Origin of the sequence: Saccharothrix sp. ALI-22-I (genome assembly GCF_001984175.1) — a bacterium.
Lineage (GTDB): Bacteria > Actinomycetota > Actinomycetes > Mycobacteriales > Pseudonocardiaceae > Actinosynnema.
The window spans coordinates 287,771-344,170 of sequence record NZ_MTQP01000065.1 but is presented as its reverse complement, the minus strand read 5'-3'; the positions used below and the strand labels follow the sequence as shown (position 1 = coordinate 344,170).

At 69.1% G+C, this 56,400-nt stretch carries 56 protein-coding genes and 2 tRNA genes (2 of these 58 only partly in view); 29 read left to right on the top strand and 29 right to left on the bottom strand.

Annotated elements, in window-relative coordinates; all coding sequences use genetic code 11:
* From pulA to ALI22I_RS28375, 4 genes are all read right to left on the bottom strand, one after another.
* On the bottom strand, positions 1-3,845 hold the 5' portion of the coding sequence (pulA, locus tag ALI22I_RS51240; protein ID WP_238598620.1) for a pullulanase-type alpha-1,6-glucosidase. It extends 1,669 nt beyond the left edge of the window; the window shows 3,845 of its 5,514 coding nt (coding positions 1-3,845); its start codon is at positions 3,843-3,845; its stop codon lies off the left edge, out of view.
* A 129-nt stretch (positions 3,846-3,974) separates the two neighbouring features.
* Complete coding sequence (locus ALI22I_RS28385) at positions 3,975-4,700, bottom strand: MerR family transcriptional regulator (protein WP_077008590.1); 726 nt, start codon at positions 4,698-4,700, stop codon at positions 3,975-3,977.
* A gap of 33 nt (positions 4,701-4,733) precedes the next feature.
* Positions 4,734-6,260, bottom strand: coding sequence for an alkaline phosphatase D family protein (locus tag ALI22I_RS28380; RefSeq protein WP_077008589.1), 1,527 nt, complete (start codon positions 6,258-6,260; stop codon positions 4,734-4,736).
* 52 nt (positions 6,261-6,312) lie between these two features.
* Positions 6,313-7,245 (bottom strand): alpha/beta hydrolase, encoded by a 933-nt coding sequence (locus tag ALI22I_RS28375; RefSeq protein ID WP_077008588.1) that lies wholly within the window; start codon positions 7,243-7,245, stop codon positions 6,313-6,315.
* A 162-nt stretch (positions 7,246-7,407) separates the two neighbouring features.
* On the opposite strand from ALI22I_RS28375, the gene ALI22I_RS28370 reads away from it, so the two are divergent.
* From ALI22I_RS28370 to ALI22I_RS28360, 3 genes are all read left to right on the top strand, one after another.
* Complete coding sequence (locus ALI22I_RS28370) at positions 7,408-8,499, top strand: PucR family transcriptional regulator (protein WP_077008587.1); 1,092 nt, start codon at positions 7,408-7,410, stop codon at positions 8,497-8,499.
* Positions 8,500-8,834: 335 nt separating this feature from the next.
* The gene (locus ALI22I_RS28365; protein ID WP_077008586.1) at positions 8,835-9,131 is read left to right on the top strand and encodes an ArsR/SmtB family transcription factor; all 297 of its coding nucleotides are present in this window, start codon (positions 8,835-8,837) and stop codon (positions 9,129-9,131) included.
* Positions 9,128-9,517 carry a VOC family protein gene (locus tag ALI22I_RS28360; protein WP_077008585.1) on the top strand — a complete coding sequence of 130 codons (390 nt, stop codon included), beginning with the start codon at positions 9,128-9,130 and terminating at the stop codon, positions 9,515-9,517. Before ALI22I_RS28365 ends, ALI22I_RS28360 begins: the two co-directional genes overlap by 4 nt.
* A 42-nt stretch (positions 9,518-9,559) precedes the next feature.
* On the opposite strand, the gene ALI22I_RS28355 is transcribed toward ALI22I_RS28360, so the two are convergent.
* Genes ALI22I_RS28355 through ALI22I_RS28345 form a run of 3 tightly spaced genes read right to left on the bottom strand, consistent with a single transcriptional unit; the run spans position 9,560 to position 13,967 of the window.
* Positions 9,560-9,913: a DUF4233 domain-containing protein gene (locus tag ALI22I_RS28355; RefSeq protein ID WP_077008677.1), complete on the bottom strand. Its 354-nt coding sequence runs from the start codon at positions 9,911-9,913 to the stop codon at positions 9,560-9,562.
* Positions 9,914-9,960: 47 nt separating this feature from the next.
* Positions 9,961-11,325, bottom strand: a complete 1,365-nt coding sequence (gene folC / locus ALI22I_RS28350; protein ID WP_077008584.1) for a bifunctional tetrahydrofolate synthase/dihydrofolate synthase — start codon at positions 11,323-11,325, stop codon at positions 9,961-9,963.
* Positions 11,322-13,967 (bottom strand): valine--tRNA ligase, encoded by a 2,646-nt coding sequence (locus ALI22I_RS28345; RefSeq protein WP_077008583.1) that lies wholly within the window; start codon positions 13,965-13,967, stop codon positions 11,322-11,324. Before ALI22I_RS28345 ends, folC begins: the two co-directional genes overlap by 4 nt.
* Before the next feature lie 106 nt (positions 13,968-14,073).
* Between ALI22I_RS28345 and ALI22I_RS28340 the strand changes: the two genes are divergently transcribed.
* The 4 genes from ALI22I_RS28340 (at position 14,074) to ALI22I_RS28325 (ending at position 19,296) form a co-directional block, all read left to right on the top strand.
* Positions 14,074-14,970: a hypothetical protein gene (locus ALI22I_RS28340; protein ID WP_143532467.1), complete on the top strand. Its 897-nt coding sequence runs from the start codon at positions 14,074-14,076 to the stop codon at positions 14,968-14,970.
* Between the two features lie 67 nt (positions 14,971-15,037).
* A complete protein-coding gene (locus ALI22I_RS28335) occupies positions 15,038-15,937 on the top strand; it encodes a hypothetical protein (protein ID WP_077008581.1) in 900 nt (299 codons plus the stop codon).
* Positions 15,938-16,358: 421 nt separating this feature from the next.
* Complete coding sequence (locus ALI22I_RS28330) at positions 16,359-18,653, top strand: FdhF/YdeP family oxidoreductase (RefSeq protein ID WP_077008580.1); 2,295 nt, start codon at positions 16,359-16,361, stop codon at positions 18,651-18,653.
* A 19-nt stretch (positions 18,654-18,672) separates the two neighbouring features.
* Positions 18,673-19,296 carry a DUF2238 domain-containing protein gene (locus ALI22I_RS28325; RefSeq protein ID WP_077008579.1) on the top strand — a complete coding sequence of 208 codons (624 nt, stop codon included), beginning with the start codon at positions 18,673-18,675 and terminating at the stop codon, positions 19,294-19,296.
* A 130-nt stretch (positions 19,297-19,426) separates the two neighbouring features.
* On the opposite strand, the gene ALI22I_RS28320 is transcribed toward ALI22I_RS28325, so the two are convergent.
* Positions 19,427-19,996 (bottom strand): ArsR/SmtB family transcription factor, encoded by a 570-nt coding sequence (locus tag ALI22I_RS28320; protein WP_077008578.1) that lies wholly within the window; start codon positions 19,994-19,996, stop codon positions 19,427-19,429.
* A 130-nt stretch (positions 19,997-20,126) separates the two neighbouring features.
* Here ALI22I_RS28320 and ALI22I_RS28315 point away from each other — a divergent pair, with 130 nt between their 5' ends.
* Entirely contained in the window at positions 20,127-20,606 is a 480-nt protein-coding gene (locus ALI22I_RS28315) for a hypothetical protein (protein WP_077008577.1), read from the top strand.
* Positions 20,607-20,921: 315 nt separating this feature from the next.
* Here ALI22I_RS28315 and ALI22I_RS28310 read toward each other — a convergent pair whose 3' ends face one another.
* Positions 20,922-22,442, bottom strand: coding sequence for a phytoene desaturase family protein (locus ALI22I_RS28310; RefSeq protein ID WP_077008576.1), 1,521 nt, complete (start codon positions 22,440-22,442; stop codon positions 20,922-20,924).
* A gap of 24 nt (positions 22,443-22,466) precedes the next feature.
* A complete protein-coding gene (locus ALI22I_RS28305; RefSeq protein WP_077008575.1) occupies positions 22,467-22,844 on the bottom strand; it encodes a DUF4267 domain-containing protein in 378 nt (125 codons plus the stop codon).
* Positions 22,845-22,949: 105 nt separating this feature from the next.
* Here ALI22I_RS28305 and ALI22I_RS28300 point away from each other — a divergent pair, with 105 nt between their 5' ends.
* The gene (locus ALI22I_RS28300) at positions 22,950-23,552 is read left to right on the top strand and encodes a TetR/AcrR family transcriptional regulator (RefSeq protein WP_077008574.1); all 603 of its coding nucleotides are present in this window, start codon (positions 22,950-22,952) and stop codon (positions 23,550-23,552) included.
* A gap of 25 nt (positions 23,553-23,577) precedes the next feature.
* On the opposite strand, the gene ALI22I_RS55685 is transcribed toward ALI22I_RS28300, so the two are convergent.
* Positions 23,578-23,691, bottom strand: a complete 114-nt coding sequence (locus ALI22I_RS55685) for an MFS transporter small subunit (protein WP_443216971.1) — start codon at positions 23,689-23,691, stop codon at positions 23,578-23,580.
* Positions 23,688-24,998 carry an OFA family MFS transporter gene (locus ALI22I_RS28295; protein ID WP_077008573.1) on the bottom strand — a complete coding sequence of 437 codons (1,311 nt, stop codon included), beginning with the start codon at positions 24,996-24,998 and terminating at the stop codon, positions 23,688-23,690. Before ALI22I_RS28295 ends, ALI22I_RS55685 begins: the two co-directional genes overlap by 4 nt.
* Positions 24,999-25,065: 67 nt before the next feature.
* Here ALI22I_RS28295 and fdhD point away from each other — a divergent pair, with 67 nt between their 5' ends.
* From fdhD to ALI22I_RS28275, 4 genes are all read left to right on the top strand, one after another.
* Entirely contained in the window at positions 25,066-25,893 is an 828-nt protein-coding gene (gene fdhD / locus ALI22I_RS28290) for a formate dehydrogenase accessory sulfurtransferase FdhD (RefSeq protein WP_077008572.1), read from the top strand.
* 48 nt (positions 25,894-25,941) lie between these two features.
* Entirely contained in the window at positions 25,942-27,108 is a 1,167-nt protein-coding gene (locus ALI22I_RS28285) for a CaiB/BaiF CoA transferase family protein (RefSeq protein WP_077008571.1), read from the top strand.
* Positions 27,109-27,164: 56 nt separating this feature from the next.
* On the top strand, positions 27,165-28,031 hold the full coding sequence (locus ALI22I_RS28280) for an alpha/beta hydrolase (protein WP_077008570.1): 867 nt from the start codon (positions 27,165-27,167) through the stop codon (positions 28,029-28,031).
* Between the two features lie 208 nt (positions 28,032-28,239).
* Positions 28,240-28,983: a methyltransferase domain-containing protein gene (locus ALI22I_RS28275; RefSeq protein WP_077008569.1), complete on the top strand. Its 744-nt coding sequence runs from the start codon at positions 28,240-28,242 to the stop codon at positions 28,981-28,983.
* Here ALI22I_RS28275 and ALI22I_RS28270 read toward each other — a convergent pair.
* The 5 genes from ALI22I_RS28270 to tig form a co-directional block, all read right to left on the bottom strand.
* A complete protein-coding gene (locus tag ALI22I_RS28270; protein WP_077008568.1) occupies positions 28,970-29,563 on the bottom strand; it encodes an RBBP9/YdeN family alpha/beta hydrolase in 594 nt (197 codons plus the stop codon). The two genes, ALI22I_RS28275 and ALI22I_RS28270, sit on opposite strands and share 14 nt — an antisense overlap.
* A gap of 16 nt (positions 29,564-29,579) precedes the next feature.
* Positions 29,580-30,860: an ATP-dependent Clp protease ATP-binding subunit ClpX gene (clpX, locus tag ALI22I_RS28265; RefSeq protein WP_077008567.1), complete on the bottom strand. Its 1,281-nt coding sequence runs from the start codon at positions 30,858-30,860 to the stop codon at positions 29,580-29,582.
* 207 nt (positions 30,861-31,067) lie between these two features.
* A complete protein-coding gene (locus ALI22I_RS28260) occupies positions 31,068-31,694 on the bottom strand; it encodes an ATP-dependent Clp protease proteolytic subunit (RefSeq protein WP_077008566.1) in 627 nt (208 codons plus the stop codon).
* A gap of 28 nt (positions 31,695-31,722) precedes the next feature.
* Positions 31,723-32,331, bottom strand: coding sequence for an ATP-dependent Clp protease proteolytic subunit (locus ALI22I_RS28255; protein ID WP_077008565.1), 609 nt, complete (start codon positions 32,329-32,331; stop codon positions 31,723-31,725).
* Between the two features lie 113 nt (positions 32,332-32,444).
* Positions 32,445-33,797 (bottom strand): trigger factor, encoded by a 1,353-nt coding sequence (gene tig / locus ALI22I_RS28250; protein ID WP_077008564.1) that lies wholly within the window; start codon positions 33,795-33,797, stop codon positions 32,445-32,447.
* Positions 33,798-35,108: 1,311 nt separating this feature from the next.
* Between tig and ALI22I_RS28245 the strand changes: the two genes are divergently transcribed.
* Entirely contained in the window at positions 35,109-36,014 is a 906-nt protein-coding gene (locus ALI22I_RS28245) for a LysR family transcriptional regulator (protein ID WP_077008563.1), read from the top strand.
* Positions 36,015-36,119: 105 nt separating this feature from the next.
* A complete protein-coding gene (locus ALI22I_RS28240; RefSeq protein WP_077008562.1) occupies positions 36,120-36,371 on the top strand; it encodes a hypothetical protein in 252 nt (83 codons plus the stop codon).
* Positions 36,372-36,586: 215 nt separating this feature from the next.
* Here ALI22I_RS28240 and ALI22I_RS28235 read toward each other — a convergent pair.
* A tRNA-Pro gene (locus ALI22I_RS28235) sits at positions 36,587-36,660 on the bottom strand.
* A gap of 61 nt (positions 36,661-36,721) precedes the next feature.
* Between ALI22I_RS28235 and ALI22I_RS28230 the strand changes: the two genes are divergently transcribed.
* Positions 36,722-36,795: transfer RNA gene (locus tag ALI22I_RS28230), tRNA-Gly, on the top strand.
* 693 nt (positions 36,796-37,488) lie between these two features.
* Here the strand turns inward: ALI22I_RS28230 and ALI22I_RS28225 are convergent.
* On the bottom strand, positions 37,489-38,115 hold the full coding sequence (locus ALI22I_RS28225) for a hypothetical protein (protein ID WP_077008561.1): 627 nt from the start codon (positions 38,113-38,115) through the stop codon (positions 37,489-37,491).
* 14 nt (positions 38,116-38,129) lie between these two features.
* On the opposite strand from ALI22I_RS28225, the gene ALI22I_RS28220 reads away from it, so the two are divergent.
* Both ALI22I_RS28220 and ALI22I_RS28215 read left to right on the top strand, forming a co-directional pair.
* On the top strand, positions 38,130-38,483 hold the full coding sequence (locus ALI22I_RS28220; protein WP_077008560.1) for a VOC family protein: 354 nt from the start codon (positions 38,130-38,132) through the stop codon (positions 38,481-38,483).
* Between the two features lie 85 nt (positions 38,484-38,568).
* Positions 38,569-39,240: an alpha/beta fold hydrolase gene (locus tag ALI22I_RS28215; RefSeq protein ID WP_179118388.1), complete on the top strand. Its 672-nt coding sequence runs from the start codon at positions 38,569-38,571 to the stop codon at positions 39,238-39,240.
* On the opposite strand, the gene ALI22I_RS54825 is transcribed toward ALI22I_RS28215, so the two are convergent.
* Both ALI22I_RS54825 and ALI22I_RS28210 read right to left on the bottom strand, forming a co-directional pair.
* Entirely contained in the window at positions 39,228-39,350 is a 123-nt protein-coding gene (locus ALI22I_RS54825; RefSeq protein WP_274523002.1) for a hypothetical protein, read from the bottom strand. The genes ALI22I_RS28215 and ALI22I_RS54825 overlap by 13 nt on opposite strands.
* Before the next feature lie 31 nt (positions 39,351-39,381).
* The gene (locus ALI22I_RS28210; protein WP_077008558.1) at positions 39,382-40,101 is read right to left on the bottom strand and encodes a maleylpyruvate isomerase family mycothiol-dependent enzyme; all 720 of its coding nucleotides are present in this window, start codon (positions 40,099-40,101) and stop codon (positions 39,382-39,384) included.
* 83 nt (positions 40,102-40,184) lie between these two features.
* On the opposite strand from ALI22I_RS28210, the gene ALI22I_RS28205 reads away from it, so the two are divergent.
* A complete protein-coding gene (locus ALI22I_RS28205) occupies positions 40,185-41,393 on the top strand; it encodes a GNAT family N-acetyltransferase (protein ID WP_077008557.1) in 1,209 nt (402 codons plus the stop codon).
* Positions 41,394-41,455: 62 nt separating this feature from the next.
* Complete coding sequence (locus ALI22I_RS28200; protein WP_077008556.1) at positions 41,456-42,205, top strand: hypothetical protein; 750 nt, start codon at positions 41,456-41,458, stop codon at positions 42,203-42,205.
* Between the two features lie 25 nt (positions 42,206-42,230).
* Here ALI22I_RS28200 and ALI22I_RS28195 read toward each other — a convergent pair whose 3' ends face one another.
* Both ALI22I_RS28195 and ALI22I_RS28190 read right to left on the bottom strand, forming a co-directional pair.
* Positions 42,231-43,034: an Fpg/Nei family DNA glycosylase gene (locus tag ALI22I_RS28195; protein ID WP_077008555.1), complete on the bottom strand. Its 804-nt coding sequence runs from the start codon at positions 43,032-43,034 to the stop codon at positions 42,231-42,233.
* Positions 43,034-43,501, bottom strand: coding sequence for a ribose-5-phosphate isomerase (locus tag ALI22I_RS28190; protein WP_077008554.1), 468 nt, complete (start codon positions 43,499-43,501; stop codon positions 43,034-43,036). The genes ALI22I_RS28195 and ALI22I_RS28190 overlap by 1 nt, the downstream gene beginning before the upstream one ends.
* 27 nt (positions 43,502-43,528) lie before the next feature.
* Here ALI22I_RS28190 and ALI22I_RS28185 point away from each other — a divergent pair, with 27 nt between their 5' ends.
* Entirely contained in the window at positions 43,529-44,239 is a 711-nt protein-coding gene (locus ALI22I_RS28185; protein ID WP_077008553.1) for a 2-phosphosulfolactate phosphatase, read from the top strand.
* A gap of 282 nt (positions 44,240-44,521) precedes the next feature.
* Here the strand turns inward: ALI22I_RS28185 and ALI22I_RS28180 are convergent, their stop codons facing one another.
* Positions 44,522-45,889 carry an aldehyde dehydrogenase family protein gene (locus tag ALI22I_RS28180; RefSeq protein ID WP_083752068.1) on the bottom strand — a complete coding sequence of 456 codons (1,368 nt, stop codon included), beginning with the start codon at positions 45,887-45,889 and terminating at the stop codon, positions 44,522-44,524.
* A 67-nt stretch (positions 45,890-45,956) separates the two neighbouring features.
* Positions 45,957-46,571, bottom strand: coding sequence for a DsbA family protein (locus ALI22I_RS28175; protein ID WP_077008551.1), 615 nt, complete (start codon positions 46,569-46,571; stop codon positions 45,957-45,959).
* Between the two features lie 222 nt (positions 46,572-46,793).
* Here ALI22I_RS28175 and pepN point away from each other — a divergent pair, with 222 nt between their 5' ends.
* The 4 genes from pepN to ALI22I_RS28155 all read left to right on the top strand — a co-directional run bounded on the left by pepN (position 46,794) and on the right by ALI22I_RS28155 (position 50,704).
* Positions 46,794-49,355, top strand: coding sequence for an aminopeptidase N (gene pepN, locus ALI22I_RS28170; RefSeq protein WP_077008550.1), 2,562 nt, complete (start codon positions 46,794-46,796; stop codon positions 49,353-49,355).
* A 72-nt stretch (positions 49,356-49,427) separates the two neighbouring features.
* Positions 49,428-49,658 carry a hypothetical protein gene (locus ALI22I_RS28165; RefSeq protein WP_077008549.1) on the top strand — a complete coding sequence of 77 codons (231 nt, stop codon included), beginning with the start codon at positions 49,428-49,430 and terminating at the stop codon, positions 49,656-49,658.
* On the top strand, positions 49,648-49,956 hold the full coding sequence (locus ALI22I_RS28160; RefSeq protein ID WP_077008548.1) for a type II toxin-antitoxin system PemK/MazF family toxin: 309 nt from the start codon (positions 49,648-49,650) through the stop codon (positions 49,954-49,956). The genes ALI22I_RS28165 and ALI22I_RS28160 overlap by 11 nt, the downstream gene beginning before the upstream one ends.
* Before the next feature lie 97 nt (positions 49,957-50,053).
* On the top strand, positions 50,054-50,704 hold the full coding sequence (locus ALI22I_RS28155) for a hypothetical protein (protein WP_077008547.1): 651 nt from the start codon (positions 50,054-50,056) through the stop codon (positions 50,702-50,704).
* On the opposite strand, the gene ALI22I_RS28150 is transcribed toward ALI22I_RS28155, so the two are convergent.
* Entirely contained in the window at positions 50,705-51,556 is an 852-nt protein-coding gene (locus ALI22I_RS28150; protein WP_083752067.1) for a helix-turn-helix domain-containing protein, read from the bottom strand.
* Between the two features lie 193 nt (positions 51,557-51,749).
* On the opposite strand from ALI22I_RS28150, the gene ALI22I_RS28145 reads away from it, so the two are divergent.
* Positions 51,750-52,601 carry a helix-turn-helix domain-containing protein gene (locus ALI22I_RS28145; protein WP_179118387.1) on the top strand — a complete coding sequence of 284 codons (852 nt, stop codon included), beginning with the start codon at positions 51,750-51,752 and terminating at the stop codon, positions 52,599-52,601.
* Complete coding sequence (locus ALI22I_RS28140; protein WP_083752065.1) at positions 52,598-52,762, top strand: DUF397 domain-containing protein; 165 nt, start codon at positions 52,598-52,600, stop codon at positions 52,760-52,762. Before ALI22I_RS28145 ends, ALI22I_RS28140 begins: the two co-directional genes overlap by 4 nt.
* A 54-nt stretch (positions 52,763-52,816) precedes the next feature.
* Here ALI22I_RS28140 and ALI22I_RS28135 read toward each other — a convergent pair whose 3' ends face one another.
* Together ALI22I_RS28135 and ctaJ are read right to left on the bottom strand one after the other, a co-directional pair.
* Positions 52,817-53,296, bottom strand: a complete 480-nt coding sequence (locus ALI22I_RS28135; protein ID WP_077008544.1) for a DUF5130 family protein — start codon at positions 53,294-53,296, stop codon at positions 52,817-52,819.
* Positions 53,283-53,528: an aa3-type cytochrome oxidase subunit CtaJ gene (gene ctaJ / locus ALI22I_RS28130; protein WP_077008543.1), complete on the bottom strand. Its 246-nt coding sequence runs from the start codon at positions 53,526-53,528 to the stop codon at positions 53,283-53,285. The genes ALI22I_RS28135 and ctaJ overlap by 14 nt, the downstream gene beginning before the upstream one ends.
* A gap of 484 nt (positions 53,529-54,012) precedes the next feature.
* On the opposite strand from ctaJ, the gene ALI22I_RS28125 reads away from it, so the two are divergent.
* A complete protein-coding gene (locus ALI22I_RS28125; RefSeq protein WP_143532466.1) occupies positions 54,013-54,435 on the top strand; it encodes a hypothetical protein in 423 nt (140 codons plus the stop codon).
* A 15-nt stretch (positions 54,436-54,450) separates the two neighbouring features.
* Here the strand turns inward: ALI22I_RS28125 and ALI22I_RS28120 are convergent, their stop codons facing one another.
* Entirely contained in the window at positions 54,451-55,116 is a 666-nt protein-coding gene (locus tag ALI22I_RS28120; RefSeq protein ID WP_238598609.1) for an HNH endonuclease, read from the bottom strand.
* Positions 55,117-55,268: 152 nt separating this feature from the next.
* Between ALI22I_RS28120 and ALI22I_RS28115 the strand changes: the two genes are divergently transcribed.
* Positions 55,269-56,400: the 5' portion of a prolyl oligopeptidase family serine peptidase gene (locus tag ALI22I_RS28115; RefSeq protein ID WP_077008676.1), read on the top strand. It continues 962 nt past the right edge of the window; 1,132 of the gene's 2,094 nt are visible here — the first part of the coding sequence; the start codon lies at positions 55,269-55,271; its stop codon lies off the right edge, out of view.

Below are 56,400 nucleotides of genomic sequence, written 5' to 3'. Positions count from 1 at the left end.
GTGTCCAGACCGGCGGCGGCCAACTCCCGCAGGTGCGTCATACCCGTGGACGACGAGTGCGTGAACGCGCGATACGTGCCCCGGTCGGACACCGGAACGGAAGTGTCGCCGATCGAGAAGTCCCGGACGTGCAACTCGGTGATGCCGTGCTCGGTCGGGTCGCCGTCCAGGCCGCGCGCGACGTGACCGGCCCAGCCGTCGGGCATGGTGCGCGCGTCACCGAGGTCGGCGAACTGCGAGTGCGTCGAGTTCACCGCCAGCGCTACCGAGTACGGGTCGGTCACGGTCACCGTGCGCCCGGCGACGGTCACCTCGTACAGGTAGAACTTGTCCCGCCACGCCCCGGACGCCGACCACGAGCCGGACGCGTCGTCCCGCGCCAGGTCCACGGTCGTCGCCGTGCCACCGGGCTGGTCGAAAAGCTTGAGTTTCACCGAGGACGCCGTCGGCGCCCACAACCGCGCGGTCACGCCGTCACCGGAGAACGTCGGCCCGTACGTCAGCCGGGCAGCGGCGGCCGCGAACCGGTCGTCCAGCACACCGGCGATCTGCACGCCCGTGCGGTGCCGCAGACCGCCACCGGAGTCGACGTGCACGGCGGACAGCTTGCCGCGCAACGCCTCGTCCAGCCGCTCACCGTCCCGCACCCGGAACACAGGCTTGCCCCGCAAGTGCGGCAACGGCACGGCTTCCGACGACGGTTCGAGCCGCAGCACCTTGCCGTCGTACTCCAACCGGTAGCCGTCGGACGGCACCACCGGCACGTCCCACACCACCAGGTCCTTCGACACCCAGATGGCCTTGGACTTGGTCAGGTCGTCGTCCACGCCCTCACCGCCCGAAGGCGGCAGCACGTAGGAGATCGAGCCGTCCGGTTTGGTGGAGCCGGAGACGTACCAGACCTCGTACCCGGTGCCGGTGACGTCGAGGAACTGGTCCGGGCCGGGGTCCTTGGCGTCACCCCGGTGGATGATGTTGCTCAACCCCGCCGCGCCCGGTTCCAGCGGGACCGACCAGTACACGCCGAATCCATCGGTACCGTCCGGCACCCGTGACTGGTTCCAGCCGGGACTCGGTTCCAACGACCCGGTCCAGTGGTAGAGCGTCCAGTCCGCGTAGTCGCCGGAGGGCCGGTTGTAGTGGATCACCGCACGGTTCTGCGCGGCGGCCAGGCTCGCGTACACCTTGTCGTCGTTGACCCACGCGCGCCCGGCCGTGCGACCGGACGCCTCGACCGTGCCGCCGCGCACCACGGAGAACTCCACCGGCGCGGTCGCCGGAACGGTCGCCACTCCCCCGTTGAACGGGTAGTCGACGCCGCCCGCGCGCACTACGAGCCCACTGGCGTCACCGGTGTGCGTCACCACAGCTTGGCCATTAGCGGCGACTTCACTCGCGTGCACGGCGGTCTGTCCCTGCTTGAGCCACACCTGCGGCGTCACGCTCGGGTCGACGAACCGGTCGCCGTCGGTGTCCTTCTCGTCACCCCGGTGGGCGATGATGCCGACCGACCTCGCGCCCGGCTTGAGCTTCACCCAGGCGAACCGGCCGTACGGCGTCTCACCCGCGAACGGCAGCGGCGCGTCCCACGTCGGAGCGTTCTCGATGTCACCCCACGCGTGCAGGCCCCACCCGTCGTAGTCGCCGGCGGGCCGGTTGTAGTGCACCACCATCCAGTCGGACGTCACCGTGCCGGGCGGCTCGACCGGAGGTGCGGCCACCAGACCGACGCGGGCGCTGTCCGCGCCCAACGTGCCCTTGGCGTCCTTGGCCACCACCCGGATCTCGACGTTCTTGCCCACCGCCGCACCCGGCAGCTTCGAGAGATCGGCGAACACCCGGTACGGCGCGGCGTCGTCGGTGCCGAGCACCTGCCAGTCGCGTTCACCCCCGACCCGTGCGGCGAACGTGGCCTGCGCGTACGGGGAGGTGACGCCGTCGGCGCGCAGTTCGACCCGGTCGTCCAGCACGGTGCCGGCCGTCGGCACGGCCAACGTCGGCGTGGGCGTGGTGGCGGTCAACGTGCCGGTGGACTTGAGCACCAGGGCGGACAGTGCGGGCACGGTCACGGTGACCTTGCCGTTCAAGGCGTTCACCTGCGAGCCGGCGGCGGGCCAGATGGGCCGGTAGCCGCGACCGGACACCGGGACGTCGACGGTCGCGGGCGCGGTGCCGGCGTTGGCCACCACCAGGTGTTCGACCTGCTGGGTGCGTCCCGTGCGGCTGAACGCGATCACGTCACCTCGGGCGAGGCGCAACGCCTGGTTGCCGTCACGCCACACCGGGTCCGCGTCCACGAACTTCGCCAGGCTCTTGAGCTGCTGGTACAGCGGGTGGTCGGTGCGGAAGTTGTCCACCGCGCCGGTCCGGTCGCTGCCGATCAGGTCCTCGGCCGCGTACTCCGGCGTGGCCGAGGCGAACATGTCCTGGCGGGCCGGCTTGTCGCCGCCGGTGCCCGCGAAACCCTGCTCGTCGCCGTAGTAGACGACCGGGTTGCCGCGCCACAGGTACATCAGGGCGTTGCCCAGCTCCAGCCGGTCCAGCAACTCGGCCTCGGAGATGCCGGGGCGGCTCTGCCGGACCATCCACGCGATCCGGCCCATGTCGTGGTTGCCGAGGAACGTCGGCAGCGAGGAGGCGTTGGAGTCCGCGTCGGTGTACCGGTCGTCGTCCACCAGCACTTCACCGAGCCGTGCCGCGCCTTCACCGGACAGGAACGTGGCGGCGCCGCTCTGGAACGGGAAGTCCAGCGTGGCCTGCATCGTGCCGGTGGTGGTGTAGCGCGAGGTGAACGCCGGGTTGGCGTCGAAGACCTCGCCGAACACGAAGAAGTCCTTCTTGCCCCGCATCGCCGCGTACTGCTTCACGTGCGGGGTGAGGGCCTGCCAGAACTCCATGTTGACGTGCTTGACCGTGTCGACCCGGTAGCCGTCGATGCCCAGCGTGTCGATCCAGCTGGTGAAGATCCGCTTCATGCCGCGCACGACCGTCGGGTGCTCGGTCATCAGGTCGTCCAGGCCGAAGAAGTCGCCGTACTCGTTGGACTCGCCGCTGAACGTCGAGTCGCCGCGGTTGTGGTAGAGCTGCGGGTCGTTGAGCCAGGCCGGGGTCTTCTCGCCCTTGACGACCGGCGTGTACGGAGCGGTGAGCTCGGGGAAGTCCGGCTGACCGGCGATCTCCGCGATGTCGACCGGGTTGCCCTGCTCGTCGAGGTAGGGCTGCGCGCCGGTGCTGACGTAGTCGTGCTCGCCCTCGGCGTAGTCGATCAGGTCGGCGGTGTGGTTGGCGACGATGTCGAAGAAGACCTTGATACCGCGCCGGTGCGCGTCCTGGATGAGCCGCCGCATCTCGTTGGTCGTGCCGAAGTGCGGGTCGAGCTCGGTGAAGTCGGTGGTCCAGTAGCCGTGGTAGCCAGCCGAGATGTCGTCGCCGGAGCCCTGCACCCAGCGGTTGCGGAACATCGGGGTCATCCAGATCGCGGTGATCCCCATGTCGTCCAGGTAGCCGATCTTGTCACGCAGGCCCTTGAGGTCGCCGCCGTGGTAAAAGCCCTTGTCAGCGGGGTCGTAGCCGCTCTTGAGCCGGTCGGTCTCGGCCGTGCCGCCGCGGTCGTTGCGCGGATCGCCGTTGGCGAACCGGTCGGGCATCACGAGGTAGAACCGCTCACCGGTCAGATCGGCCCGTAACACGTCCTTGGCCAGCGCTTTGTCACCGCTCCGGACGCCGGCCGCGATGTCGGTGACCGCGCCGACGGCGAGCCGTCCGACTTCGGGCGCGGCCCCCGCGGGTGGTGGGACGAACGGCACAACGGCCAGGGCGATGAGCGCGGCGACGGCCCGACGCATCACGCGACCTCCTTGTCGCAAGATTTTGCAACCCCGCCCCGGCATCGAACGCGGGGCGAGGTGCACAAAACCACGACAATCCTGGCCGAACAAGGCCCATTCGGCTGCAAGTCCTTGCAGGACCTTGCGTCACTCCTGGTAGAGCCAGACCCAGTTGCCCGACGGGTCCTTCACCGCCGAGTTGCGCGGCATGCCCACCGAGTCGCGCGGGGCGACGACCTCCACCCCGCCCGCCGCGACGGCCCGCGCGTGGTACGCGTCCAGGTCCGGCACGAGCAGCCCGAACGTGCTCGGCCCGAGCCGGTCGGTGTCGGTGCGGTCGTCCAGCAGGTGGATCAGGAAGAACCCGTCGGTGCCGGGCTGACCGATGATGAGCGACGAGTACTCGTCGTTCCCGGCCCGCCTGGTCACCTCGTACCGCATGTCGAACGCCGTTTGGTAGAACTCCGCGGCCTTGGCCGCGTCGTCCACCGCGATCTTCATCTGCACCGGGCGCACGCCCGTGCCGGGTGTGGACACGGTGATCCCCTCCTCCACATAGCGGTCTACGTCGCCGAGCCGGGCGGTGAGCACGTCACGCTGCCGCACCAGCCGCCTGCGGTGGTTGGCCAGCACCTCGGTCGCGTCACCGCCGTCGACCACCCGCCGGATCTCCTCGATCGGCAGGTCCAGGCAGCGCAGCGCCAGGATCAGCCGGGCGCGGCGCACCTGCTCGCGCCGGTAGCGCCGGTAGCCCGACGCCGGGTCGACGACGTCGGGCGTGAGCAGCCCGACGTCGTCGTAGTGCCGCAGCGCGTGCACGGTCAGCCCGCTGAGGTGCGCGAACCGCCCGATGGTCATCAGCTCGTCCGTCACAACACCACTGTGAGGTCTCGGGTCACCCGAGGGTCAACGTTCGGGATGGAGAGTCTTGCTCCACAACGACGCGCCCTTGATGTCACGCAGCCACACGGTCAGCTCACCGTCACGCGACACCTCGACCTCGCCGAAGTGCTGGAAGCCGTCCAACGGCGTGGTGTTCGCGGCCGGCGGGGCGTTCACGAACACCGCTTCGGGCCCGAACGTCGGGTCCAGCGCGTTCGGCCCGAACGCGCCCGCGTTCAGCGGCCCGGACACGAACTCCCAGAACGGGTCGAAGTCCTGGAACGACGCCCGCGCCGGCGAGTAGTGGTGCGCGGCCGTGTAGTGCACGTCCGCCGTCAGCCACACCGTGTTGCGCACCCGCCGCCGCTTCAGCTCGCTCAGCACCCAAGCCAACTCGTGCTCACGACCGCCCGGCGCGCCCGGCAGCCCGTTGGCCACGCCCTCGATGTCCGTGCCGTCCGGCACGGTCAGCCCGATGGGCAGATCGGCGGCGATGATCTTCCACGTGGCGTGGCTGCGGTCCAGCGAGTCCACCAGCCAACGGGCCTGTTCCTCCCCCAACACGTGCCCGGCACCATCCTTCGGCGAGGTGTTGGCGTCCTTGTACGACCGCATGTCCAGCACGAACACCTCGACGTGCGCGCCGTACCGGAACTTCCGGTACACCCGGCCGTCCACCGCCTGCCGCGGGTCGATCGGCTGCCACTCGTGGAACGCCTGGAACGCCCGCGCGGCCAGCACGTCCACCCGCTTCTCGGTGTACTGCGGCAGGGTCAGGATCTCGCCGGGGTACCAGTTGTTGACCACCTCGTGGTCGTCCCACTGCACGATCATCGGCACCTGCGAGGCGAACGAGCGGTACTGCGGGTCGAGCAGGTTGTAGGCGAACTGGCCCCGGTACTCGTCCAGGGTCTCGGCGACCTTCAGCTTCTCCAGGATCACCACGTTGCGCCACACACGCCCGTCGGGCAGCGTCACGGACTCCTTCAGCGGCCCGTCCGCGTACACCGTGTCGCCGCTGTTGATGAAGAAGTCGGGACGGCGGGCGGCCATCGCGCCGAAGATCGGCATACCGCCCAGGTCAGGGTTGCTGCCCCAACCCTGACCGGCCACGTCACCGGACCACACGAACCGCACGTCGTCACGGCCCAGCGGCGCGGTGCGGAAGCTGCCGACCACGGCCTCACTGCGGGTGCGTCCGTCCAGGTCCTCGGCGACGACGCGGTAGTGCACGTCGCGCCCGCCCGGCAGACCGCGCAGCCGCACCCGGCCGGTGCCACCGGACTCCGGCGTCAACATCGGCCCGCGCACGGTGCGGACGTGCCGGAACGACGGGTCCGACGACACCTCCACCAGCATCCGCGACGGCCGGTCGGCCCGGGTCCACACCAGGCCGCCGTCGAACGTCACGTCACCGGACTGCACACCGTGCGTGAGCACCGGCCGGCTGCCACCACGCGCCAACGCCACCCCGCCGGGCACGAACGCCGCGGCCGTACCGATCGCACCGGCGCGCAGCAGCGTCCGCCGGTTCACCACACCATCGCTCATGTGCGGCTTTGTAACCGGTGAAGCCGAATTCCCGGTGAACTGGACCCGTCGTCTACAGGCCCAGCGCGCGGCGGAGCACCACGATCTCCTCCTCCAACTCGCGCTGCGCCTGCTGGGCGTACGCGAGCAGGGAGGAGCCGTGGAACGTGCCGCTGAACAGGTGCAACTCGACCGGCACGCCCGCGTCGATCAGCTTGAGCGCGTACGCGATGCCCTCGTCCCGCAGCGGGTCGAACTCCATCGCCGAGACGTAGGCGGGCGGCAGGCCGGCGAGGTCGGTGGCACGGGCGGGCGCGGCGTAGGGCGAGACGTCCTCGCCGCCACGCTTGCCCTCGCCGAGGTAGCTGTCCCAACTGATCTCCGCGAGCGGCCGCTTCCACACCGGGGTGTCCACGAACTCGCGCGCGCTGCGGGTCTCCAGCCGGTCGTCCACCTCGGGCACGCCGAGGTACTGGAAGCAGATGCGCGGGCCGCCACGGTCACGGGCCAGCAGCGCCAGCGCCGCGCACAGGCCACCGCCCGCGCTGTAGCCGTTGATCGCGATCCGGTCCAGGTCGACGCCGAGTTCGCCCGCGTGCCCGGCCAGCCACTCCAGGCCTGTGTAGCAGTCCTCCAGGCCGCCGGGGAACGGCGTCTCCGGCGAGAGCCGGTAAGCGACGGCCACGACCACCGCGCCGGTCTCCTTGGCCAGCCGCACGTTGCGCGGGTGGTCGGCGTCGACGCTGCCGATCACGAAACCGCCGCCGTGGATGGCCAGGATCGCGGCGGGCGCGGCGTCGTCGGGCCGGTAGACGCGCAGCGCCAGTTCCGTGCCGTCCGCCCTGGTCGTCGTGCGTTCGGTGATGCTCAGGCCGGTCTCGTCGACCTCGCCCAACTCGCGGGTGAGCTCTTCCATGCCCTTGCGGGCCGTCGGCAGGTCGGTCAGGTCCAGCTCCGGCAGCATGTGCACCGCGGCGGCGAGTTCCGGGTCGATCGCGTAGGCCACGTCATCTCCGATGATGAAAGGGGCCCGGCTTCGATGCCGGGACTCGATTCCGAGTGTGGTCCGCGCCACTCGGCCGCACCTCCGACAGGCGTCGGTATTCCGGCGCCGGGAACCCGACATTCGTGCCGGCCTGCGGTAACGCTCGGGGGTTACGCTCGGGACGTGAGGGGCCTGCTGCGCAAACTCTCCACGCTCGACGCCGACGCGGAGACCGCGATCCGGGTGATCGCGTACTTCGACACGCTGGTCGAGAGCCGCGCGAAGCTGGTCGAAGTGGTGCGTGCGACGGCAGGGCTGGCCGACTGCGTGGTCGGCGTGGAACTCGACGGCAGACCACCGATGCGCCACGGACCGGACGGTAGACCCTTCGCGGGCGAGCCCGGCGTGGTGACCGGTGAGGCCGCGATCGGCGAGTCGGGCCGGGTGTGGCTGGAACGCCCGGACGGCCCGCGCCCGTTGGACGACCTCGTGCTGGAACGCTGCGCGATCACCATCCGGGTGCTGGAACCACCCCGCCACACCGCCGCGCCGCACTTGGCGGACCCGGCGCTGATCGAGCTCCTGCTGTCCGAACGGGAGGCGCCCGAGGACCGGGCACGGGCCGTGAAGCTGCTGGGTCTCGCACACGACCGGCCGTTGCGGATCGCGGCCGTGGAGTGCGGTCCGGGACTCGATCCCGGCGCTGAGGCCGTTCGGCTAGTCGCACGGACAGGTCGGCACGTGCCCGTGCGCGTGGCGCTGGTCGGACGACGTGCCGCCCTGGTCCTGCAACCACCGGACTCACCGGGCCTGGCGGAGGCGTTGACCGGCCGGGTCGGCGGCGAGGTACGGCTCGGCTTGGGCGGGACGGTCGATGGCCTGAACGCGCACGCGTCGTGGAAGCAGGCGCAACAGGCGCTCCGGTTCACATCCGCCGAACACCCAGTGGCCGATTTCACCGGCCTGGGCGCGACGGCGTTGCTGGCCGAGGTGCCCGTCGAACTGCTGCGCCAGGACGCCGACGTGACGGCGTTGAACGCGCTGGCCGCGACGCCAAGCGGGAGGCTGGACGTGGCGGCGTTGGAGGCGTTCTGCCTCAGCGGCTCACTGCGCAAGGCGGCGGAATCACTGCACCTGCACCACAGCTCGGTCGCGTCCCGACTGGCCAGAGCCGAGGACGTACTCGGCTGGTCACTAGACACCCCACACGGCCGCTTCCGCACAATGGTCGCCCTGCTGGCCCGCCGACTGGCGACCCCGGACCACCGAACCTAAGATCATCCAACCTGTCCCCGACCTGGCTCCCCAGCCGAGATCACCCGGACAGGCGAACCGTGCAACCTGGACAACCTAAACCGCATGTCTCATGTTGTCGCGGGACTCGCGGACACCGCATGGGAGGTGTACGCCAAGCGGGACCGCGCGGAAGCACTCTTCAGCGCCTTCGGCTGAACCCCAACGCCCCGAACGCCTCCCCGAAAGGGACCGGAACGACAGCGTTTCGCACGACCAAGACCTGGTCTCAGAACCCGGTAGCGGCACGACGAGCGAAGGCCCGTGCGGCCATCCTCCCTTGACAGGCAAGTGGAGACTTGCCTATAACTGTACCCGTGGACGCAGACCCCGACCTGTTCAAGGCCATCGGTGACGCGACGCGACGCACCATCCTGGACGAGCTGATCGACAGGGACGGTCAGACGCTGTTCGAGATCTGCGGCCGACTGACCATGAAGCACGGTCTGGCCTCCTCGCGCCAAGCCATCTCGCAGCACCTCGCGGTGCTCGAACAGGCCGGCCTGGTGCACACCCGGCGGCAGGGCCGGTACAAGTTCCACCACATCGACACGAGCCCGCTGCGCTCGATCGTCGAGCGGTGGCCCATCGACCGAGAGGCACCGAACCCGTGATCCGCATCAACATCACCAGCGTGTTCGTCGACGACCAGGCCAAGGCGCTGGCCTTCTACACCGAGAAGCTGGGGTTCATCAAGAAGACCGACGTGCCCGCCGGCGGGGCCCGCTGGCTCACCGTGGTCTCCCCCGCCGACCCGGACGGCGTCGAGCTGCTGCTGGAGCCGGACGGCCACCCTGCGGCGGGCCCGTTCAAGAAGGCCCTGGTCACCGACGGCATCCCGTTCACCCAGTTCGCCGTCGACGACGTGTACGCCGAGGTCGAGCGGCTCAAGGGGCTGGGCGTCGAGTTCACCCAGGACGCGACCGACTTCGGGCCGGTCGTCACCGCCGTCTTCGACGACACCTGCGGCAACCTGATCCAGATCGCCGCCATGAAGTAGTCGCTCGCCCCGGCCGACTGGCGAGCCAGCCGGGTTCGCCACCTAGCCCTGCTGCTGGCTGGGTAGCCGCCCCTCGGCCATCCGCCTCGCCACGTCACGCCGCAGCCACAGCAGGTACACCCACACCAGGCTGAACACGACACCGATGCCGCCGAGCGCGGTCAACGCGAACCACGACGCCACCATCACGACGTGGATCGCCACGATCACGTACACGGCCCACGAGCGCTTCAACAGCGCGCACGTGGCGATCAGCGCGACGATCAGCGCGAGCACCAGGTACCCGGTGCCCGTGCCGATGCCGCCGCCCAGTTTCGCCACCACCGGCAGCGCGAGGGCGACGACGATCGCCTCCAGGATCAGCGTGCCGGCCATGATGCCCCGGAAGGACTTCATCGGGTCCTTCTTGGGCACCGGCACGCCCTCGGGCACCGAAGCGGAAGTCACGAGGGCTCCTTGCCGAACAGCGCCCGCGCGTCGCCCGCCGTGACGACCGAGCCGGTCACCACGACACCGCCACCCGACACCATGTCACCGTCGTCGCTCTCCTCGGCCAGCCGCACGGCTTCCTCGATGGCGTCGACCAGGTGTGGCTGCACGACCATCCGGTCCTCGCCGAAGATCGGGATCGCCACGCCGGCGAGCAGGTCGGGGTCCATCGCGCGGGGCGAGGAGTTCGCGGTCAGCACGACCTCCTGCACGACGGGCTCCAGCGCGCTGAGGATGCCCACCGCGTCCTTCTCCTGCATCACGCCGACCACGGCGACCAGCTTGCGGAAGCCGAACTCCTCGTCCAGCGCCTTCGCCAACGCCTGCGCGCCCTGCGGGTTGTGCGCCGCGTCCACCAGCACGGTCGGCGCGGACCGGACCCGTTCGAGCCGGCCGGGTGAGCTGACCGTGGCGAACGCCTCGCGCACGATGTCGATGTCCAGCTGCCGGTCGGCGCCCGCACCGAAGAACGCCTCCACGGCGGCCAGCGCCAGCACCGCGTTCGCCGCCTGGTGCGCGCCGTGCAGGGGGAGGAACACCTCGTCGTACACGCCGCCGAGCCCTTGCAGCCGGAGCATCTGCCCGCCCACCGCGATATCGCGGTGGACGACGCCGAACTCCGACCCCATCCGCGCGATCGAGGCGTCCACCTCGGCGCACCGCTTCAGCAGCACCTGTTCGACGGCGGGGTCCTGCTCGGCGAACAGCGCGACCGCGCCGGGCTTGATGATCCCGGCCTTCTCCTCCGCGATGCCGGCCAGGTCGGCGCCCAGGTACTCGACGTGGTCGAGCCCGATGGGTGTGATCACCGCGATCCGGCCGTCGGCGATGTTCGTGGCGTCCCACGACCCGCCCATGCCGACCTCGATCACGGCAGCGTCCACCGGCGCGTCCGCGAACGCCGCGAACGCCATGCCGGTGAGCACTTCGAACTTGCTCATCGGCACGTCGCCGCGCGCGTCCACGATCGACAGGTACGGCTCGATGTCGCGGTAGATCTCGACGTACCGCTCGGGGCTGATCGGCACGCCGTCCACGCTGATCCGCTCGGTCGCCAGCTGGAGGTGCGGGCTGGTGTACCGGCCGGTGCGCAGCCCGATCCGGGTGAGCAGCGCGTCGATCATCCGCGAGGTGGACGTCTTGCCGTTCGTCCCGCCGACGTGCACCACGGGGTAGGTGTGCTGCGGGTCGCCGAGGATGTCGGCCAACGCCCGGATGCGGTCCAGGCTCGGTTCGATCTTGGTCTCGGGCCAGCGGGTGTTCAGCTCCGCCTCGACCTGGCGCAGTTCCTCCAACGCCCCCGTCTCGAACCCGCTCACGACTGCTGCCCGCTGTCCTGCGGCAGGGTGTCGAGCCGGGCGTGGATGCGCTCGATCTCGGCGTTGGCCGCCGCCAGCCGGGTCTGGATCTTGGCCACCACCTCGGCCGGCGCCTTGTCGAGGAACGCGGCGTTGCCGAGCTTGCCCTCGCACTGGGCGCGTTCCTTCTCGGCCACCGCGAGGTCCTTGGCCAGCCGCTTGCGCTCGGCGACCACGTCGACCGTGCCGGACAGGTCCAGTTCGACCTTCACCGTGCCGGCGGGCAGGCCGACGTCCAGCGACACGGTCACCGAGAACTCGTCGCCGGGCTCGGTCATCCGGGTCAGCGAGCGCACCGCGGCCACCTGGCCGGTCAGGTCGACGCAGCACGCGCCGCGGACCTTGCCGGCGACCTTCTGCGCGGGCTTGAGGCCCTGGTCGTTGCGGAACCGGCGGATCTCGGTGACCAGCTTCTTCAGGCCCTCGATCCGGCCTGCGGCCACCTCGTCGCGCTCGACGCCGGTCGGCTTGGGCCAGTCCGCGATCACCAGCGACTCGCCGCCGGTCAACGTGGTCCACAGCGTCTCGGTGATGAACGGCGTCAGCGGGTGCAGCAGCCGCAGCACCACTTCGAGGACGTGGCCGAGCACGGACTGAGTGGCCTCGGCGCGCGCGCCGCCCTCGGCGAGCTGGACCTTGGCCAGCTCCACGTACCAGTCGCAGAACTCGCCCCAGGTGAAGTGGTACAACGCCTCGCTGAGCTTGGCGAACTGGAACGACTCGAACTGGCCGTCCACATCGGACACCAGCTGGTCGAGCAGGTCGAGGATCCAGCGGTCGGCGTCGGTCAGCTCGTCGCGCGGCGGGAGCGGGCGTTGCACGGTGGCGCCGTTGCTCAGCGCGAACCGGGAGGCGTTCCACAGCTTCGTGGTGAAGTTGCGGGAACCGGCCGCCCACTCCTCGGCGATGGCCAGGTCGGAGCCGGGGTTCGCGCCGCGCAGCAGGGTGAACCGGGTGGCGTCGGCGCCGTAGGTGTCCATCCAGTCGATCGGGTCGATGCCGTTGCCGCGCGACTTCGACATCTTCTTGCCGTACTGGTCGCGGATGAGGCCGTGCAGGAACACGTGGTCGAACGGCTGCTTGCCGTCCATCGCGTACAGGCCGAACATCATCATCCGGACGACCCAGAAGAACAGGATGTCGTAGCCGGTGGACAGCACGCTGGTCGGGTAGAACTTGGCCAGGTCGCTGGTCGGCGTGGGCCAGCCCAGCGTGGAGAACGGCCAGAGGCCGGACGAGAACCACGTGTCGAGCACGTCCTCGTCCTGCACCCAGCCCTCACCGGGCGGCTCGTCGTCGGGGCCGACGCACATCACCTTGTCGTTGGGGCCGTACCAGACCGGGATGCGGTGGCCCCACCACAGCTGGCGCGAGATGCACCAGTCGTTGAGGTTGTCGACCCAGTCGAAGTAGCGCTTGGCCAGCTCCGGCGGGTGAATCGTGGTGCGGCCGTCACGCACCGCGGCGGAGGCGGCCTCGGCGAGCGGGGCGACCTTCACCCACCACTGCATGGACAGGCGCGGCTCGATGACGGTGTCGCAGCGCGAGCAGTGGCCGACGGAGTGCTGGTACGGGCGCTTCTCGGCCACGATCCGGCCCTGTTCGCGCAGGGCGGCGACGACCGCCGGGCGTGCCTCGAACCGGTCCATGTCCTGGAACGGGCCGTGCGCGGTGATCACACCGCGGCCGTCCATCACGGTGAGCGCGGGCAGCTCGTGGCGCTGGCCGATCTCGAAGTCGTTCGGGTCGTGCGCCGGGGTGACCTTGACCGCGCCGGTGCCGAACTTCGGGTCGACGTGCTCGTCGGCCACGATCGGCACGTACCGGCCGGTCAGCGGCACCTCGACCTCGGTGCCGATGAGGTGGCGGTACCGCTCGTCCTCGGGGTGCACGGCGACCGCCGTGTCGCCCAGCATCGTCTCGGCGCGCGTGGTCGCGACCACGATCGAGTTGTCGCCGGAGCCGTAGCGGATGGAGATGAGCTCGCCGTCGTCCTCGGAGTGGTCGACCTCGATGTCGGACAGCGCGGTCTGGCAGCGCGGGCACCAGTTGATGATGCGTTCGGCGCGGTAGATGAGGCCGTCGTCGAAGAGCTTCTTGAAGATGGTCTGGACTGCCTGGGACAGGCCCTCGTCCATGGTGAAGCGGGTGCGCGTCCAGTCGACGCCGTCGCCGAGGCGGCGCATCTGGGCGAGGATGCGGCCGCCGACCTCCTCGCGCCACTCCCACACGCGCTCGACGAACTTCTCCCGGCCCAGGTCTTGGCGGGACTTGCCCTCGCCGGCCAGGGAGCGCTCGACCGCGGTCTGGGTGGCGATGCCCGCGTGGTCGGTGCCGGGCAGCCACAGCACCTCGTAGCCCTGCATGCGGCGGCGGCGGCTGAGCGCGTCCATGATGCTGTGGTTGAGCGCGTGGCCCATGTGCAGGCTGCCGTTGACGTTCGGCGGCGGCAGCACGATGGAGAACGGCGGCTTGTCGCTGGTCGCGTCGGCCGTGAAGTAGCCGCGCTCGACCCACCGCTCGTACAGCCCGGCCTCTACCTCGGCCGGGTTCCAGGCCGGCGGGAGTTCTGAGCGCTGCGGTGCGGTGGGGGTCTCAGTCACGGTCGAAGTCTACGGAGGCGGGGCTATCGACTTCTAACCAGATACCTGGTAGCGGCTCGCACGTGTGATGCTGCTGCCTTCGAACGTGATCAGCGGTGGGGGAAGCATGGGGACGGACACGTCTGACGAGCGCCTGGGGCCGGGCGACGACACGTGGGAGGACCGCCTGGGCCCGAACGACGAGAACTCGTTGCGGACGCGCGTGGAGCTGTGGTTCGAGCGCAACGGCAAGGTGCTGGGTGCGCTGGTGCTGCTGGTGGTCATGGCGCCGGTGTTCGCGCTGTGGCGCACGGGGAGGTTCGACGAGGTCCTCCTTCTCCCGGACAACCCGGCGCCACGGGTGACGGCGCCCGCGTCCGTGTTCGGGTTGCCGCCGGGCCTGGTGGTCGACGGCGTGCCGCTGAACCGGCAGACGCCGTTCGCCGGGACGACGGAAGACGGCTGGGCGGACGGCGCGGCCGGTGTGGTGGTGCCCGAGGTGGAGGAGTGGCAGGCGGGAGTGGTGCCGGCGGAGCAGCAGGTGGCGGCGTTGGAGCGGGTGCGGCAGGTCGTCGTGGCGGCACGGCTCGACCCGCGGGTGCTGGCCGGCGACGTGGAGCCGGTGCTGGCGCTGTTCGCGCCCGAGCAGCGCGAGGAGCTGCGGGGACGGCTGGCGTCGACGGACGGCGGGTCGGTGGCGACGCGGGTCGCGGACGGCGAGCGGCTGCTGGACGTGGCGCCGAAGGTGTCGGGATCGATGTCGGTCTCGGCGAACGTGCCGGGCGAGGTGGTGGTGCGCACCTTCTTCACGTTCGCCTACGCGTTCGACACCGATCTGGAGCTGCGCGGCCCGGCGGACGTCGTGGCGAAGGCGACCCACCAGGCGGACTACGTCGTGCGAGGTGACGCCGTGTTCCTGGGTGAGGCGAACAGCCACTACGTCGGGGGTTCGTGCGGGGATTCCGACCGGAGTCGGGTCGCGCCGGCGGTCAGCGCGCCGTACGGCATCCCGTGCCTGCGCTGACGTCCCCTATCGACTTCTCGGCGAAGAGCTGATAACGCCTTCGGTAGAGCTTTCGAGTGGGGGGAACGTGGACGAGTACCGGATCGAGGACCACCCCGACCTCCAGGACGCCGGGTGGGCGCGGGACGCCGTGCGGCGGGCCGAGCGCGAGGCGCGGGCGCGGCGGCTGCGGTCGTTGCCGAGGCGGCCGCGGCGGAGGTTCTGGGTCGGGCTGGCGATCGTGGTGGCGGCGGCGCTGCTGGCGTGGGCGGTGTTCGAGACGAACTCGGGTTCGCCGGCGGGACAACGCGCGGTGGACCTGGACGAGCCGTTCGCGGGCACGACGGCGGCGCCGTGGGCGGACGGCGCGGCCGGGGTGGTGGTGCCGGAGGCGCGGCAGGTGGGCACGTTCCCCGCTGACCAGGTCGAGGCGGCGTACCAGCGGGTGCGGGAGGCGGTGGTCGCGGCCCGGCTCGACCGGCGGGTGGTGCAGGAGCACGACCTGGAGCCGTTCTTCGGGCTGTTCGCGCCGGACCTGCGGGATTCGCTGCGGGTGCTGTTCGACGGCCGCAACGACGGTGAGGCGGCGCTGGTGGTGACGCGGGTGGCCGAGGGTTCGCGGCTGGCGGAGGTGGAGCCGAAGGTGCGCGGCGAGATGGCCGCCGAGGCCGGGCCGGGCGGTGAGCTGGTGGTGCGGACGGACTACACGTTCGCCTACGCGTTCACGCCCGACCGGCCGGAGGCGGTGCGGGGGCCGATGGACGTGGTGGCGTTGTCGCGGTTCCAGGTGCGGTACGCCATCCGCACCGGCGACCCCGGCGTGACGGGCCTGTGGGCGGACGCGTCGGCGGGTTCGCTGCACTCGATCGCGTGTTCGGCCGCCAAACGCGGCTACCTCGCGCCCGCGTTCACCGAACCGTCCCTGCCGCCGGGCCTGGACTTCGACCTCGGCGCGCCCTCGTCACCCGCCGACGGCTGCCCCGACTGACCCCCTTCCGTTGCCTTGTGTTGCCTTCCGTTGCCTGCCGTTGCCTTGCGGCCCACGTCGATCCGCTCGGTTGTCCACAGGTCGTCCGGTTGTCCACAGGACGGGGAGTGACGCTTCCGGACTGTCGGCCCTGGCCGGCAGGATCAAAACAAGGGTTCCCCTTGCCGGGGGGACCCCTGGTCAATGGCGGCCATAGGTGACTGCGCGTGAGGCCACCCATTCGGCCGATTCGCCGAATAGTGGCGCCGCTCACAATTAACTTTGATCACCGGCTCGTCGAAGGTGAGGACGCCGGATACACGGGCCGTTCGCAACCCCTTGGGGCCCGTGACAGCGGTCCCGCGTCGACCTGACCGCGACCGGCGATCGGACAGACCGCCGGCGTGCTCGCGCGGGGCGCGCCGGCGGCACAATATGACGTATGGACCGCAAGCCTCCTCAGCAGGACATCGACGAGTCGCGACTCGACGTGAGCGAACCGAAGCAGTGGGCGGCGGGCATCCCCGGTGTCGCGGTGTCGCTCAAGCGCGGTGTCGAGCAGATGGGCATCACCCGGACCGCGACCACGTTGCGGCTGCTCAACCAGCGTGAGGGCTTCGACTGCCCCGGCTGCGCGTGGCCGGAGCCGCAGGGGCACCGCAAGCTGGCCGAGTTCTGCGAGAACGGCGCCAAGGCGGTGGCCGAGGAGGCGACCCGGCGCCGGGTCGGTCCGGATTTCTTCGCCGCGCACCCGATCGCCGACCTCGCCGGGAAGACCGACTACTGGCTGGGTCAGCAGGGCCGGATCACCGAGCCGATGGTGCTGCGCGAGGGTGCCACGCACTACGAGCCGATCGAGTGGCACGACGCGTTCTCGTTGATCGCCTCGCACCTGGACGGGCTGGCGAGCCCGGACGAGGCCGTGTTCTACACCTCGGGCCGCACCAGCAACGAGGCCGCGTTCCTCTACCAGCTCCTGGTCCGCTCGTTCGGCACGAACAACCTGCCGGACTGCTCGAACATGTGCCACGAGTCGTCCGGCGCGGCGCTGTCGGAGACGACCGGCATCGGCAAGGGCTCGGTCAGCATCGACGACTTCAACCGTGCCGACCTGATCGTGGTGGTGGGCCAAAACCCGGGCACGAACCACCCGCGGATGCTGTCGGCGTTGGAGGAGGCCAAGCGCGCGGGCGCGAAGATCGTGGCGGTGAACCCGTTGCCGGAGGCCGGGTTGCTGCGGTTCAAGAACCCGCAGAACGTGCGCGGGCTCATCGGCGCGGGCACGCAGCTGGCCGACGAGTTCCTCCAGATCAAGCTGGGCGGCGACCAGGCGCTGTTCCAGGCCGTCGGCAACCTGCTGCTGTCGTGGGACGCGGTGGACGACGAGTTCGTGCGGAACTTCACCGACGGGTTCGCCGAGTACGCCGACCACGTGCGCAAGCTGGACTGGGACTCGGTCGACACGGCGACCGGCCTGCCGCGCGCCCAGGTCGAACTGCTGGCCCGGATGCTGGCCGACTCGCAGCGCACCATCTTCTGCTGGGCCATGGGCTTGACCCAGCACAAGCACTCCGTGCCCACGATCCGCGAGATCGCGAACGTCGCGCTGCTGCGCGGCATGATCGGCAAGCCGGGCGCGGGCCTGTGCCCGGTGCGCGGCCACTCGAACGTGCAAGGCGACCGGACCATGGGCATCTGGGAGAAGATGCCGGAGAAGTTCCTGGCCGCGCTGGAGACCGAGTTCGGCATCCCGGTGCCGCGCAAGCACGGGTTCGACACGGTGGCGTCGATCCGGGCCATGCGCGACGGCGCGGCCAAGGTGTTCTTCGCGGTCGGCGGGAACTTCGTCGCGGCCACGCCGGACACGCCGGTCACCGAGGCGGCGATGCGGAAGCTCGACCTGACCGTGCACGTCTCGACCAAGCTCAACCGGTCACACGTGGTGCACGGCCGCACGGCGTTGATCCTGCCGACGTTGGGCCGCACGGAGAGCGACCTCCAGCACAGCGGCGAGCAGTTCGTCACCGTCGAGGACTCGATGTCGGTGGTGCACCGGTCACGGGGACGGCTGGCGCCCGCGAGTGACCGGCTGCTGTCCGAGGTGTCGATCGTGTGCCGGCTGGCACGGGCCGTGCTCGGGCCGGAGCACCCGGTGCCGTGGGAGGAGTTCGAGAAGGACTACGACCTGATCCGGGACCGGATCGCGCGGGTCGTGCCGGGGTGCGACGACTACAACGTGCGGGTGCGCCGGCCGGACGGTTTCGTGCTGCCGCACGCGCCGCGCGACGCCCGCGAGTTCACCGGCACCCGCACCGGCAAGGCGCACTTCTCGGCCAACGAGTTGACCGTGCTGCGGGTGCCGCCGGGGCGGCTGCTGTTGCAGACCATGCGCAGCCACGACCAGTACAACACCACGATCTACGGCCTGGACGACCGTTACCGGGGCGTGAAGGACGGCCGGCGGGTGGTGTTCGTCAGCCCGGCCGACCTCGACGTGCTCGACCTGCTCGACGGGCAGTACGTGGACCTGGTCAGCGAGTGGCCGGACGACCCGACGGGTGTGACCGAACGGCGTGCCGAGCGGTTCCGCGTGGTGTCGTACCCGACCGCGCAGGGCTGTGCGGCGGCGTACTTCCCCGAGGCGAACCCGTTGGTGCCGTTGGACTCCACGGCCACCGTGTCCGGCACGCCGACGTCGAAGTCGATCGTGGTGCGGTTGGAGAAGATCGAGGCCTGATCCGGGTAGCGTCCGCCGCATGACTAGGGGGCACTGGTGGTCGCTCGGCGCGTTCTCGATCCTGTTAGCGGCCACCTGGTGGCAGCCGCTGTGGCCGGGTGAGCAGGCGCTGCACACCTCGCTGACCGCGTTGGCACTGGTCGCGTTGGCGTGGGTGCAGCGCCGCCACCCCCTCCCCCTGGGCTCCTGGCTGCTGGTGCTGCTGTTCCTGTCCCTGCACACGATCGCCGCCCGCTGGCTGTACTCGGCGGTGCCGTACGACGCGTGGACGGACGCGGTGTTCGGGTTCCGGCTGTCGGAGGTGTTCTCCTGGCGGCGCAACCACTTCGACCGACTCGTGCACTTCGCGTACGGGCTGTGCCTGGCCGGGATCGTGGTGGGACGGCTCGGGTGGCTGCGGACGCTGGAACTGGTCGTGTCGACCAGCGCGGTCTACGAGTTGTTCGAGTGGGGCATCGCGGTGGCGCTGGCCCCGGACCTGACCGAGGCTTACAACGGCCAGCAGGGCGATGTGTGGGACGCGCACAAGGACATGGCGCTGGCGTTGCAGGGCGCGATCGTCAGCCTGGTACTCGTCGCCATGAGAACCCGACGCTGGCCACCAGCACGCGGTGTTCCCGCACCACCCGCCAGTCGAGCCTGACCCGGCCGGACAGAGACCGCAAACGCTTGGCCCCGGCCAGCCGGTGACGTTCGGCTAGGCGTTGGTCGTCGTGCATGCGCTGCATCGCTATGGCGAGCAGGTCGTCGTGCGGCATTGGTTCCCCCCAAGTTCAGTCGCGGCGCGGTGCCACGGTGGTGGCCAGGAAGAAGCGCACCGGGCGCGCGTCCTCCGGGCGTTTCTCGACGTTCTCGATACGGTCGGCGTAGGGCTTGAAGATCTCCGCGATCTTGGCGTGCACGTCGGAGGCCTCCTCGGCGGTGAGGAACTCCGTCGTGGCATAGGTCCCCATCTCCTGACGCCACTCCAGCGGTTCGTGGTCCTTGCCGCGGAAGCGCTCGCGGATCGAGGAGAACTCCTTCTCCAGGAACGCGTCACCCGCAGCCTCCGCGGCCAAGGCGGTCTCGTCGTCCATCCCGATGGACGACCAGCTCTGCGTCTTGCGCACCATCCGCCACGGCTTCTGCCTGCCCTTGCCCGGCACCTCGGCCACGAACCCGTACTGCGCCAGCATGTTCAGGTGGTACGAGCAACTGGCGACGCTCTCGCCCAGCAGCTCGGCACACCGGGTCGCGGTGCTCGGGCCGTAGTTGACCAGCACGTCGATGAGCTTCCACCGGAGCGGATGCGCGAGGGCGCGGAGCGTCTTGGGATCCCGGATCAGCTCTTCGTCGTCGGCCATGCCACCACGGTACCTATATCAACACTTCTTTAGCAACACTTCTTTAGCGAGAACCCTTGATATGCTGTCCCGGTAACGTCTGCGGCCATTCGGGCGAACCTACGGGCAACCGACCCGCAGGGAGTTCGACGTGATCAGGACCGTGCTCATCGCCGTGGCGCTGCTGGCGCTGGGCGCGTGCACAAGCGCGCCGCCACCCTCCCCGACCACGGAGTCCACCCCACCGTCAACTCCCACCGAGTCGGCGGGCGTGAACTGCGAGGACGCACCGGAAGACGTGGTCGGCGCAGTGCTGCAACTACGCCTCAACCACCCGCGCCAAACGATCACCGACAACGTCGTACGTTGCTCGTACGACGGCGGCATGACCGAAGTCCGCTTCGAGACCGGCGCCGACGCCGCGTCCTTCGCCGAGGGCCGCAAAGACCACGCCCAGATCGCCGACCTGCCCGACTTCCACGACGAGGCCTACCGCGCCACCGCCGTCACCGGCGAAGTAATCCAGACCGCCGTAGTAGCCCGCGCCGGCACCGTGGAGATCACCGTCACCTCCGGCGCCCACGCCGACCAGGCCCAGCAACTGATCACCACCCTCTTCACCCGCCTCTAACCCCCCACACCTCACCCCAAAAGTCGAACCCCCACCCCCGAGAGTCGAACCCCCAAACCCCATGAGTTCAACACTCAGAACACCCGTGCCCCGACCTGAACGTTGAACTCGGGGTACCCGAGCGTTCGACTCTCGCGACACGAACGTACGACTCACGCGCGTGTCCAACGCTCAGAACGCGCGTGTCCAACGCTCAGAACGCGCGTGTCCAACGTTCGGAACGCGCGTGTCCAACGTTCGGAACGGGTGAGTTGAACGTTCAGGACGCGCGAGGTGGGCGTTCGGGGCAGCGGGGTGATCTTGGGGCGGGGCGGCTCAGCGCTCCAGGACGGCCATCGCGGCGTTGTGGCCACCGATGCCGCTGACCCCGCCGCCACGCCGAGCGCCCGCACCGCACACGAACAGGTTCGCCACGTCGGTCTCCACGCCCCACCGGCCGACCTCGTCCTCACGCTCCGCGAACGGCCACGCGAGTTCGTCGTGGAAGATGTTGCCGCGCGGCAACCCCAGCTCCGCCTCCAGGTCGAGCGGCGTACGCGCCTCCAGGCACGGCTCACCGTTGGCGTCCGTCGCCAGGCACGCCTCGATCGGCTCCTCCAGGTGCGCGTTCAACGCCGCCAGGTACCGCCCCACCAACTCCTCACGCAGCCTCACGTTGTCCCGCTCGAACAACGCCGCCGGCGTGTGCAGCCCGAACAACGTCAACGTGTGCCACCCCCGCGAGACCAACTCCGGCGCGAGGATCGACGGGTCGGTCAACGTGTGGCAGTACATCTCCGCCGGCAGCACCGACGGCACCAGCCCCGCCGCGCTCTCCCGGTACGCCGTCTCCAACTGCTCGTACGACTCGTCCAGGTGCAAAGTGCCCGCGAACGCCACCCGAGCGTCCACCCCACTCCGGAACCGCGGCAGCCGTTCCAACAGCATGTTCACCTTCACCTGGCAGCCCTCGGCCACCGGCGCGCCAACAAGACCCCGCAAACGCTCCAAAGTGGACGGTGCCACCCCGGACAGCACGAACTTCGCGCCCACCGTCCGCCCGTCGTACTCCACCTCGCCCGTGACCCCGTCGGCATCCACCCGGGTCACCTCGGCGCCGGTCACGATCTCCGCCCCCGCCGCACGCGCCACCCGCACCAGTTCCCCGGTCACCGCGCCCATCCCACCCACCGGCACCTGCCACTCCCCCGTGCCGTTGCCGATCACGTGGTACAGGAAGCACCGATTCGCCTTCAGGTCGTGCAACGACGTATGCGTGCCGATCAACGCATCCGTAGCCACAACCCCCCGCACCACATCATGCGAGAACAACTCCTCCAACGCCTCACCCAACGGCCGCTCGAAGACCTGGTCCCACAACCGCACCCGCGCCACCGAATCCACCCGCAACCGCGCGTGCTCCCGTGACAGCAAGGGTTCCAGCATGGTCGGCGCCAACGCCCGCGCCATGACCTCCAAGTCGTCGTACCAACGCCGCCACCGCTCCCACTCGGCGTCCGACCCGGTCAACGCCCGGAACGACGCCGCCGTCGCCTCACCCGGATCGCGCTCCACCAACAGGTCCCCGGCCGGCGTGTACGACGAGGCCGCACGCGACCGCAACGCCACCCGCAGCCCGAGATCCGCGACAATCCGATCCGGCAGCAGGCTGACCAGGTACGAGTACCGCGACAGCCGCGCCTCCACGCCCGCGAACGCCTCCGAGCTCACCGCCGCGCCGCCGACGTGGTCGAGCTTCTCCAGCACCAGCACCGTGCGACCGGCCCGCGCCAGATAAGCCGCCGCCACCAGCGCGTTGTGCCCGCCGCCGACCACCACCACGTCGTAGGTATCCACCGGCCGACTCTAGTGGCCCGGCGGTTACGCGACGAGCAGGAGCACGCTGATCGCCAGCATCACCACGGCGGTGGCCCCGTGGATGCCGTAAACGGCCGCCTTGGGACCGTTGCTGCGCAACACGATCAGCGCGTCGCCGACGGGTATGCCGGTGGCGGCCAGCATGAACCAGCCCAGCACCTGGGGTGTCGCCGCGACCATCAGGATGAAGACGAAGACCCCCGAGGCTATGTCGCGCACGGCCTTGACGGACAGCCAGGCCTGGAAGTTGCGGTCCTCGGTCGGCGTGTCGGGGATGCCAAAGCCGACTGCGGCCTGCGGCGCCCAGAAGGCGCGCGCACCGATGAAGATGATGCCTACGCCGATCAGTCCGGCGAGCACGTAGGCGACGTTGGTGAGCATGGGTTCCTTCCCCCGGATGACAGCGCCCATCACCTAGCGGCGCTAGTAGCGATAGCTACGCTACTTTGCCCGCGACAGGATGTCTAGCGTTGCTATGATGCCGTCATGTCCGCCATCAGCGAGCGCCGCGAACGTGAACGCGCCCACCGCCATCAGCTGATCATCACGGCCGCGCGCGAACTCGCGGAGACCGAAGGCTGGGAAGCAGTGACGACACGGCGGCTGGCTGAACGCGTCGAGTACAGCCAGCCGGTGCTGTACAGCCACTTCAACGGCAAGGACGCCATCGTGAGCGCCGTCGCCCTCGACGGATTCAGCGAACTCGCCGCCCACCTGCGCCGCGCACGGCAGGCCGCCCCCGAACCCGGAGAGGCCCTGCGCGCCGTCTGCCGCGCCTACCTGGAGTTCGCGACCGAACGACCTGCCCTGTACCAGGCCATGTTCATCCTGCCCACCGACCTGAAGTTCGCGAGCGCCGAGACACCGCCCCCGCTGCGGGCCGGTTTCGACGAGTTCGTCAGCTGCTTCAGCCCGGACAACGAGCGACGCGAACTGTTCGCCGAAGTCACCTGGAGCGCGTTGCACGGCATGGCGGTCCTGTCGGACAGCGGCCGCATCCCCTCGGACGGACAGGAGGAACGGCTCGACTTCCTCATCACCCAGATCGCCGGCACCCCAATGAGGCCAACCGCGCCACAAGGGGCTTGAAAGGCCAAGGAGCTGAGCAGAGCCACTAGCCGGTGAACAACGCCGTCACCTTGCGGATCAGCTCGACCAGCCCGTAGGCCAACGGCAGCCCCACCCACAGCCACGCGAACACAACCAGACCACGCCTCGGGCCACTCATCGGACCGCCTCCTCCTTCTCCGGCTCGTGGTACTTGGCCGCGACCGGCCGGACGAGTTCGTTCGCCACGAACCCGACGACCAGCAGCGCGATCATGATGAACAGCGACGCCGTGTACAGGTCCGGCCCGGTCTTCCCGGCCGCCTTCTGGCTGTCGGCGATGGCGTTGACGATCAGCGGCCCGAGCACACCGGCCAACGACCACGCGGTCAGCAGCCGACCGTGGATCGCACCGACCTGGTAGGTGCCGAACAGGTCCTTCAGGTACGCCGGGATGGTGGCGAACCCGCCGCCGTAGAACGACAGGATCAGCATCGCGCACACCACGAACAGCGGCGTCGACGCGTTGCCCGACAACGCCAGGACCAGGTACGTCAACGCGCCGGCACCCAGGTACAGCCGGTAGACGTTCTTGCGGCCCACCAGGTCCGATGTGGACGACCACACGATCCGGCCGATCATGTTCGCCAGCGACAGCAGCGCCACGAACCCGGCGGCCGCACCCGCGGCGACCGGCGTGGCCGTCTCGGCGAAGAAGTCCCGGATCATCGGTGACGCCTTCTCCAGGATGCCGATGCCCGCGGTCACGTTGAAGCACAGCACCACCCACAGGCACCAGAACTGGGGCGTGCGCAGGGCGTTGCGCGCGGAGACGTTGACCGCCGACCGCACGATCTTCTGCTCTTCCACCTGTGCGGGCACCCGTACCAAGAACACCCCGACGGACATGAACACCGCGTACACGATCCCGTGCACCAGGAACGTCTGCGCGATGCCGCCACTGTCCCGGCCGAACGACTCCAGCATCTGCGCCGACCACGGCGAGGCGATCAACGCGCCGCCGCCGAAGCCCATGATCGCGATACCGGTCGCCATGCCCGGCCGGTCCGGGAACCACTTGATCAGCGTGGACACCGGCGAGATGTAGCCGATGCCCAGCCCGATGCCGCCGACGAACCCGTAACCGAGCACGACCAGCCAGTACTGCTCGGTCCACGCACCGAGCGCCGAGATCAGGAACCCGGACGAGAAGCACGTGGCGGACACGAACATGGCCCAACGCGGCCCGTTGCGCTCGACCAGCGTGCCGCCGAACGCCGCCGACAGACCGAGCATCACGATGCCGAGTTGGAACGGCAGCGCGCTCTGCGTCCCGGTCAGGTGCAGGGAGCTCTCTAGGGGCGGTTTGAACACGCTCCACGCGTAGGCCTGGCCGATCGCCAGGTGCACCGACAGCGCGGCGGGCGGGATCAACCAGCGGTTCCAGCCCGGTGGGGCGATCGTCCGAGAGCGGTCCAGGAAACCCACTGCCCGATACCTCCGTAACCTGGTGAGTGGCTTGCGGGAAAACTTAGCCTGGAGAAGGAGTTTCACGATGGGGCGAGTCACCGTGCGTCGCCCAGTGGTCACCTATTCGCGACGAACGTCCCGAACGAGGGTCGACGCGCTGGCCGCCGAGGAGCCGTTGGAACTCAGGGTCGGCGGCAAGGCCCTGACCGTGACGATGCGCACACCCGGCCAGGACGTGGAGTTGGCACACGGGTTCCTGCTGAGCGAGGGCGTGATCGGCGGGCTTGAGGACATCGCCGTGGCGCGGTTCTGCGAGGGCACCGGCCCCGACGGCCTGAACACCTACAACGTGCTGGACCTGACCCTGGCCGACGGCGTAGCACCGCCCGAGCCGGGGGTGGAGCGGAACTTCTACACGACGTCGTCGTGCGGCGTGTGCGGCAAGGCTGCGTTGGACGCGGTGAAGCTGAAGACCCGCTTCTCCCCCGCAGGCGACGCCTCCACAATCGACGTGGACGTGCTCTGCGGCCTGCCCGACACGCTGCGTGAACGCCAGAAGGTGTTCTCCACGACCGGTGGCCTGCACGCCGCCGGACTGTTCACCACATCAGGTGAAGCCCTGGTAGTGCGCGAGGACGTCGGCCGGCACAACGCGGTCGACAAGGTGCTCGGCTGGGCGGTCCTGAACAACCGAGTGCCACTGACCGGAACTATCTTGATGGTCTCCGGCCGGGCGTCGTTCGAACTGGTGCAGAAGGCCGCGATGGCCGGTGTCCCAGTCCTTGCCGCCGTGTCCGCGCCCTCGTCCCTGGCCGCCGAACTGGCCGAGGAACAAGGCGTGACCCTGGTCGGCTTCCTGCGCGGCGACTCCATGAACGTCTACACAGGCCAGGAACGAATCGTCAGTGTCTGACGGTCCCCGCTCCGCTCGGACGGCTCGGCCGCCGAAAGTCGGCCTCGCGTGAAACCACTGGACGGAGTGCTCGTAGTCAGCCTCGAACAAGCCGTCGCCGTCCCGTACGCCACCCGCCTCCTAGCCGACCTCGGCGCGCGCGTGATCAAGGTCGAACGCCCCGACGGCGGCGACTTCGCCCGCCACTACGACACCGCGTGCGGCGAGGTGTCCTCGTACTTCGCCTGGACGAACATCGGCAAGGAATCCCTCACCCTCGACCTCAAGCACCCAGCCGCCCGCGAGGTGCTGAACCGCCTGGTCGCGACCGCCGACGTAGTCCTGTGCAACCTTTCCCCCGCCGCCGCGCGTCGATTGAGTGTGGACGCTTCGTCACTCCGCACGGTGAAACCCGATCTGGTGATCGGCGAGCTGTCCGGCTACGGCTCGCCCGGCCCGTACGAGTCCCGCAAGGCGTTCGACGCCCTGGTGCAGTCCGAAGCCGGCCTGGTCGAACTGACCGGCGAGGGAGACGTCACCGCACGCGCCGGCATCTCCGTCGCCGACATCGCGGCGGGCGTGCAACTCCAGTCCGCCGTCCTGGCCGCCCTCCTCCACCGCTCCCGCACCGGTGAGGGCGCCACCCTCCAACTGTCTCTGTTCGAGGCCATGACCGAGTGGATGCACCAACCCATGCTGTACGCGGCAGGCACCGGCCAAGCCGCGCCACGCACCGGTGCCCACCACCCGAGCATCGCGCCCTACGGCCCCTTCCCCTGCGCCGACGGCGCCGTGCACCTCGCCGTCCAGAACGACCCGCAGTGGCGCCGCCTCTGCACCGTCCTAGGCCGCCCCGACCTGGCCGACGACCCACGCTTCCGCACCGTCAGCTCCCGCGTAGCCCACCGCCCCGCCCTTCACCCCGAACTCGACTTCACCGCTTGGACGTCCGCCGATCTGATCGAGGCACTGGACCAGGCCGACGTCCCGGCCGCCCGCACCCGCAGCGTCGCCGACCTACCCGACCACCCCCAACTCACCGCCCGCGACCGCTTGGCCCACGTGCCCCTGCCGGACGGCGCCATCACCGTCCTCCGCCCACCCGTCGACTCCACCGCGTGGGACTGGACGCCCGGCCCGGTGCCCGCGCTCGGCGAGCACACCGACCAAGTGCTGCACGGGCTCGGCTACTCGGCGGAACGGATCGCGGCCCTTCGGGCGCAGTCGGCGATCTGACGAAACACACGGCCCACCTCGCGCGATGGGCTTACGGGGGATTCGCTGGAGGGGACATGGTCAGCAGACGTGCGGTGCTCACCGCACTGGGCGGGAGCGCTCTCGCCACCGCAGGCGTCACGGCGGCGTTGAACGGCAACGCGCCGTTCGGCGAGGCCCTGCGGCACGCGCTGGGCGTAGCCGGCCCCGTGCCCGCGGTCAAACGGGCGATCGTGCAGGTAGAACGCGTGCACTCGAAGTACCGGGCCCGTGACGTCGACCTCCTCACGATGGTCCCGCCGGGCGTGTCAACGAGCAACCTGCCCATGTCGATCCTCCTGCACGGCCGCTACGGCAACGCCCGCCTGGCTGCCTTCGGCGGTCTCCCCGAGGTCCTGGTGTCGGCCGTGAACCGCGGCCAGATCCCACCGTTCGGTTTCGTCGCGGTGGACGGCGACGACCACTACTGGCACGAGAACGTGCCCGGCGACGACCCGATGGCGATGCTCCTGGAGGAAGTGCCCCAGTGGCTGGCCGAACGCGGCTACGGCGCACCGTTCGCCTGCACCGGCGTGTCCATGGGCGGCTTCGGCGCACTGCTCTACGCGCGACGCCGGCACGAGAGACGTGAGCCGACCAGAGCCATCGCCGCCGTCGCCCCCGCCCTGATCACCGACTGGCCAGAGATGTCCAAGCGGAACGCCTTCACCAGCCCCGAACAGTGGGCATCACTAGATCCGCTGAAAAACCTGGACAAACTCGGCACCGCCCCCATCGGCGTCTGGGCCGGCGACAAAGACCGCTTCATCGTCGGAACACGCCAGTTCATCGCCAACACCAAGCTAGCCGTAGCCTCCATCACCCCCGGCGGCCACGACGACGTCTTCTACCGCAAAATCGTCCCGGACGTCATCCGCTTCCTAGGCAAACGCGTCCCGAACTAAGCATCCAGAATGCCAGTCTTGCCCAGTTTCACCTGGTCACGAGCGCGGTGAACGTGTCAGCCAGCCATCCCCCACCACCCACAACGGGCCCCCGCCGACCGACGAGGCCACCTAATCCCCCGCCCGAAGCACCCCCGACACACACCCAACCACGCACCCCCGACAATTCCGCCACAACATCTCCACACCGCTGTGGTTGCCTGGCTGCATGCTCACGCAACCGGATCCGATCACCTACCTGGACCACGCCGCAGCAGCCGGCAGCGCCTACAAGCAGCGCCTGCTCGAAGCTCTGGACCTCCACCCGGACCACACCGTCCTGGACATCGGCTGCGGCCCCGGCACGGACCTCCCCGCCATGGCCGAACGCGCCGCATCCGTCATCGGCGTAGACCTGGACCCCGCCATGGTCGAAGAAGCGAAACGACGCACCGCCGGCCTCCCCGTAGAGGTCCGCCAAGGCGACGCCCACGCGCTCCCCGTCGAAGACCGGACCATCGACCGCGCCCGCGTGGACCGGGTCCTGCACATGGTCGCCAACCCCACCGGCGTCCTGGCCGAACTCCGCCGCGTCCTACGCCCCAACGGGCAAGCAGCCCTGGCTCAACCCGACTGGGAAACCCTCGCCATCGACCCCGGCTCAGTGGCCACGAACCTGGCGTTCAACCGATTCGTGTGCGACCGCATCGTGCGCAACCCCGTCGTAGGCCGCCAACTACCCCGGCTCGCCGAACAAGCCGGCCTCCGCCTGGTGACAGTCGACACCGAAGCCCCGGTACTACGGGATTTCACCACCGCCGACGAACTCCTCGGCCTCACCCGCAACACCCACCGCGCCGTCCAAGCGGGCCGCATCACCCGCCCAGCCGCCGACGCCTGGCTGGCCGACCTGGCCGCAGGCCCGTTCCTGGCCACGTTCACGCTGTTCAGCATCGTGGTCAGCGCGGCGTAAGCGGCACCCGCGCACTGCGGACCCACTTCAGCACCGCGCTCCACGGCCCATAACCGGCGTCCACGTTCAAGTGCCCGCCACCCACGATGACGTCCAGCTCGATCCGCAGCGCCTCGGCCAACTCCTTGGCCTGCGTCAACCCGCAGTACGGGTCACCCTCACCCACCACCAGCCGAGTCGACACCGCCGCCCGCCGCACCGCCGTCGGATCCAGCACAGGGTGCAAGAACGAAGCGATCAACGGCTCACCGGCGAAATCCGGCGCGGGCGGCGCGACCAGCAGCACCCGGTCCACCCTCAACACCGGATCGAACGAACCACCGGCGTGGTGCAGCCACAGCAACCCGGCCAACGAGTGCGCCACAACCACCCGTTCGACTGAACCGTCCGCAGGCATGGCGGCAAGGTGCGACCGCAGCTCGTCCAACCACACCGACAGCTGAGGCGAGTCGGGAGAGCTGAACTGGGGCAGGTCCACCGACCCACCGTGGTGGGCCAGTTCACCTGCCAGCCAGTTCTGCCAGTGCGCCGGCCCCGAACCACCCAGGCCGTGCAGGATCAGCGTGTGCGGGAGGGACAACTCAAGCCAACCCGACTCACGCCGACTTCTCGCGACGTTCCCGGCGCGAGGGCTGCCGGGCCACGATGGTCGGGTTCACGTTCTCCTTCACGGTCTGCTCCGTGATGACGACCTTGGCGACGTCCGAGCGGCTGGGGATGTCGTACATCACCGGCAGCAGGACTTCCTCCATGATCGCCCGCAGCCCGCGCGCACCCGTCCCGCGCAGGATCGCCTGGTCGGCAACCGCCTCCATCGCCGTCCGGGTGAACTCCAGCTCGACGCCGTCCATCTCGAACAGCTTCTGGTACTGCTTGACCAGCGCGTTCTTCGGCTCGGTCAGAATCCGGACGAGTGATTCCTTGTCCAGGTTCGTGACGCTCGCGACCATCGGCAACCGGCCGATGAACTCGGGGATCAGGCCGAACTTGATCAGGTCCTCGGGCATCGACTCGGCGTAGTAGTCCGCCGCGTCGACCTCGGCCTTGGTCCGCACCTCGGCGCCGAAGCCCAGCCCGCGCTTGCCCACCCGGTCCTGGATGATCTTGTCCAGGCCCGCGAACGCGCCCGCCACGATGAACAGCACGTTCGTCGTGTCGATCTGGATGAACTCCTGGTGCGGGTGCTTGCGGCCGCCCTGCGGGGGCACCGAGGCCGTCGTCCCCTCCAGTATTTTCAGCAGCGCCTGCTGCACACCTTCACCGGACACGTCCCGCGTGATCGACGGATTTTCACTCTTCCGAGCGATCTTGTCGACCTCGTCGATGTAGATGATGCCGGTCTCGGCGCGCTTGACGTCGTAGTCCGCCGCCTGGATGAGCTTGAGGAGGATGTTCTCCACGTCCTCACCCACGTAGCCCGCCTCGGTCAGCGCCGTGGCGTCCGCGATGGCGAACGGCACGTTCAGCATCTTCGCGAGGGTCTGGGCCAGGTAGGTCTTGCCACACCCCGTGGGCCCGAGCATGAGGATGTTCGACTTGGCGAGCTCAACGCCGTCGTCGCGACCCTCACGCCCGCGGTCACCCGCCTGGATGCGCTTGTAGTGGTTGTAGACCGCCACCGAGAGCGTGCGCTTGGCCTCGTTCTGGCCGATCACGTACTGGTCGAGGAACTCGTGGATCTCGGCGGGCTTGGGCAGCTCGTCGAGCTTGACGTCACCGGCCTCCGCGAGTTCTTCCTCGATGATCTCGTTGCAGAGGTCGATGCACTCATCGCAGATGTAGACACCCGGGCCGGCGATGAGTTTTTTCACCTGCTTCTGGCTCTTACCGCAGAAAGAGCACTTCAGCAGGTCGCCGCCGTCACCGATACGTGCCATGACCGCTGACCTCTGTCCCCTCCGGCGCACGACCTGGTGAGGTGCGCCTGACTGCTGATGTGGCGAGTACCCGCTGGATGCGGGGTTCGCGCGTTCCCCTCGACGGTACCTGTCCTACCCGCCTGTGCGGGAGGACCAGCGTGCCCCCGACACGCCGAACTGAGCAGGACCCCTGGTCAGCTCGGCGTGTCGGGCGCCACGCCGGGACTACTTCGACGAGAGCTTCCGGTAGGGCAGAACGGTGTCGATGAGCCCGTATTCCTTCGCCTCGTCGGCGGTGAGGATCTTGTCGCGCTCGATGTCCGTGCGCACCTGCTCGGGCGACTGGTTGGTGTGCCGCGCGAGCGTGGTCTCCAGCAGCCTGCGCACCCGCTGGATCTCGTTGGACTGGATCTCCAGGTCGGAGACCTGCCCGTAGACGCCCTCGGTGGCCGGCTGGTGGATCAGGATCCGGGCGTTGGGCAGCGCGTGCCGCTTGCCCGGGGTGCCCGCCGCCAGCAGGACCGCCGCCGCCGAGGCCGCCTGACCCAGGCAGTAGGTCTGGATGTCCGGGCGGACGAACTGCATGGTGTCGTAGATGGCCATCAACGAGGTGAACGAGCCACCCGGCGAGTTGATGTACATCAGGATGTCGCGGTCGGGGTCCTCCGACTCCAGCACGAGCAGCTGGGCCATCACGTCGTTGGCCGACGCGTCGTCCACCTGCACGCCGAGGAAGATGATGCGCTCCTCGAACAGCTTGTTGTACGGGTTGGACTCCTTGATGCCGTAGCTCGTGCGCTCGACGAACGACGGGAGCACGTACCGGGACTGCGGCGCGTGGAACTGGCTCACTTCAGGTCTCCTGGTGCTCTGCTCGCGGTCAGTTGGTCGTCGCCTGGTTGGCGCGGCTGATCACCTTGTCCACGAAGCCGTACTCCAAGGCTTCCTGGGCGGTGAACCACCGGTCGCGGTCCGAATCGGCGATGATGCGCTCGACCGGCTGGCCGGTGTGCTGCGCGATGAGCTCCGCCATCTCGTGCTTGGTCTTGGTGAGCATGTCCGCCTGGATCGCGATGTCCGCCGCCGTGCCGCCGACCCCAGCCGACGGCTGGTGCATGAGGATGCGGGCGTGCGGGAGCGCGTGCCGCTTGCCGGGCGTACCCGCGGAGAGCAGGAACTGCCCCATCGAGGCGGCCAGGCCCATCGCGTAGGTGGCCACGTCCGGCTCGATGAGCTGCATCGTGTCGAAGATCGCCATGCCCGCGGTCACCGAGCCGCCGGGCGAGTTGATGTAGAGCGTGATGTCCTTCTCCGGGTCCTCTGCGGCCAGGAGGAGGAGCTGGGCGGTGATCTGGTTGGCGATGCCCTCTTCGACCTGCGAACCCAGCACGATGATCCGCTCGCGGAGCAGGCGCTCGTAGACCGAGTCGTTGAGGTTCATCCCCGTGGCCGCGCGCATCTCGGGCGTCGGGAAGGAGTGCTGCGTCACGTCTGCCTGCCTAACTTTGCCGACTAGCTGTGCCGAAAAGAGTCTCGTACAAACGACCTTAACGAAGGCGGGCGGCGTCGACGTCCCGACACCGCCCGCGTTCGCTCAGGGCTTCACTCCGCGTTCGCGGGTTCCTCAGTGGACTTCGTCTCGCCGAACAGCTCGTCCAGGTCGAGGGCGTTGCCGGCCGAGTCGGTCACGGTGGCCTGGCGCACGACCGAGGCCAGCGCCTTGCCGCGGCGCACGTCGGCGAAGATGGCGCCCAACTGGCCCGACTGCTGCGCCCGCTTGACGTACTCGTCCGGGCTGATGCCGAACCGCTGGGCCTGGTAGATGATCCGCTCGGTGAGCTCGGCGTCGGACACGGTCAGCTGCTCGGCGTCGGCGATGGCGTCGAGCACGAGCTGCGTCTTGACCGCCTGCTGGGAGGCCTCCAGCACCTCGGCGTCGAACTCCTCCTTGGTCTGGCCCTGCTCGGCCAGCCAGTCGGCGAAGCGCGCCTCGTCGTGGTCGAGGGCGTGGATGGCGTCGTGCGCCCGCGCCTCGACCTCGCCCTGGACGATGGCCTCGGGCAGCGGCACCTCGACGCTGGCCAGCAGCGCCTCCAGCACCTTGTCCCGGGCCTGGACGCCCTGCTGCATCTTCTTCACGCGGCCCAGGCGGGTGCGCAGGTCGGCCTTGAGCTCCTCCAGCGTGTCGAACTCGCTGGCCAGCTGGGCGAACTCGTCGTCCAGCTCGGGGAGCTGGCGCTCCTTGACCGAGTTCAGCACCACGGTGACGTCGGCGTCGCGGCCGGCGTGGTCACCGGCCACCAGGGTGGTGGTGAAGTTCTTGGACTCGCCCTCGGACGCGCCGATCAGGGCGTCGTCGATGCCCTCGACGAGCTGGCCGGAGCCGATCTCGTAGGACAGGCCGGCGGTCTTGGCCTCCTCGACCTCCTCGCCGTCCACCGTCGCCGACAGGTCGACCACGACGAAGTCGCCGTTCTGGGCCGGGCGCTGGACGCCGGTCAGCGTGGCGAAGCGGGCGCGCAGCTCGTCGAGCTGGGTGTCCACGTCCTCGTCGGTGACCTCCTGGTCGTCGACGCTGACGGTCAGCTCGCCGAAGGCGGGGACGGTGATCTCGGGGCGGACGTCGACCTCGGCGGTGAACGCCAGGGACTCGCCGTCCTCGATCTTGGTCACCTCGAAGTCGGGGCGGCCCAGGGTGCGCAGCTCACCGGAGTTGACGGCCTCCAGGTACTTGGCCGGGATCGCCTCCTGGACGACCTCGTCCAGCACGGGCGCGCGGCCGATGCGGCTCTCCAACACGCGGGCGGGAGCCTTGCCGGGGCGGAAGCCGGGGATGCGGACCTGCTTGGCCAGCTTGCGGTACGCGCGGTCGAAGTCCGACTTGAGCTCGTCGAACGGCACCTCGACGTTGATCCGGACCCGCGTCGGGCTCAGGTGCTCGACGGTGCTCTTCAACGTGGTCTCCTCGTAACGGGCAGGACGTGCGGAACACCCCGGGAACGCGTCTGGACGCGCCGGGATTCCGCCTGAGTCTAGGCGGTCCGCCGGTGCGGGGGCGCTAGCACCCCGGCTCCGGGCGTCGCAAGCGGGTGAACCGGAGGGCGGGGCGGGGTGTCGGGGCATTGTTCCGGCAATACCGGTGCGCCGGAATCGCTTTGTGTGATCGATCCTGGAATTCGTGATGTCGGCGGAATTCCGGGCGTTCGGGCTGCCCTTCGGGGTCGTGTTCAGTGACCCTCTCGGCGGCCTCGGCGACGCGCCCTCTGAGGGCGGCACAAATCACAACAGCGGTTCTCAACGACTGGGCCGTCTGGCCCCGCTTCGGCACCCTGTCGCTGCCGTCCCGCTCCTGCTCCTGCCGCACCGTTCCGGACCTGGTTCCAGACCTCGATCCGGGCTTCGGTCCGCTCCCGACGCGCCCCCGATCCGCGGTCGATCCGCGGTCGATCCGGGGTCGATCCGAGCTTGACCCCGGCCTGCCTCAGGCTGCTCCGGAAGCGTTGACGCACTGTCAACACCGGCCGCCGACCGCAATTCGCGGTCTCGCCAGGGGCGGTTCGGGCGCAGGACTGCAGCCCAACGGCCGATCGACACACCGTGCGGTTAGGCCGTTCGGGTGGCAGTGGGAGCCGCGACCACGGTGGAGTGCGTCATCACCGAGCGGAGCCGTCCGACAGTCGTGTAACACGGATGCCGTAACGCCGACTAACGGTCGGCAACCGACTTCGAGGGGAGGTTCGACCCAAGGGGTGAATTAGGGCCGTTTGGAGTAGCGCTCGACAGAAAACTTTCACTTGTCGAGATGACTCCACTCGCCGTAGTCCATTAGTGTGGGTTTCAGGTAGCGTGACGCCCGACCCGCATGTTGGACCAGGAATTATTCACGTTGCCGGACGTTCTGGGGGGCCAGCAGCGGACGCAACCGGCAACCGGGACCGACAGGAACGAGCGAGACAATGTCATCGAGCTCTTTAACCACCTACCAGACAAGGTGCCGATGACCCGATGAAAACCATTCCGCCGCTGCCGAACACTAACCCAGGACCACCACCGGGTGCCGGCCGTCACTTCGGTGCCCGAGGGGTTCCGGACACACCGCACGCCCACCGGGTACCACCCCTCACGGTAGAGCGGCGATGTTGATCGACCTCAGGTCACGCGCTCGCAGGAGCGCAGCCAGGTCGTCTGCCGCCACGCACAAGAGATCACGATGCCGCCCAACACCGGCCTCTCGTGGACCACTTATCCGCACCGTTGGGGAGCTCCATGGAGACGCGTCAGCTTTTGGCGTTCACAACTGTGGTTCAAACGGGCAGTTTCACCAAGGCAGCCGCTACGCTGAATTGCTCGCAGCCCACTATAACCACTCGGATCAAGGCACTCGAAGAGACCCTCGGGGTGCCACTTTTCCGCCGACTTCCGCGCGGCATCCAGATGACCTCTGCCGGTGTCGAGCTATTGCCGTTCGCGCGGAACATCATCACTCTCACCGACAAGGCCAGAAAAGCCATCACGATGAACGGCGAGCCGCACGGCAAGCTGGTCATCGGTAGCGCACAGAGCCTGACTGACTACCGTCTGCTACCACTGATCGAGTACATGTGCTGGCGGTACCCGAGCGTCCAGATCTCGCTCCACTCGCGCAACACCCAGGCGAACCTGACCTCGGTGCGTGAGGGGCGACTGGACTGCACCTTCTTCATCGGCTCCGTGGAGCCCCGCGAGGGGTTGGAGACGACGGTGCTGTGCCCGGAGCCGCTGGTCATGGTCGCCGGCCCGACCCACGCCCTCACCAGGCGTTCGGTGATCACCGAGGACGAGCTGCGCGGCAGCACGCTCATCCGGGCCGAGAACGGCGCCAGTTACTACGAGCAGTTCGAGCAGGCGTTGGGTTTGCATGAAGCGGAGTCGAAGTCGCCGGTGTTGGCGCTCGACTCGATCGACGCCGCCAAGCGGGCGGTCGCCTCGGGTCTGGGGATTTCGCTTGTCCCCGAGGTGACGGTCGCGGCGGAGCTCGCCGACGGCAGGCTGTGCCGACTGCCCTGGGTCCCGCCGTTCCGGGTGTACACCCAGTTCGCGTGGCGCCAGGACAACTCCACCAACCCGTCCGTGACGGCACTCGTGTCGGCGGCGGCGCAGGTGGTAAGCGAGCAGGTGGCCACTCCGGCATGACACTGGGGAGCCGTTCTTGAGCGCCCGGGCGCGGGTGTGCTCAAGAACGGCCCGCGTTTCGCGACGGGTCCGTTTCGCGACGCGGCCGCCGGGTAGGCCGAACACATGACCGTCAAAGCTCGTCACCTGCGTGAGTTGCTGGACTCCGACCTGCCGGACCCCAACCTGGTCCTGATCGAAGGACGGTTGGAAGTGATCCCGGTAGACGACCTCGACACGGACCGCTTCCGCGGCGCCCTGCTGCTGGTGTCGAGATCCGAACTCCTGGCCCGCGGCGTCGACGAGGACTCCAGCGACGAAGACCTGGAACGCCAAGCCGCCACGATCTCCACCGCGGTGAACGAGCTAGGCGGCTAACCGCCCTCCGGCTCGTCACCCTCCTCCGGGGTCACATCAGGCTCCTCAGCCTCAACCCCGAACCCCGGCGCCTGCTCAGGCGCCCCTTGCCCAGGGTCGGCAGCCGCGATCCGAGGCCGCGAACTCAGGCTCAGGCTCGAACGGTGCAGTAGTCATGGGCCCCGGTTACCCCAGGAAGAGCCCTGACCAACCACAAGGGCTGGCCAGGGCGACCGTCGGGGCGACAGGATTTGAACCTGCGACCCCCCGCTCCCAAAGCGGGTGCGCTACCAAACTGCGCCACGCCCCGGTCCACCCCACTCTATCGCGACCCGCTAAGCTAACCCCGCGCCCACCCCGGTAGGCGCGTCGCGGGTGTAGCTCAATGGTAGAGCCCCAGCCTTCCAAGCTGGTCATGCGGGTTCGATTCCCGTCACCCGCTCCACCTTCTTCTTGCTGGTAGATCGCTTACGGACCGTCCCACGTGGACGGTCTTTTGTTTCCTGTGGGCCTTCGGTGCCCCTGGCGCGCCCCCTTCTGCTCCGGTGTGCCCTTCGACAGTGATCATTGCCTCATCCCGGCCACGATCTTCCGGGGCGGAGGCTGGTTGTCGGCCGCACGAGGACCGCGGCGGGCGGTCCTCGTGCGGTGGCTGCGGTCATGGATCGTCTGTTGTGGACGGTCTTGGGCTTCTGTGTTCCGGCGTGCAGCTTCGTGGCATCGCCGGTCTCGACGTCCGATGGGAGTCGCTTGTTGTGAACGGTGGGCTGTGTCTGCACCCCGGCGGGGCGGGAATCGGGTGGCTGTGGTCTTCGTTGGTGCGGTGAATGGGCTGGTTCGGGGGATAGACCGTGGATTTTGTGCGCCCCGCTGGGGTAGTTGTCGGGCGAGTTCCACACGGACGGGGGAATCGTTTCGCTTGACGGGCGGCCTATGTGAAGCTCTACGCTGAGCATGACCGGATTTCATTGTCTCCCCGACATGTGCGAGAAGTTGTGGTCAGGCGGTCGCGGGAAACGGGCCGACGCGCGCCAAGAGGTTGGTGCGTTTCCTGCGGTTCGCATCTATTGGTTGAGTCGGACATGCGGCCGGCATGATGGCAGGTGGGAAGGTCTTGTGGATTGGTTGAGACTGCGGTCTAGGTTGTGAGGTTGAAGTGGTCGGCTACTTCGTCGGCTACGGTCTCCGCGTCTTGTGAGCCGTCTACCTCGATTACTCTGATCCCCAGTGAATTGGCGTGTTGGACGCAGTCGGCGGCTATCAGGCGGTCGCGTTCCAGGCGGTTGCGTTGGGCTTGGGCTGGGTCGCTGACCTTGTGGGTGAGGCTGCGGGCGCGGGGGAGGGTGTTGGCCTGGTGTAGGCGGAACTCGTCGGTTGGGACCATCACGATCATCTGGTTCGGGGACTTCATGATGGGGGCTGCCAGTTCTGGTCTCAGGCCCCAGCCTTCGGCGATGATCGGACGTCCGGAGACCAAGCCGCGCAGGTCGTCCAAGGCCCATTCGAAGCGTTGTGGGAAGTGTTGGAGGACCCACTCCGCTGTTTCGGCTGGTGTGTTGCGGACGTAGGCGATCTCGGGGTCGAGCAGCTGCACCCCGGCGGCGATCCGCCGGTCCAGGTGTCCACGGGCGTCGTGGTAGTCGTAGTGGTACGCGGTCAGTCCATATCGGACGGCCAGGATGCGGGCTACCGTGCTCTTCCCCGCCCATTGGCCACCAGTGATCCACAACGTCCGGCCCAGTGTGCCGAAAGGGTCCCAGGTCACCTCATGATGGAACCATGCAGCTGAACCAGATCGTGGTGGATTGCCTCGAACCCTCACGTCTTGTGCGCTTCTGGGCGGCACTGCTCGGTGGTGAACCGGTCGATCGCTCGCACGGTTGGGCGCACGTGTCACCACCCGGTTGGCCGCGCATCTCGTTCCAGCCCGTGCCCGAACCGAAGAGCATGAAGAACCGCCTTCACCTGGACATCGAGGTGCGGGACCTCGCGGAGGCGACGGCACAGGCCATTGAGCTGGGAGCCACGGCGTCGGGCGGCGTTCAGACCGATGAGCAGGGCAGCTTCCAAGTCCTCCTCGACCCCGCCGGCAACGAGTTCTGCTTCGTCACGGGCTACGACCGTGATCGGTAGGTTCAGCAAGCGAGCGGCTCGGGAGCGGTTCGTTGAAGCGCTCGACAAAGCGATGGACGCGTGGCCGCCGCATGAGATCTTGGACGTGCCGACGACCTGGGGCACGACCCGCGTCCACCACCGCCCTGGTACGGGCAAGCCGATCGTCCTGCTGCACGGTGCCGGCGCGACCTCGGCGATGTGGGCGGGCACGGTGAAGAGGATCAACAGACCGGTGTTCGCCGTCGACATTCTCGGTGACGCCGGCGGCGGCGTGCAGACCGCACCGTTGACAAAAGGCATGAACGCCTGGTTGGCCGAAGTGCTCAAGGCGCTCGACCTCGAAGACCCGCTCCTGGTCGGCATTTCGTACGGGGCCTGGATCGCCGCACTGCACCCGGTGACCGAATCGGTGCTGGTGGAACCCGCCGCGGGCACGTTCGCGCCTTACCGGTTCCGGGCCGTGTTCTACGCCGTGCTGGCCAAGCTCAGCCGCTCGGAATGGGCTTGGCGCCGGTACCTGAGGTGGCTCTCGAACGGTGAGGAGCCGTCCGATGCGGCGGTCATCGGCCTCACGCACTGGCGCACGGGCCTGCCTCTACCCCGCCGGATCAGAACACCGATCGAAGCGCGGACGGTGGTGATCGTGGGTGAGCACAGTCGGGCGCAGGATTCGCGCAAGGTCATCGCCAGGGCGAAGGAGCTGTCGAACGCCCGGATCGTCGTGGTGCGCGGCGGTCACGGGTTGCCCGTGAACCTGGCCGACTACCTGGAGTAGGACGTCATCGCGCGCCACAGGGCCTCGCCGAAGCGGACCGCCAGTAGCACCATGAGGAAGCCGATGGTGCAGGTCAGCGTGCATCTCAGGATCAGGCGGAGCTTCGTCACGGGCACAGTGTGCATCCCGCCGGGCGGGGAGTCAGCTGGTTGCGGCCGCGACAGCCGCACGCAGTTGGCGCACGACCGTGACGTCGCCTTCCACGGACAGCTGGTCCTCCCCCACCCGCCCCCACAACCACAGGTCCACCGTCGACGGCGATCCGCTGACCACGGCCGCCGGGTCGGCTCCCGGGCAGTAGTCGACGATCCCCTCGTGCAGCGCCACGGTCCACTCCCGGCCGGGCACTCGTAGCGACACCGCCCGCCCCGACGTGTGCGCACCGGGCGGCTGGTGGCAGCCCAGCCACAGTGTCAGCACCTCGTCGATGCCGTCGGCCGCCAGTCCCGTCCCCAACGGCGCCGCCAAGCCGATCGCGGCCTGCGCGTCAACCCTGTGCACGGCCGTCTCGTGCGCCATGCGCCGCAACCAGAACCCCAGCGTGCGGTCCCAGGGACACCACGTCGCCGCAGGTGAGGCAGCACGCGCCGGGTCCAGGACAGCGATCAACGACGCCGCGCCGATCCGGTACCAGTCGATGGGGTCCGCGTCACCCGGTGAGCACGTCCACTCCGCCGGCCGGGCGCCACGGGTGATCCACCGCGTCACCATCCGGTGGATCGATCCGACGTGTTCGATCAGGTCCGCGACCGTCATCCCCGGACACCCCGGCACCGGCCGGTCCGGTGGGGCGAGGTCGGCCGCGACCGCCAACGCCGCCGCTTCGACGCGGAGCGCGCTCGCCAACGAGTGGGCGTCCATCGGCGCAGCATCGCGGAACAACCGGCCTGGGTGCACCCCTGAATTGGTTCGCGCGGAACGCATGACCGGCGTATGAACGTGCCATGGCGCTCACCCTCCGGACCCTCACCGCGGACGACCTCCGAGAGTTCCAGCGGATGGTCAACTCCTCGTTCCTCTTCGACAGCGTCGAGGATCGGCTCGAAGAGTGGCGTCCCATCTTCGAGCCGGAACGCCACCACGCGGTGTTCGACGGTGACGAGCTGATCGGCGGCGGCGGCATCCAGACCCGGGAGATCACGGTTCCCGGCAACGGTCCCCAGCCGGTCGCCGCGGTCACGTCGGTGGGTGTGAAACCGGGTCATCGCCGCCGGGGCGTGCTCACCCGCGTGATGCGGGCGCAGCTGCACGGCCTGCACGAAGAGGGCCGCGAGGCGGTGGCCGCGCTGTGGGCGTCGGAGGCGGCGATCTACCCCCGGTTCGGGTACGGGATGGCGGCGGAGTTCGCCCGGCTTTCCGTGCCGCGCGGGGTGGCGTTCCGGCGCGGGGTGTCGGTGGGTGGCGAGCGGGTGCGCGAGGTGTCGCGGGACGAGGCCATGCCCGCGATGAAGGCCGTGTACGAGGCGATCCGGCCGGGCCGCACGGGGTGGCTGAGCCGGGCGGACGGCAACTGGGACCACCACCTCGCCGACGCCGAACACCACCGGGACGGCCTCAGCGCCTTCCGGTACGTGCTGCACCCGCAGGGTTACGCGGTCTACCGGATCAAGTCGGACTGGCAGGACCGCGGCCCGCGCAACGAGCTGCACGTGCGGGAGATCGCGGCGCGGACCGACGAGGCCTACGCGGCGATCTACCGGTACCTGCTGGATATCGACATGGTCGGCGAGCTGCAGTTCTTCACCGCATCGGATGACCCGATCGTGCACCTGCTGGAGGACTCACGGCTCGCGTTGCGCAGTCGGGCCGACTCGCTGTGGGTGCGGATCGTGGACGTCGACCGCGCGCTCACCCAGCGCCGCTACAGCTCGGACGTGGACGCGGTGCTGGAGGTGTCGGACGAGTTCTGCCCGTGGAACTCGGGCCGGTGGCGGTTCACCGTGAAGGACGGTGGGGCGACGGTGCAGCGGGTGGACGACGAGCCGGACGTGGTCCTGGACGTGCAGGCGTTGGGCGCGGTGTACCTCGGTGGGACGAAGCTGACGTCGATGGCGCGTGCCCAGCGGGTACAGGAGGTCACAGAGGGTGTCGTGAACGCCTTGTCGCACGCCTTTTCGGGTGACCGCGACCCCCATTGCCCGGAGGTGTTTTGACCGGTTCGGGAACCTCTGCCGGCCGGGCGGCGTTTTCCGGACAACAGGCACCAGGAGGGTCGATGACCACCGCGATCGTGTTGCTCGTGCTGCTGGCTCTGGTGGTGGGCGCGGGCTGGTACTTCGCCAAGTCCGCCGCCGAGAAGCGACGCCGTCAGTTGGAGGACGCCCAGGCCGACGCACGTCGTTGGGTGGAGCGGTTGGGCGGCCAGGTGATGAACCTGACCGGCACGGACGTCGCCTCGCAGCAGGCGCTGGCGGATGCGTCCGAGCGGTTCATCGCGGCCGGGTCGCAGATGGAGCAGGCCGCCACGGTGGAGCAGTGCCGGCTGGTCACGCAGACCGCGATGGAGGGCCTGTACTACGTGCGGGCCGCCCGTACCGCGATGGGCTTGGACCCCGGTCCGGAGCTGCCCGACCTCACCGGACAGAGCCGCGCGGGCAAGGTGTCGGAGGAGCGTGACGTCGAGGTGGAGGGCCACCGGTACGTCGCCTCGCCGCGGCCCGATTCCCGCACGCCGCACTACTACCCCGGTGGCGTGGTCGCCGGCCGGCCCGTGCCGCAGGGCTGGTACTCGGAGCCGTGGTGGAAGCCCGCTCTGGTGGCCGGCGCCTGGGGCTTCGGCTCGATGCTGCTGTTCAGCGCGATGTTCTCCGGCATGGTCGGTGTGCCGGCCGCGGTCGCCGCCGAGGACACCGGTGCGGATGACGGCGGCGACGGTGGTGACGGCGGCGACGCGGGCGGTGACGGCGGGGACGCCGGCGGCGGCGACTGGGGTGGCGGCGGCGACTTCGGCGGGTTCGACATCTGACCCGGCTGCATCTGACCCGGTTGCGTCAGGCCGGTTGGCAGGTCGGGCACCAGTAGAGGTTGCGGCCGGCCAGGTCGGCGGCGGCCACGGGTGTGCCGCAGACCAGGCACGGTTGACCGGTGCGGCGGTAGACGTAGACCTCGCCGCCGTGCCGGTCCTGGCGCGGTGCGCGGCCGGTGACCTCGGGCAGGTGTTCCGGGCGGACGGTGTCGATGCGGCCGATCTTCACGCCGGCACGCATCAGCAGGGTCAGGTCGAGCCACAGGTCGTCCCACAGCGCCCGGTCGATCCGGTTGCCGGGTGTCAGCGGGTGGACGCCGTGCCGGAACAGGACCTCGGCGCGGTAGACGTTGCCGACGCCGGCGAGCACGGTCTGGTCCATCAGCAGCACGGCGACGGACTGGCGGGACCGGGCGACGCGCGCGTAGGCCAGGTCCGGTTTCGCGTCACGGCGCAGCGGGTCCGGGCCGAGGCGGGCGCGCAGGGCGGTGACCTCGACGTCGGTCAGGAGCTCGCACCGGTTCGGGCCGCGCAGGTCGGTCCAGTGGGTGGGGCCGGCCAGACGCATCCGCACCTGGCCGACCGGCTCGGTCACCGGGTGCGGCGACTCGGTGAACGTGCCGTAGAGGCCGAGGTGGACGTGCACGGTCGCGTCCGGGCCGTACACGTGGAACAGGTGCTTGCCGTGCGCCTCGGCGCGCTCGAACAGCCGACCGTCCACAAGGGACGTCGAGAACCTGCCCTGCGGGCTCGACACCCGGACCGTCGAGCCCGCGTAACGGCGCTGGTGCAGCTTCGCCAGGCGGTGGAGTGTGTGACCTTCGGGCATCAGGGCAGGGCCGGTGCCTCGCCGGTGCGCTCGTACTCGCTGAGGATGCCGATGCGGCGGGCGTGCCGTTCCTGGCCGGAGAACGAGGTGGCCAGGAATGCCTCCACGATCGCGAACGCCTCCTCGGTGGTGTGCATCCGGCCGCCGACGCCGATCAGCTGGGCGTCGTTGTGCTCGCGGGCGAGCTTCGCCGTCTCCACGTTGTAGGCCAGCGCGCAACGGGCGCCGGGCACCTTGTTCGCGGCGATCTGCTCGCCGTTGCCGGAGCCGCCGATGACGACGCCCAGGCTGCCTTCGTCCGCGACGACGCGGCGGGCGGCCTCGATGCAGAACGGCGGGTAGTCGTCCTCCGCGTCGTACACGGCGGGGCCGACGTCGATCACGTCGTGGCCCGCGTCGGTCAGGTGCTTGACGAGGTGGGTCTTCAGCTCGAAGCCCGCGTGGTCGGATCCCAGGTAAACGCGCACGTCAGCAAGTCTGCCATCCTTGGGCGAGTGTTCGGACAAGAGGGTTACCGGCTGCGGCTGGAGTGGGGTGCCGAAGGGGTCGCGGCGCTCGGGGGTCAGTGCGCGGTTCTCGTGATCGTGGACGTGCTGTCGTTCTCGACGGCTGTGGACATCGTGGTCGGACGCGGTGGTTCGGTGCGGCCGGTGCGGTGGGCGGACCGGTCTTCGGCGGCACGGCCGGCGGACCCGTCGTGGTCGTTGCGGCCGTCGTCGCTGGTGTCGGTACCTGCGGGGACGGAGTTGGAGTTGCCTTCGGCGAACGGTGCGACGTTGTGCGACCTGGCGGCGTCCACGGGGGCGATCGTGTTGGCCGGGTGTCTGCGGAACGCGCATGCGGTGGCGTTGGCGGCCCGGTCGTTGGCGGCGGACGGCCCGATCGGCGTGGTGCCGGCCGGCGAACGCTGGGGCGTGAACATCTTCACCAACACCGGTGAGCTCGGACCGCTGCGCCCAGCCGTCGAGGACCTACTCGGCGCCGGCGCCGTAATGGCCTCGCTACTCGGCTACGGGTCCGCCTCGGTAGAGGCGGCGTTGGCGGCCGAGATGTACGCGCGCGAGTCCGTGGAGGACGTTCTGACCGGCTGCGTCTCCGGCCGTGAACTGATCGCCGCCGGCCACGCCGCCGACGTAACCCTCGCCTCCGAAGTAAACGTCAGCACCGCCGTCCCCCGCCTGACCGACGGCGTCCTACGCCCCTGACCCGTCGAGAGTCGAACCCTCAGACCCCGAGAGTCGAACCTCCAGACCGCGCGTGTCCAACGTTCAGGTCGCGCGTGTCCAACGTTCAGAACAGGCGAGTTGAACGCTCAGAACACACGCACGCCGCACTCGGCGACGTCCGAGCAAACCTGAGCGTTGAATTCGGGGGTTCTGAGCGTTGGACACGCACGTTCCCAACGTTGGACACGCACGTTCCCAACGTTGGACACGCACGTTCTGAACGTTGGACACGCGCGGGTTGGGGGTTTGGGTCTCGGGGGGTTAGTGCTGGATGGATTTCAGTTCGGTGAACTCGTCCAGGCCGTGGCGGCCGAATTCTCGGCCGGTGCCGGACTGGCGGTAGCCGCCGAAGGGGGCGTTGGTGTTGAAGGCGGCGCCGTTGATGTCGACCTGGCCGGTGCGCAGGCGCTTTGCGATGGAGAGGGCGCGGGCGGGGTCGGCGGAGAAGACTGCGCCGCCCAGGCCGTAGATGGTGGAGTTGGCGATGCGGACGGCGTCGTCATCGTCGGTGTAGGGCAGGACGGACAGGACGGGGCCGAAGATTTCCTCTTGGGCGATGGTCATGTCCGGGAGGACGCTGCCGAAGACGGTGGGGGCTACGTGGAAGCCGCGGTCGGTCGGGCGTTCGGGGCCGCCCAGGGCCAGTTTTGCGCCTTCGGAGATGCCCTGGCGGATGTAGCCGACCACGCGGTCACGTTGGGCGGCCGACACGGCGGGGCCGATGCGGGTGGTGGGGAGGGCGGGGTCGCCGGGCTCGTATTTCGATGCGGCGGCGACGGCGATTTCCAGCGCCTGGTCGTGGAGGGAAGCGGGCACCAGGAGCCTGGTCCACGCGCTGCACGCCTGGCCGTTGTTCATGAACGCGTTCGCCACGCCGATCTTCACCGCACGGGTCAGGTCGGCGTCGTCCAGCACGACGTTCGCGGACTTGCCGCCCAGCTCCAACGCCACCCGCTTGACCGTCTCGGCGGCCAGCGCGGCGACCCGCCGTCCGGCCCGCGTCGACCCGGTGAACGACACCATGTCCACCATCGGGTGAACGGCCAGAGCCTCGCCGACCACCGGCCCCGTGCCGTGGACGACGGAGAACACCCCCTCGGGAGCACCGGCGTCGGCCAGAACGGAGGTCAGCACAGAGGCCAGGAGGTCGGCCGTCATGGGAGCGAGCTCACTCGGCTTGAGCACCACCACGTTGCCCGCCGCCAGCGCGGGCACGACCTTGGCGATCATCTGCTGGAGCGGGAAGTTCCACGGGGTGATGGCGGCGACCACGCCGATCGGCTCGCGCAGCACCAGCGAGTTCCCGATCTCCTCGCCGTCGAAGTAACCCCCGGCGAGCACGTCCGCCACGCCACGCGCGATACCCACGGGGTTCGGCACCTGGACGCGAGAAGCGAACGTGATGGGCGTGCCCATCTCCGCTGTCATGGTCGCGGCCAGCGAGTCGGTCCGCGCCGCCAAAGCGTCGGCCACGCCCCGCACCACCGCCAGCCGGGTCTCCAACGACGTCGCCGACCACGCCGGGAACGCGGCAACGGCCCTGGTCACGGCCGCGTCCACATCGCCGGGCGTGCCGGCGCGAACAGTGCCGATGACCTCTTCGGTGGTCGGGTTGACGACGTCGATCACTGCGGGCTCCCGAGAACGATGTGACACGCCAAGGCGAAATCCGCCTCAGAGTGTCACACCGACGGCCTCAGGAGAAGTCCAAGCCACCCGTCCGGGTCCGCTTGAGCTCGAAGAAGTGCGGGTAGCTCGCCAACGCCCGCGCGCCGTCGAAGATCTTCACGGCGTCCTCGCCGCGGGGGATCTTGGTGAGCACGGGACCGAAGAACGCCACGCCGTCGATGTGGATCGTCGGCGTGCCGACGTCCATGCCCACCGGGTCCATGCCGCGGTGGTGGCTGGCGCGCAGGTCCGCGTCGTGCTCGTCGGTGTGGGCGGCCTCGGCCAGCTCCAAGGGCAGGTCGAGCTCGTCCAAGGCCTCCTTGATGACCTCGTCGTAGTCCTTGTTGCCCTCGTTGTGGAGCCGGGTGCCGAGCGCGGTGTAGAGGTCGCGCAGGACGTCGTCGCCCTTGAGCTTGGCCGCCGCGATCGCGACGCGCACCGGTCCCCAACCGCGGTCGAGCAGGTCGCGGTACTCCGCCGGCAGGTCGCGTCCCTCGTTGAGCACCGACAGGCTCATGACGCGGAAGTCGAGATCGAGATCGCGTTCCTTCTCGACTTCGAGGATCCACCGGGACGAGATCCACGCGAACGGGCAGATCGGGTCGAAGTAGAAGTCGACCTTCGTACGTCCCTCTGTCGACATGCGGTGTTCCCCTCCGTGGCTGTTCATGTGCGGTGCGCCAGGTCCGGCGCCCCCATGGAGCACAACCAGCCGACCGCACGAAGTCTTCCCTCGGACGCCAGTCCACTTCCCGGCGTCCCACGTGATTGGATGCGACTGTCGTGTTCACCGACTCGACACCCATTCCCCATTCCGACGACGTCAGCGCCGAAGATTTCGTGGCGCCGGCAGACGAGGTGACTTGTGGCGGCACCCAACCTCACCCGCGACCAGGCGCAGCAGCGGGCTGCGTTGCTGGAAGTCGACTCCTACCGGATCGAGCTGGACCTGACCGACGGTGGCGGCAAGCCCGGCTCGGACACGTTCCGCTCCACCACGACGGTTGTCTTCCGCAGCCGGACGCCCGGCGCGTCCTCGTGGGTCGACATCGTGGCCGCCAATGTCCACCGCGCCGTGCTCAACGGACACGAGCTGGACGTCTCCGAGTACCGCGAGGAAGACGGCGTCCACCTGCCCGACCTGGCCGAGCTCAACGAGCTCACCGTCGAGGCCGACTGCCGGTACATGAACACCGGCGAGGGCCTGCACCGGTTCGTCGACCCGGTCGACGGCGAGGTCTACCTGTACTCGCAGTTCGAGACGGCCGACGCCAAGCGCATGTTCGCCTGCTTCGACCAGCCCGACCTCAAGTCCGTCTACGACCTGACGGTGACCGCGCCGCACCACTGGAAGGTCGTCTCCAACTCGGCGATCGAATCCACTGTGGACGGCACGGGCGGCGCCGACCGGCACGTCTTCGGTACCACGAAGCCAATGTCGACCTACCTGGTCGCACTGGTCGCGGGCCCGTACGCGGAGTGGCGCGACGAGTTCACCGACGATGGCACGACGATCCCGCTGGGCATCTACTGCCGTGCGTCGCTCGCCCCGCACATGGACCACGAGCGGCTGTTCACCGAGACCAAGCAGGGTTTCGGCTTCTACCACCGCGCCTTCGGGGTCAAGTACCCGTTCGGCAAGTACGATCAGTGCTTCGTGCCCGAGTTCAACGCGGGCGCGATGGAGAACGCGGGCTGCGTCACGTTCCTGGAGGACTACGTCTTCCGCAGCCGCGTCACCCGCTACCTGTACGAACGCCGCGCCGAGACCGTGCTGCACGAGATGGCGCACATGTGGTTCGGCGACCTGGTGACCATGCGCTGGTGGGACGACCTGTGGCTGAACGAGTCGTTCGCCACCTGGGCGTCGGTGCTGGCGCAGGCCGAGGCGACCGAGTACCGGCAGGCGTGGACCACGTTCGCCAAGATCGAGAAGTCGTGGGCGTACCGGCAGGACCAGCTGCCGTCCACGCACCCGGTGGCCTCGGACATCCCGGACCTCCAGGCGGTCGAGGTCAACTTCGACGGCATCACCTACGCCAAGGGCGCCAGCGTCCTCAAGCAGCTGGTGGCGTACGTGGGTCTGGAGAACTTCCTGGCCGGCCTGCGGGTGTACTTCGGCAAGCACGCGTGGGGCAACGCGACGCTGGCCGACCTGCTCGGCGCGCTGGAGGAGGCGTCCGGCCGCGACCTGTCGTGGTGGAGCGCGCAGTGGCTGGAGACCACCGGCCTGAACCTGCTGCGGCCGAAGTACTCGGTCGACGCGGAGGGCCGGTTCACCGAGTTCGCCGTGTTGCAGGGCGGCGCGCGGCCTGGTGCGGGCGAGCTGCGCACGCACCGGTTGGCGATCGGCGTGTACGACTCCGACGCGGACGGCAAGCTCGTGCGCACGCACCGGGTCGAGCTGGACGTGTCCGGCGAGCGCACCGACGTGCCGGAGCTGGTGGGGGTGTCGCGTGGCAAGCTGGTGCTGGTCAACGACGACGACCTCACCTACTGCACGATGCGGTTGGACCCGGACTCGCTGGCGTCGCTGATCGACCACATCGCCGACATCGCCGAGCCGCTGCCGCGCACGCTGTGCTGGTCGGCGGCGTGGGAGATGACGCGTGAGGCGGAGCTGAAGGCCCGGGACTTCGTGAACCTGGTGCTGGGCGGGCTGCACTCGGAGACCGAGGTCGGTGTCGTGCAACGGCTGTTGTTGCAGGCGCAGACGGCGCTGTCGTCGTACGCCGACGCGGCGTGGCGCGACGAGGGCTGGCGCAAGTTCACCACGCGGACGTTGGAGCTGGCCCGTGCGGCCGAGCCCGGTTCGGACCACCAGCTGGCGTTCGTGAACTCGCTGGCGGGTGCGGTGCTGGACGAGGAGACGCTGGCGCTGGTGCGGGGTTGGCTGGACGGCACGGAGGTGCTCGAAGGCCTGGGCATCGACACCGACCTGCGGTGGCGGCTGCTGCACGCGCTGGTCGCGCACGGTGCCGCGTCGCTGGAGGAGATCGACGCCGAGGAGCAGCGCGACCCGACCGCGACCGGGCGCCGCAAGGCCGAGTCGGCACGGGCGCTGCGGCCGACGATCGAGGCCAAGACCGAGGCGTGGGACCGGGCGGTGAACGACGACGAGCTGCCGAACGCGGTGTCGGAGGCCATCATCGGCGGCATCCAGCACCCCGGGCAGAAGGCGCTGTTGCAGCCGTTCGTGGCGCGGTACTTCGCCGACGTCGCCAATGTCTGGGAACGGCGGTCGAGCGAACGGGCGCAGTCCATGGTCGTCGGCCTCTTCCCGTCGTGGTCGATCTCGAAGGAGACGGTGGCGGCAGCGGACGAGTGGCTGGCCGAGGACCGCCCGCCGGCTCTGCGGCGACTGGTGTCGGAAGGCCGCGCGGGCATCGTGCGCGCCCTGGCGGCCCAGGAGTTCGACCGGTCCTGAGTTCGACGTGTTACGTGCGGTGACACCCGAACGTGTGACCGCACGTAACACGATTTGTAGTACACTTCCGGCATGGGCACTATCACCTTTCGCCCCGACACGGAGTCCGAGCGGGCACTGGCGACATTGACGGCCGACGGCCGTAGCGCTTCGGCCGCGATTCGGGAAGCACTGCTCTTGGCCGCCAAGGTGCAGCAGGCCGAGGAGTTGCGCGCGGAAGCACTCGCGCTGGCGGCCGACCCGGACGATGTGGCGGAAGCACGCGCCGTGCTCGCGGATCTGGAGCCTCTGCGTGCGTGGTGAGATCTACCGTCTTCGCGCCCCGCGCAACGCCGGGCACGAACAGCAAGGCAGTCGCTACGCGGTTGTCGTCCAATCCAACGCGCTTCCGCTGAGCACGTGGCTCGTCGCACCGACGTCCACATCGGCGCGACACGCGTCGTTCCGCCCTGAGATCGAACTGAACGGACAACCGACCAGAGTGCTCGTCGAACAGACAACGGCTATCGACCCACAGCGCTTGGGCGAACTGGCAGGCAGGCTCGCATTGCACGAGATGAACGAGGTCGACGCCGCACTTCGCATTGTGCTGGACCTCTGAACCAGAAGTTGAACCTGTCGTCAGGCGTTGAGCCGGTCAGGTGAACGGGCGGTGGTCCTGGGATTGTGCGGCGGTGGGCATCGCTAGCGTTCGGTGAATGGCCGAAATGATCAACGCCGTCGCGAGCCTCTTGTGGCCGCTGGTGGCGCTGTTGTTGTTGTTCGGGTTCCGCTCCCAGCTGCGCGAGGTGATCAGGTCCGCCGCCAAACGTGAGGTCACGTTGGAGATCGGCGGACAGACCGTGTCGCTGGGCACGCTCAGCGAGGCCCAAGGCGAGGCGATCGCAGACCTTCAGAGGCAGCTCGGCGAGTTGCGCGAACAGTTGGGTGCGGACGACGCAACGGTTGCCGTTCCTGCGGCCGAACCGCAGGTGACACCATTCGCGGTGTTGTGGGTGGACGACCATCCGGAGAACAACGTGCTGGAGGTCGCCCGGCTGCGGGACAGCGGCGTCCGGGTCGACCTCGCACGCTCCACACAGGAGGGCGTGACCCTCTTCGAACGCGGCCGATACCGGGCTGTGGTGACGGACATGAGCCGGTACGAGAACGGGGACGAGGTGCCCGACGCCGGGTTGCGGCTGATCGGCGCGGTGCGGGCGTTGGATCCCGTGGTGCCCGTGGCCGTTTACGCGGGCGGGCCCGTAGTGCGGACGAGAAGTGACGTCGCCACGACGGCTGGTGCCAACCTGGTCACCGACTCGCCGTGGGAGCTGTCGGAGTTCTTCCGGAAGCTTGAGCTGCGCTGACTACTGGCGGCCTTCGCGGTCGTAGGCGTCGGCCCAGCGGGCGAATTGGTCTCGGGATTGGGCGGGGGTCAGGACCAGGCGGGCCAGGTGGCGCATCTTGGTCTGGTACGCGGTGACGGCGTTCGGGTCGTCGTGGAAGACGGTGGCGGTGTCGGTTTCGGTGTAGGCGAGTGGCTTGGTGGGGGCGGCGAAGGTCAGCAGGGTTGCGGGGTGGCGCAGGGCGATGTGTGACGGTGCGCTCATCGGGATGATGCGGGGGCTGATTCGGGTCCACCCGCACATCAGCGTCAGGCGTAGTAGTTGGTCGCGCATGACCTTCGGGTCGCCGACGACCATCCGCAACGCGGCCTCGTGGATGTAGAGGACGGTCTCCGGGCCGCCTGGCCTGCGCAGCAGGTCCTGGCGGGTCATGCGGGCCTGGGCGACGGCACGGTTCTTGGTCAGCGCGTAGGCGTAGTCCTCGGTCTGCGCCAGGCTCGGGATCGTCAACGGCTCGTAGGTGGTGACGGTGCGGGCCGCGTGCTCGTGCACGGACAGGGCCGTGAGGGTGTCCGACGACGGGTCGTGCAGGCGCAGGAAACTGCCGGTGTCGGCTTCACTGGCGATGGCCAGGATGCGGTCTCGGGTGGGTTTGTCCGCGCCGCACCGGCCGAGCAGCGTGCCGATTTCCCACGCGCTCGTGCCGCGACTGCCGGTTTCGAGTTTCGACAGCTTCCCCAACGACCAGCCCAGGGCTTCGGCGACGAAACCCGACGACATCCGGGCCCGGTGCCGGACCCGGCGCAATTCCTCCCCCAATTCCCGGCTGCGGGCAGTGCTCAGCCGGGCAGGCGGCCTTTCTTCGGACTCCATGATTCCCCTTGTCAAGCAGGACGCGGCGGGTGGTGGGCGCTGCGCAGATTTCGCGCGCTCCACCACCCGCCGCGCATGTTCGACCAGCGTGCGGGCCGGTCGTCAGCCTTGGTGCGCAACAGCCTGTCCGGCGACGAACAGTCGGTCAATCCCCTTTTCGAGCGAGGGACTTGACCACTGGTCCCGCTTTAGGATGCATTTCATGAACCGCAATACCTCGAAGGCCATCGCCTTGGGCGCGCGCTTGCGCAACGCCCGAGAGGCGAACAATCTCAGTCAACGTGCACTTGGGAAGAAGATTGGCATCGTACATTCGTTGCTTTCGCGCAACGAAAGCGGACAACGAGTGCCGACACGGGCCGAGGTCATCCGCATCCTCGACCCCCTCGAAGTCACCGAAAGTGAACGCCAAGAGATCCTGGAAATGGCCGAGGACACCAGCGGTTCGCAGCTCCAGGTGATCGAGGTACCGGAGCAGCGGGCGCAGCTCGCCGCGCTGCTCGAAGTCGAGCAGATGGCCAAGGAGGTGGTGGACTGGTCGCCTCTCGTGATCCCCGGACTGCTCCAAGTCAGCTCGTACACGCTCGCGATCATGGAAGCCAGCCGCATCCCGGACGAAGAGATCGCCACACGCATCGCCGTGCGGATGGGGCGACGCGACATCCTCACCCGCCGCAACGCGGTCCGCTTCACCGCCCTGGTCGGCCAGAGCGTGTTCGACCAGAAGATCGGCGGGCCGGAGGTGATGGTCGAGCAGCTCGAACACCTCATGGTGATGGCGGCACGGCCCAACGTCGACATCCGAGTGGTCCCGACCGCCACCGGCTGGCACTCGGGTCTCTCCTGCCCGTTCCTGCTGTTGAACTGCGAGGGCACCTCGTTCGTGCACTTGGAGTACCCGACCAGCGCGGTGTTCGTACAGGAGCCGGACGCGGTAGCCGGGTTCCAGTCGTGCGTGCCAGAGTTGCTGGACATCGCGATGAGTTCGGAGCAGTCCGCCGAGCTGATCGCCCGCGAAGCCGAACGGATTGCGGGAGTTACATGACGGTGCGGTGGAAGAAGTCCAGCAGGAGCGGTGCCGCCACCAACTGCGTCGAGGTGGGCAACCACCTCGGTGCGGTGCGGGACTCGAAGAACCCTGGGGTGGTCGTAGATGTCAGCCCGAGTCGGCTGAGAGCGTTCGTCCAGGCGATCAAGACCCGGTAGACAGCAAAGGCCCCGGCTCATCAGCCGGGGCCTCCGCTTACGTCTTCGTCAGGCTTACTTGCGGAGCTGGCCCGCCTGGTCGGTGAGCATCCGCAGGCCGCTCACCAAGCCGCCGGCGAGGTCGCCCTCCTTGAAGGAGGCGACCATGCTCATGACGGCGAGCTTCGCGCCACGGTCGGCGAGCCGGCGGTGGGACTCCTCGCCCGTCACCACCTCCACCACGCGCTGCCCCGGCGACACCGCGACCAGCACGGCGTGGCCCGGGCGCGGGGTGCTCGCGTGCAGCTCCTCGACCTTCGCCCGGATGTCCGAGCCGAGGTCGCCCAGGTACACGCTGAAGTCCAGCCCGGTGGTGCGGCTGGCCAGCGTCAGCGCCTCGTCCAGGCTCGCCAGTTGCACCGGAGTGAACGGCAGGGCCGGCGCGTGCGGCTCGTACATCTTCGCCGACGACACTCGGCCGCTGTTGGTGACGACCGCACCGACCGGAAGGGTCGACGGGTCCACCTCCGCCTTCGTCAGCTCACCAGTTGCCACGGGCACCTCCCTTGGCGGTACGGCCCTCGGCCGGCGTCACGGCGGTCTGGTGCGCGCCGCCGGGCAAGCCCGCGGGGTTGGCGGTCCACCAGACGGGGGCGTAGTTCCACTCCTGGCCCGGCCGGTACCGCTGAATGCGGGTGGCCTTCGGCCTCAGCGTCAGTAGCGTGATCACGCCGTAGATGGCCAGCGGGATCAGCGCGAAGACGAGCACGGTCTCCACGATGGTCACGGCGGCTACGGTAACCGATCGGCCTGGTCACGTCGGCGAGGGCACCCGTTTCGGCGCCGGCGGGGTCGGGCGCGGTGCGCGTTGCCGTCCGACGGGCGCTCTATCTGTGAACGCGGGCCGTGCCGTAGGGGTCGCGATCACCGTGTTCGGCGGTGACCACGTGGTGGGATGCCGGCGTCGACCGCAACCCCGCGCCGGCACCCGAATGGGCCTGGGTGCGTGGCAGGGGGGCCGGTGTGATCTCGCATACCCCCTACCTGGGACGACGTCACCCTGGGTGTCCATCGATGCCGGATGCACTAGTCCGGGCGCTCGATCGTCGCAGTCCGTACACCCGGAAGGGCTTCCCCCGGACGGAGGCGAATGGCGGCCGGTTTGGCGTCTTGTCCTGAACCCACTCGGCTTCTAGCTTTTCACCTGTACGGGTCTTGCGCATCCGATTCCGGATACTAATTCCCGCCCGATGAGTCTCGGAGGACACGACATGTACACCGTGAACCCTGCCCTGGTCGCCGCTCTCACTCGTTCGTCGTACACCCAATCGGAGCAGAGCGTTACCACTGTTCGGCCTTCGACCGCGCTCGACGAGTCTGTGCGCATCACCGCGCAGGACTCCGTCCGGATTACCTCTGAAGACTCCGTCCGGATTACGGCGGCGACGGACGACTCGGTCCGCATCACGGCCTCCGACTCAGTCCGCATCACCGCGTGCGACTCGGTGCGCATCACCGCGTCGGACTCGGTCCGCATCACAGCGTGCGACTCCGTGCGGATCACCGCGTCGGACTCGGTCCGGATCACGGCGTCGGACTCCGTGCGGATCACCGCGTGCGACTCGGTGCGGATCACGGCGTCGGACTCGGTGCGCATCACGGCGCGCCGCGAGGACCTCGCCCTGGCGGCGTGAGCGGCTACAACACGACTAGGCCGCGGGTTCGCCCAGGTAGGGCAGCCACAGCGGGTCGGCTTCGGTGACGCCGGCCAGCAGCCGCCAATGCGGCCCGCGGGGGGCGTTCGGCACCACGCGCAGGCGCCAACCCAGCTCCGACAGGAGCTTGTCGGCCTTGCGGTGGTTGCACTTCGCGCAACAGGCCACGCAGTTCGTCCACGAGTGGGGCCCGCCCCGGCTGCGCGGTACGACGTGGTCGATCGTCTCGGCGCGCCCGCCGCAGTACGCGCAGCGGTACCGGTCGCGGTGCATCAACCCGGCGCGGGTCAGCGGGACCCGACCGCGGTAGGGCACCCGCACGTAGTTCGCCAGCCGGATGACCGACGGCACGACGACCTCGGACGTCGAGGAGTGGACGACAGCCCCGGCGGGGTCGCCGTGCACCACCTCGGCCTTCCCGCACACCACGAGGACCACCGCGCGCCGCAACGGCAGCGCGGTGAGCGGTTCGAAGGTGGCGTTGAGCAGCAGGACCTTGCGTCTTCCCCAAGGCAGCACCACGGGCGCCTGACCGGCTCCCTCCCCGTCGACCACAGCGTGCACGGTGTTCACCGAGAGCTGTTTTTGGCCGGACGGGACCGACGACGCGATCCCGGTCTTCACCAGGGCGCCGATCGGGGTGGGTTGTCGGTCTGGCACGCGACCACCTCCACCGGTTCAGCTCTAGCAGACCACAGATGCCACCCAAAAATCACCTGTGATATGTGACGTGTCACGGAGCTGACACCAAATCCTGGGTGAACTCCCCCCTATCGAAGATGGTTTTCATCCACGTCGCTACGCTCAGCGGGGTGACCGATGCTCCCCGCGCAGCGCTGCCTGCGACGATCACCTACCCCACCGCCGAACGGCTCGACCTCGTCGAGGACCTGCACGGACACGCGGTGGCCGATCCGTACCGCTGGCTCGAAGACGCTGCGGACCCCCGCACCGCCGCCTGGTCCGCCGAGCAGGACGGGTTGGCGCGGTCGTGGCTGGACGCCATGCCCGGACGGGCCGCGCTGAGCGCCCGGCTCAGCGAGCTGATGCGCACCGGAGCCGTCGGCACGCCGGTGTGGCGGGCCGGTCGGGCGTTCTACACCCGTCGCGGGCCCGACCAGGACCACCCAGTGCTGTACGTGCGGGTGGACGGCGTGGAGCGGGTGTTGCTGGACGTCTCGGTGCTCGACCCGACCGGCCGGACGACCCTGGACCGCTGGTCGCCGTCCGTCGAGGGCACGCGGCTGGCGTACCAGATCTCCGTGGGCGGCGACGAGCACTCGCTGCTGCACGTCGTGGACGTCGACTCCGGCGAGTTGCTGGACGGGCCGATCGACCGCTGCCGGTACTCGCCGGTGGGCTGGCTGCCCGGTGGCGAGGAGTTCTTCTACGTCCGCCGGATCGACCCCGCGCTGGTGCCCGAGGACGAGCGGCAGTTCCACCGGCGGGTGTGGCGGCACCGGGTCGGCACGCCGGCGTCCGGTGACGTGAACGTGCACGGGGACGGGCTCGACCACACGTACTACTACGGCCTGTCACTGTCCGAGGACGGCCGGTGGCTGCTGGTGAACGGCGCGCCCGGCACCGTGCGGCGGGATTCGGTGTGGATCGCCGACCTGCACGGGTCCGGGGAGCTCAAGCCGGTCGTCCTGGCCGACGACGGCGTGCAGTGCTCGGCCTGGGTCGCGCCGGACGGGCGGCTCTACCTCCAGACCAGCCTGGACGCGCCGCGGTTCCGGCTGTGCGTGGCCGATCCGGCGACGCCCGCCGAGTGGACCGAGCTGGTGCCCGAGCAGCCGGACTCGGTGCTGGACGGCATCGCGTGGCTGGACGGGTCGCTGGTGCTGCTGCGGACCCGGCACGCGGTGTCGGAACTGCACCTGCACTCCCCCGAGACCGGTGCGCACCTGCGGGAGATCCCGTTGCCCGGAACGGGGTCGCTGC

What these genes read in the sequence shown, in the direction of transcription:
- ALI22I_RS28320 (WP_077008578.1), bottom strand. Translation starts at nt 19,996, where the DNA reads ATGGCCGACGACGAAGAGCTGATCCGGGATCCCAAGACGCTCCGCGCC.
- ALI22I_RS28205 (WP_077008557.1), top strand. Translation starts at nt 40,185, where the DNA reads ATGGCGCTCACCCTCCGGACCCTCACCGCGGACGACCTCCGAGAGTTC.
- ALI22I_RS28240 (WP_077008562.1), top strand. Translation starts at nt 36,120, where the DNA reads ATGACCGTCAAAGCTCGTCACCTGCGTGAGTTGCTGGACTCCGACCTG.
- fdhD (WP_077008572.1), top strand. Translation starts at nt 25,066, where the DNA reads ATGGGGCGAGTCACCGTGCGTCGCCCAGTGGTCACCTATTCGCGACGA.
- ALI22I_RS28305 (WP_077008575.1), bottom strand. Translation starts at nt 22,844, where the DNA reads ATGCTCACCAACGTCGCCTACGTGCTCGCCGGACTGATCGGCGTAGGC.
- ALI22I_RS28355 (WP_077008677.1), bottom strand. Translation starts at nt 9,913, where the DNA reads ATGAAGTCCTTCCGGGGCATCATGGCCGGCACGCTGATCCTGGAGGCG.
- ALI22I_RS28200 (WP_077008556.1), top strand. Translation starts at nt 41,456, where the DNA reads ATGACCACCGCGATCGTGTTGCTCGTGCTGCTGGCTCTGGTGGTGGGC.
- ALI22I_RS28210 (WP_077008558.1), bottom strand. Translation starts at nt 40,101, where the DNA reads ATGGACGCCCACTCGTTGGCGAGCGCGCTCCGCGTCGAAGCGGCGGCG.
- ALI22I_RS28380 (WP_077008589.1), bottom strand. Translation starts at nt 6,260, where the DNA reads ATGAGCGATGGTGTGGTGAACCGGCGGACGCTGCTGCGCGCCGGTGCG.
- ALI22I_RS28245 (WP_077008563.1), top strand. Translation starts at nt 35,109, where the DNA reads ATGGAGACGCGTCAGCTTTTGGCGTTCACAACTGTGGTTCAAACGGGC.
- ALI22I_RS28125 (WP_143532466.1), top strand. Translation starts at nt 54,013, where the DNA reads ATGTACACCGTGAACCCTGCCCTGGTCGCCGCTCTCACTCGTTCGTCG.
- clpX (WP_077008567.1), bottom strand. Translation starts at nt 30,860, where the DNA reads ATGGCACGTATCGGTGACGGCGGCGACCTGCTGAAGTGCTCTTTCTGC.
- ALI22I_RS28220 (WP_077008560.1), top strand. Translation starts at nt 38,130, where the DNA reads ATGCAGCTGAACCAGATCGTGGTGGATTGCCTCGAACCCTCACGTCTT.
- ALI22I_RS28195 (WP_077008555.1), bottom strand. Translation starts at nt 43,034, where the DNA reads ATGCCCGAAGGTCACACACTCCACCGCCTGGCGAAGCTGCACCAGCGC.
- ALI22I_RS28330 (WP_077008580.1), top strand. Translation starts at nt 16,359, where the DNA reads ATGGACCGCAAGCCTCCTCAGCAGGACATCGACGAGTCGCGACTCGAC.
- ALI22I_RS28145 (WP_179118387.1), top strand. Translation starts at nt 51,750, where the DNA reads ATGCATTTCATGAACCGCAATACCTCGAAGGCCATCGCCTTGGGCGCG.
- ALI22I_RS55685 (WP_443216971.1), bottom strand. Translation starts at nt 23,691, where the DNA reads ATGAGTGGCCCGAGGCGTGGTCTGGTTGTGTTCGCGTGGCTGTGGGTG.
- ALI22I_RS28280 (WP_077008570.1), top strand. Translation starts at nt 27,165, where the DNA reads ATGGTCAGCAGACGTGCGGTGCTCACCGCACTGGGCGGGAGCGCTCTC.
- ALI22I_RS28275 (WP_077008569.1), top strand. Translation starts at nt 28,240, where the DNA reads ATGCTCACGCAACCGGATCCGATCACCTACCTGGACCACGCCGCAGCA.
- ALI22I_RS28155 (WP_077008547.1), top strand. Translation starts at nt 50,054, where the DNA reads ATGGCCGAAATGATCAACGCCGTCGCGAGCCTCTTGTGGCCGCTGGTG.
- ALI22I_RS28165 (WP_077008549.1), top strand. Translation starts at nt 49,428, where the DNA reads ATGGGCACTATCACCTTTCGCCCCGACACGGAGTCCGAGCGGGCACTG.
- ALI22I_RS28340 (WP_143532467.1), top strand. Translation starts at nt 14,074, where the DNA reads ATGGGGACGGACACGTCTGACGAGCGCCTGGGGCCGGGCGACGACACG.
- ALI22I_RS28325 (WP_077008579.1), top strand. Translation starts at nt 18,673, where the DNA reads ATGACTAGGGGGCACTGGTGGTCGCTCGGCGCGTTCTCGATCCTGTTA.
- ALI22I_RS28300 (WP_077008574.1), top strand. Translation starts at nt 22,950, where the DNA reads ATGTCCGCCATCAGCGAGCGCCGCGAACGTGAACGCGCCCACCGCCAT.
- ALI22I_RS28150 (WP_083752067.1), bottom strand. Translation starts at nt 51,556, where the DNA reads ATGGAGTCCGAAGAAAGGCCGCCTGCCCGGCTGAGCACTGCCCGCAGC.
- ALI22I_RS28140 (WP_083752065.1), top strand. Translation starts at nt 52,598, where the DNA reads ATGACGGTGCGGTGGAAGAAGTCCAGCAGGAGCGGTGCCGCCACCAAC.
- ALI22I_RS28175 (WP_077008551.1), bottom strand. Translation starts at nt 46,571, where the DNA reads ATGTCGACAGAGGGACGTACGAAGGTCGACTTCTACTTCGACCCGATC.